Source organism: Kribbella sp. NPDC051587, assembly GCF_044453945.1.
Lineage (GTDB): Bacteria > Actinomycetota > Actinomycetes > Propionibacteriales > Kribbellaceae > Kribbella.
Window position 1 is genome coordinate 112,944 of sequence record NZ_JBITDE010000010.1, and the last position, 56,106, is coordinate 169,049.

Here is a 56,106-nt window from a genome sequence, read left to right on the forward strand (position 1 = left end):
GCGACGAGGACACGGATCACACCGCGATTGTGCCCTCATCCGGACGGCGACCGCGTCATCCTCACGGAGGACGGGCGAGCCGGAGAGTCGTCCTTGCGGCAGACGTGGACGACGGGCGCCGAAATCTACCTTCGCTGCATGGGTCAGGAAGGCCCGCAGAGAAAGGACAATCCGATGAACGAGATCTTCAAGGGAATCCGGCCCCTCGACTACGTCCTGGCCGCCGTACTGACCGGGGCCGGCGTGTTCCTCATGTCCGAGAACATCTCCGGGTCGAGCACGGACCTGGCCCATCCGCTCTCGACGACCACCGGGGCGATGATTCCGGCGTTCCTGCTGGTCACGCTGCCGATCCTGTGGCGCCGGCGCAGCATCCTCGGGGTGATCGCGGTCACCGCCGTGACCACACTGGCGCACGTGCTGGCGTTCGGCTGGATCACTCGGTGCGGCGTGCTGCTCCCGCTGGCATTTGCTCTCGCGTACGGCGTCGCCCGGTTCGCGGGGTCCGTCCGGAATCACCTGATCGGGCTGGCCGGAGTCGTCGTACTGCAGGTCGTGATGCTGGCCAGGGACGCGTCGATCGACACAGTCCTCAACGGTCTGATCATTGCCCTTCCGGGCACTGCGCTCTTCTACGGCATCGGTCTGCTCGTGCAGAATCGAGTCACCAAGCAGTCCGCGAGCATGGCCCCGGCCGACCAGCGCCTGGCCGCCTGAGCAGTTGCTGCGAGGAGGAGCCGGCGATGGACACGATCCAGGAGCAGCGAAGTCGGGGGATCAGGCCCGTCGACTGGCTCCTCGCGGGCGGGCTCACCGTGCTCGGGGTGCTGCTGATGCGGGAGAACGTGCAGATGTCCGACGCCGCGGTTCAGCGAGCCATCGCGGAGGGGTCGATGGTTCACGGGATGAGTTCGCACTCGCTCTGGATGATCCCGGTGTTCGTGGGCGCTACAGTTCCGGTGCTCTGGTGGCGGCGAGGTGTCCTCGCCGTCACCAGCGTCTCGATCGCCGTGATGGCGTTGCATGACGTTCTCTTCGGGTGGGTCACCCGCTGCGGTGCGGGTCTCCCGCTCGCCTTCGTGCTGACGTTCCTCGGAGCGTTGACGGCCAAGCGGTCGACAGCGTGGATCGTCTGCGGGCTGAACGTCGTACTGACCGGGCTGGTCCTGGTGGTCGACGCGACCACCGGCCCGGGCGCCATGCTCCTGGCCGAGCCGGTTGTGGTGATCGTCTTCGCGGTCGGACTCGCGGCTCGGCATCGCAGCGTGCTGAATCAGGAACTCGCGAACCGTGAGGCGGAGCTGCGGCAGTTGCGTGACGAGCGGGCGGCGCTCGAGGTCGCGGACGATCGGGCTCGGCTGTCTCAGCAGCTCGACGGCCTTTTGCAGGACCGGCTCGGTGAGTTGACCTCGGCTGCGGAGTCGGCCGACGGTCTGCCGCCGGCTGAGGCGAAGGCCGTGCTGGAGTCGATCGAGTCCGACAGCCGACGGACGCTGGATGACATGCGCGAGATCGTCGGGCTGTTACGTGGCGACGATGTGGCACTGGCACCGACGCCGACGGTCGCTCACCTCGACACCCTGCTCGCGCGGCTGCGGACCACACACTCACGGTTGAGCGTGACGGGTGATCCGCGGTCGTTACCGGCCACGGTCGAGCTGTCGGCGTACCGGATCGTCGAGCATCTGATCGCGGCGCTCGCCGATCACGCCGGTGCTCCGATCGAGGTCGCGGTGCGGTTCGAGGCTGATGCCCTGGAGATCCGGGTGAACGGGCAGGTGAATGAGAAGGCTGACCTGAAGGCGGCCGTGGCGCGGGCGAAGGAGCGTGCGCGGTTGCTCGGGGGTTCGCTCGAGGTCAAGGTGAGCAAGGGCCGCGCCGGCGCTATTGCCCAACTGCCGGTCGTCGGCTGATCCGAGGTGACGGCCGTGCGGAAGCTCGAGCAGGTGGCGATCGCGGCACTGGCTGTCGCCGCGATCGCGCTGCCGACGGCGTACCACGGCTGGCCCACGACTCTGATCGGCAACGTCTTCACCGCGTTGCTGCTCGGCTGCGGACTCGCGCTGATCTGGTGGCGGACTCGGCCACGGCTCGTCACGCTGCTCGGCGGGACGTTCCTGCTGGTGACCGCCTTGCTTGGCAACTCCGGGTGGTTTCCGGATAGCGCGTTCGCGATCATTGCCCTCTTGACGCTGGTGGCTGCGCTGGGCTGGTCCGGACGCCCGGCCTGGGTGGTGGCGGTGGGCCTGGCGGTCTACCTGTCGGTGCTATGGCGGATTCTCGGCGACACCAGCCAGGTCGCGTTGGTGATGTTCAGCGTGCCGAGCTTCCTGGCCGGAACCGTCCTGCGGCTTCGCCGGGAGACGGCCGACGAGCTCGCGCGCCGGGGGCGCGAGCTCGAGGAGGAACGCGAGCTGTTCGCGGAGATCGCCGTCCGCCATGAGCGGGCCCGGATCGCGGCCGAGCTGCACGACATCGTCGGGCACGCGATCAGCGTGATGGTCATCCAGGCCGCCGCGGGGCAACGGCTGATCGATCGCGACCCGGTCCAGGCCGAGCAGGTCTTCGCGGGCATCGCGGAGTCGGCGCGGCAGGGTCGTGACGACCTGCAGCGGCTCGTCGAGCTCCTCGGCGGAACCGAGGTCGGCGGACCGGATCTGTCGCTGATCGGCGAGGTGGTGACGCGAGCCGCGCGGGGCGGACTCGATGTGTCGTGCCGGTTCGAAGGTGAACGCGACGGCTTTGCGGCTCCGACGGCTCACGTCGCCTTCCGCGTGGTGCAGGAGAGCTTGACGAACGCCTTGCGGTACGCGCCCGGCGCCGCCGTACGGGTTCTGGTGAACGGGTCCGGTCGCGACCTGACAGTCAGCGTCGAGAACGACCACGCGACCCGTGAACATCCTCGTTTGGCGGGGACCGGTCGCGGGCTGGTCGGCCTGCGGGAGCGGGTGCAGGACCTGGGCGGGCGGCTCGTCGCCGGACCGGTCGCGGGAGGTGGCTGGCGGGTCGAGGCGACCCTCCCGGCCCACCCGTAGGGCGGGGCCACAGGGTTTCGGTGGGGGCGTTGACATCGTTGTATCGCGTGCGATGGTGGGGGTGCAGTCTTCCGCGTCCGCCCCCACTCTTTGCGGAGATCTCATGCGAAAACTCTTTGCTGTGCTGGTTCCTCTCGCCCTGCTGCTGGGCCTTCCGGCGCCGGTCGCCGCGATCGCGGCCGATCATGCGCCGGCAACGATTCATACCGTGACGTTCGTGAACAACTCCGGGCAGACCTTGTGGGTCGGGGCTGCGGTGAACGCGGACAGCTCGGTGAACATGAGCGGGCTGCCGACGTTGGCCAATGGGCAGTCGGCGACTGTCACGATTCCGGAGGGTGCGTGGCCTTATCACTGGCGCGGGAAGTTCTTCGGCCGCCAGGGATGTAGCGGGCAGTCCGGGTCGACGTTCAAATGCGCGGTGGGAGACTGCGGTCCGTATGCGGACCGGTGCAGTCTGGGTGAACAGCCGACGAGTTTGGCGGAGTTCAACTTCGATCAGAACGACGGCCTCGCCCCTTGGTACAACGTCAGCTATGTGAACGCGTTCTCGGTGCCGATCACGATTCGCGCGAACAACGCGCAGGGGTCACCGCCTGAATGCGAAACGATGGGGTGTCCCGAGAACCTGTTGCCCTATTGCCCGCAGGTCAACAAGCGGGTCGGCACGAACGGGACCACGCCGTACTGCCTGAATCTCGATCGCGACCACAAAACGCCGTACAGCGACGCTCTGAGCTCGCGGTGCCCGAAGGCCTATGCGTGGTCCAAGCAGGACGCGGAAGGCCGGAACCAGACCGTGCGGCAGTGCCGCAACTGCTCCGGCTTCACGGTCACCTTCCACGCCGTCTGACCGCCGAACCCGGACCGCCACCACCCATCAAGTCCGCGACACGCCGACGACGCGCCCCCGTTGTCGGCGTGTCGCCGGGTTGGTGAGTGGCTGGGGTCCGCGGTTCAGAAGTCGAAGCCCAGGCCGAGGCGGTCGAGGGTGCGGAGCCAGAGGTTGCGGTGGCCGGCGTGGGCGTCGGCTTGGGACATCGACCAGCGGGTCAGATGGATGCCGGCCGAGCGGATGGGTTCGGGCGGGAAGGGGAGCGGGCGGGTGCGGACCATCGTCAGTGCGGTGCGCTCGGTCTGTTCGCGGTACAGGTGGTCGAGGATCACGTCGGCGCCGAAGCGAGTAGCGGCGACGCCCAGGCCGGTGTAGCCGAGGGCGTAGGCGGTGCGCCCCGCGTGCGCCGTACCGAAGAAGGCGCAGAAGCGGGTGCTGGTGTCGATGACGCCGCCCCAACGGTGGGTGAAGCGGAGGCCTTCCAACTGGGGGAAGGTCGTGAAGAAGTGTTCGGCGAGCATCGTGTGGATGGACGCCTGTTGCTCGTACGCCGGATTGATCCGGCTGCCGAAGTGGTAGAGCGGGGTGTACCCGCCCCAGATGATCCGGTTGTCGCGAGTGAGTCGGTAGTAGTGGAACAGGTTCGACGCGTCGCCGACACCCTGGCGGTTCTGCCAACCGATGCTGGCAAGCTGCGCCTCCGATAGCGGTTCACTAGCCAGAACCAGGTCATAGACGGGAACGGTGAACAGCCGCAGGCGCCGCAGCAGAGATGGGAACGCATTCGTAGCGAGCGCGATCCGACTCGCTCGCACCGACCCCGACACGGTGGTGAGCCGCCCGGAGTGGATTGCGGTGACCCGGGTGTATTCATGGATGCGAACGCCGAGGTCCAGACAGGCCTGTCGCAGCCCCCAGGCAAGCCGCGCGGGCTCGACGAGCGCGGTGGCGTGGGGATCGGACAGCGCACCGAGATACGTGGGTGAGTTGAGTTCCGCCCGTACGGCGTCCTGATCCAGCAGCACGGCTCCGGGCCGGGTCGACACCTCCTCGGCCAGTTCGGCCAGGTGATGCGGTGAGGTGGCGACCGTCAGTTCGCCGGTACGGCGCCAGTCGCAGTCGATCCCGAGTCGGGCGATCGTGGCGCCGATCGCGTCCAGGTTCTCGTTGCCGAGTCGCTCGATCGTGGGCAGCTCATCGGGCCAGCGAGCCAGGCCGTTGCCGTACCCATGAGTGAGGCTCGCGTCGCAGAATCCACCGTTGCGACCGCTGGCGGCAGAACCGCAGGTGTTTGCCTCCAGCAGTACGACGTCCAGGTGGGGGAAGCGTTCCTTGGCGCGGAACGCCGTCCACAGCCCTGTATAGCCACCGCCGACGATCGCGAGGTCGGCGGTGATCGGGCCGGTGAGTGGAGGCAGCGGGTCGGGCGCGGTCGGGTCGTCGAGCCAGAACACCTCGGGCGATGCATCGGCCAGCGCCGGGTGCTCGGTCATCTCCGGGCCCGGCTGCGGCGAGCGACCTCACCACCGAGGACGAAGATGAGGGCGAGCAGGAACATCGCCGTACCGACGACGTTGATCTGCGGCGGGATGTCGCGCTGGGCCGAACCCCAGACGTACATCGGGAACGTCACGGTGGTTCCGGCGTTCAGGTTCGTGATGATGAAGTCGTCGAACGACAGCGAGAAGCTCAGCAGCGCGGCCGCCATGATGCCGGGGAAGACGAGCGGGAACGTGACCCGCCAGAACGTCTGCCACTCGTTCGCGTACAGATCCATCGCCGCCTGTTCCAGCCGGCCGTCCATCCCGGCGAGCCGTGCCTTCACGGTCACCACCACGAACGACAGGCAGAACATCACGTGCGCGATCAGGATCGTCCAGAACCCGAGCTTGCCGCCGAACCCGCTCGATACGAACAGCGCCAGCAACGACGAGCCCAGCACGATCTCGGGCGATGCCATCGGCAGGAAGATGAACAGGTTCGTCGCCGACCGACCGCGGAAGCGGTGCCGCACCATCGCGAACGCCATCAGCGTTCCCAGCGCGGTTGCCACCACCGTGGCCAGCAAACCGATCCGGAGCGACGTGCTGACCGCGTCACACAATCCATAGGGCTGGCACGGATGCTGCCAGTTGTCCCAGGTGAACCCGTCGAACGTGTACGACAGGCGGCCCTTCGGCTTGTTGAACGACATCAGCATCACGACGACGATCGGCGCGAACAGGTACAGCAGCACGATGAGCCCGAGCACCATCACCAGGTGCCGGCCGATGAACCGCCCCACCCGCGTCATACGAGCTCATCCGTTCCTGCGCGGCGGACATAGATCAGGACCAGTACGACGATCGCCGCCATCAGCGTCACGGAGAGCGCGGCCGCGGTCGGGTAGGCACCGGCCGCGAACAGGCGCTGAATGTCGTTGCCGATCATCCGCTGCTTCGGCGTACCGAGGAGCTGGGCGTTGATGTAGTCACCCGCGGCCGGGATGAACGTGAGCAGCGTGCCCGCGACCACGCCCGGCATCGACAGCGGCAGCGTTACCACGCGGAACGTCGTCATCGGTCCCGCGAACAGGTCACCGCCGGCCTCGATCAGGCGGCGGTCGATCTTCTCCAGGCTCGCGTACAGCGGCAGCACCATGAACGGCAGGAAGTTGTACGTCAGGCCCGTCACCACCGCGGCCGTTGTCGCCAGCAACCGTCCGTCAGGACCGAGGAAATGCAGCCATTGCAAGGTGTTCACGACGAATCCGTTGTCGCTCAGCAGCAGCTTCCAGGACAGCGTGCGAATCAGGAAGCTGGTGAAGAACGGTGCGATCACGAGCGCGAGCATCAGGTTCTTCCAGCGCCCGGCCTTCATCGCGATCGCGTAGGCGAGCGGATACCCGAGCAGCAGGCAGAACGCCGTTGTCAGCAAGGCATACCAGAGCGAGCGCAGGAACGGCCGGGCGTAGTCGGCCATCGTCGTACCGAAGTTCTGCCAGTGCCAGGTCATCGAGAAGCCGTTCTCGATCGACCCGTTCGGATCGTACAAACTTGCTGCCAGCAACGAAACCAGCGGGACGACGAAGAACAGCAGCAGCCAGAGCCCACCCGGGAGCAACAGCAGGTACGCCGTCAGTCGCCGCCCGGACCGTTCGGGTGGCGGAGCGGGGGCCGCCTGACTCGCGGCGCCCAGCTGACCGACGGCGCTCATTCCACCTCCTCGACCCCGGCCAACGCATCCTGCGCGGCATCGAGCACGAAGCTGTGGGCCGGTCGCCAATGCAGGTCGACGGGATCGCCGGCCGCGAACGCGTCGCGGGCGCCGGTGTTCTGCTCGAAGACCGTGAGCTCCTGCCCCCACGGGAGTTTCGCCAGGTACTGCGTGCTCACACCGACGTAGCTGACATCGGTGACGACCGCGCCGCGAAGCTGGTTGACGCCATCGCCTTCCTCCGAGCCGGCCGCGGCGAGGAAGACCTTCTCCGGCCGGATCCCCAGCCAGACCTCGCCTTCGCTGACCCGGCAGCGCGCCGACGGGACGATCACCTTGCGGCCCTGGATCTCGACGATCAGGTTCTGATCGGAGTGGCCGATGATCGCGCCGCGGATCAGGTTCGACTGGCCGAGGAAGTTCGCGACGAACGTGGTGGCCGGCAGGTCGTACAGCTCGGCCGGGCTGCCCAGCTGTTCGATCCGGCCGCCGTTCATCACCGCGATCGTGTCGGCCATCGTCATGGCCTCTTCCTGGTCGTGCGTGACGTGCACGAACGTGATCCCGACCTCGGTCTGGATCCGCTTCAGCTCCAACTGCATCTGGCGGCGCAGCTTCAGGTCGAGCGCGCCGAGCGGCTCGTCGAGGAGCAGCACCTGCGGCCGGTTGATCAGCGCACGGGCCAAGGCGACTCGTTGCTGCTGGCCACCGGATAGTTGCCCCGGGCGCCTTTTGCCGTAGTCGTTGAGCTCGACCAGGTCGAGCATCTCCTGGACCTTCGGCGTGAAATCCTTGATCTTGCGGCGTTTCAGGCCGAAGGCAACGTTCTCGAAGATGTCGAGATGCGGGAACAGCGCGTAGTTCTGGAAGACGGTGTTCACCGGGCGCTTGTACGGGCGCAGGCCGGTGATCTCGTCGTCGCCGAGCCGGATGGTCCCGGTGGTCGGCTCCTCCAGACCGGCGATCATCCGCAGCGTCGTCGTCTTCCCGCAACCGGACGGACCGAGCAACGCGAAGAACGTCCCCGCGGGAACCGTCAGGTCCAGGTCGTCGACGGCTCGGTGGCCGGCGAACTGCTTGCTGATGCCTTCGAGGACTAAATCAGTGGTCATCTATCAGCCCCCGATCGCGAGGTTGAAGTCGGTCTCGTAGAGCTTCGCCTTGGCCGTGTCCAGCGGCATGAACGACGAGGTCTTCGAGAGCATGTCCTGGTCGGGGAAGACCAGCGGGTTGTCGACCAGCTCGGGGTCGATCTTCTCCATCTCCTGCCGGGCACCGTCGACCGGACAGATGTAGTTCACCCAGGCGGCGAGCGTGGCCGCGACCTCCGGGTCGTAGTAGTAGTTCATCAAGGCCTCGGCGTTCGCCTTGTGGGTCGCCTTGTTCGGCACGAGCATGTTGTCCGACCAGAGGTTGAGACCCTCTTCCGGTACGACGAACTTGATGTCGGGGTTGTCCGCCTGGAGCGCGAGCACGTCACCCGACCACGCCATACAGGCGGAGATGTTGCCGTCGTTCAGGTCCTGGACGTAGTCGTTCCCGGTGAACTTCCGTATCTGCCCGGAGCCGACGGAGTCCTCGAGCTTCTGCAGCGCCTTGCTCCACTCGGCGTCGTTGAACTTGCTCGGGTCGGCGCCGACGAGGCGGAGCATGAACGCCATCGTGTCCGGCATCTCCGACAGCAGGGTGATCTTGCCCTTGAACTCGTCCTTGCTCAGCAGGTCGGCGTAGCTGCCGACACCCTTGGTCACCTTCGCGTTGTAGGCGATGCCGGTCAGCCCGCTCTGCCACGGCACGCTGTAGTCGCGATGCGGGTCCCAGCTCGGCGACTTGAGCTGCTTGAGCAGATGCTTGTCGACGTTCGGTACGGCGGCGTGGTCGAGCTTCTGCAGCCAGCCGAGGTTCACCATCCGGCCGGCCATCCAGTCGGTCAGCACGAAGATGTCGCGGCCGGTGGGCTGGCACGAGCCGAGCTGGTCGCGGACCTTGGCGTAGAACTCGGAGTTGTCGTTGACGTCGGCGGTGTAGGTGACCTGGATGCCGCTCTTCTTCTGGAAGGCGTCCAGCGTCGGCAGCACGGTCTTGCCGTTGACCTTCTCGTCGGACTCGTCCATGTAACTCGGCCAGTTCGAGAAGTTCAGCGCCTTCTGACTGCTGGACTGGTCGGTGCTGACGCACTGGTCCGCACTCTGCCGCGCCGGCGGGATGCCGCACGCGGCGAGCGTGCCCGCACCCAGCGCCCCCAGGCCGAGACCGCGCAGAACTGCCCGACGGCCGACGACCGGGGTAGGACGAGGTCGCACTGGAACCTCCCAAAGGCCTGCCATCTCAAACGGCACTGACGCGGTGGATACTGTCAAACCTCTGGGATCGAGACAAGGGATTCCGTAGCAAACTTGGATTTTCGCAACGAATTCCGATTTGGCAGCTTGCCTGTGCCCCGGTGTCGCTGACAGGATCACCGGGTGGCAGTACGAACGGGGCACCCCGAGAAGAACCAAGGTCTGCTCGACGAGACCTCGAAAGCGATCATCGAACAGTTGCAGGTCGACGGGCGACGCTCGTACGCCGCGATCGGCAAAGCGGTCGGGCTGTCCGAGGCCGCCGTCCGGCAGCGCGTCCAGCGCCTGACCGACGCCGGCGTGATGCAGGTGGTCGCGGTCACCGATCCGCTCGAGCTCGGCTTCGACCGGCAGGCGATGATCGGGATCAAGGCCGAGGGCGCCCTGGAGCCGATCGCCGAACGGCTGGCCGCGATGGACGAGGTCGAGTACGTCGTGATCACCGCCGGCTCGTTCGACCTGCTGATCGAGGTGCTGTGCGAGAGTGACGAGCACCTGCTGCAGGTGCTGTCCGAGCGCGTCCGCCAGATCGAGGGCGTCAAGAGCACGGAATCGTTCGTGTATCTGAAACTCGTCAAGCAGACATATTCGTGGGGCGTCCGCTGAACCTCTGGAGCTCCGATCCGCAGGCGACCCGATCCCCGCTAGCCGGGGACCGGGACGCCGACGTGGTGATCGTCGGTGCCGGGTACACCGGGTTGTGGACGGCGTATTACCTGGCGAAAGCCGACCCGTCGCTGCGGATCGTCGTACTGGAGAAGGAGACCGTCGGGTTCGGAGCCTCCGGACGCAACGGTGGTTGGTGCTCGGCGCTGTTCCCGGCGTCGGCGCGGAAGCTGGCTGCGTTGCCGGGTTCGAGCCGGTCGGCGGCGATTGACATGCACCGCGCCATGCAGGACTCGGTCAACGAGGTCGGCCTGGTCAGCGCCCGCGAGGGGATCGACTGCGACTACCACAAGGGCGGCACGATCGTGCTGGCTCGCAGTGAGGTGCAGTTGGCGCGCGCCCGCGCCGAGGTGGCGGAGTCCCACGAGTGGGGTCCGGGTGATCTGCGGTTCCTCTCCCGTGACGAGGTCGAGCAGCAGGTGCGCGCAACAAAGGTGCTGGGGGCAACATTCACACCACACTGCGCGGTCATCCACCCCGGCAAGCTCGTGCGCGGGTTGGCCGCGGTTGTCGAGGGCCTCGGCGTGACGATCCACGAGCAGACGCCGGTCACCGCCCTTGAGACCGGACGAGCCATCACCCCGTACGGCGTGGTGCGGGCGGACGTCGCCGTACGGGCGACCGAGGGGTTCACGCCAGGCCGCGTGGTCGCTCCGGTGTACTCGTTGGTGGTGGCAACGGAGCCGTTGAGCGACGCCACGTGGGAACGCATCGGACTGGCGGATCGGCCGTCCTTCTCCGACCACCGGCATCTGATCATCTACGGGCAACGGACCGCGGACGGGCGGCTGGTGTTCGGCGGACGCGGAGCGCCCTACCACTTCCGGTCGCGGGTACAACCGTCGTACGACTCGGAGCCGCGAGTGTTCGCCAAGTTGCAAGCGACACTGCGTGACCTCTTCGGACTGTCAGACGTGCGGTTCACGCACGCATGGGGCGGCCCGCTCGGCGTACCGCGCGATTGGTGCGCCTCGGTCGGCCTGGACGGCGGGCTGGCGTGGGCTGGTGGCTACGTCGGCGACGGCGTCAGTACGACGAACCTCGCCGGCCGCACCTTGACCGACCTCATCCTCCGTCGCGACACCGCCCTCACCCACCTCCCCTGGGTAGGTCACCGCTCCCGCCCCTGGGAGCCCGAACCCTTCCGCTGGCTAGGCATCAACGCCGGCCTCCGCGCCATGACCCTCGCCGACACCGAAGAACGCCTAACCCACCACCCCAGCCAAATAGCCCGCCTCCTGTCCCCCCTGCTCGGCCATTAGCCGGGTTACTCGGCGGCTACGGGTTGTTGGTGGAGGGTTTCGAGGGGGTGGCCGGTTAGGTGGAGGGTGGGGTTCAGCCAGTCGTTGAGGATGGGGGCCGAGGTGGCTAGGTGGTTGGCCAGTTCGGTGCGGCTGAGTTCGAAGACGTGGGCTGGGTTGCCGGTGAGGTCTACGACGGTTTGCATGAGGTGACTGGCTTGTTCGTCCCAGAGGGGGTCGCCGGTGTCGATCTCGTCGGGGCGGATGAGGAGGAGTTCTACGTCGCTCTCGAGGTCGCCGTCGTCGCGGGCGATAGCGCCGTACAGGCTGGCGTGGACGGGGCGGATGCGCCACGAGTCGAGTTCGTCGGCGATGCGGGCGATGAGGGCGGTGCGGAGGTCGGCGAGGAACTCGACGACGGGGGCCGCGAGGTGTTTGCGGTTCAGGCGATAGAGGAGCGAGTTGCCGGCGTCGTCGACGTGGATGAGGCCGGTGGTGGCGAGGCGCTGGAGGACCAGGCGGACACCGGCCACGCTGCCCTGACCTGCGAGTTTGTGGATCTGGCGGCCCGACAGACCCTCGTCGGCGCGGGCCAGGACCTGGAGGACGGGGCCGTCCAGGGAGGGGATCACGGTGCTGATCGGCAGCTTCAGGTCCATGACGAGACCCTAGTAACCGATCAGCTCCGCAGAGTAATCATGCTGACAACTCAGCCTTTGACGGCTCCGGTGAGGCCGTTGACGATGTAGCGCTGGAAGAGGAGTGCGAGCAGCACTGGGGGGAGAGCAGCCAGTACGCCGCCTGCCGCGACCAGGCCGAAGTCCGACGAGAACTTGCCGGTGAACTCGGCGATCGCGACCGGGATGGTCTTGGAGTTCGTGGTCGAGGTGAAGATCAGGGAGTAGAGGAACTCGTCCCAGGCCAGCAGGAAACCGAACATCGCGGTCGCGACGATTCCTGGGCGGGCCAGCGGGAGCACGATCCGGACCAGGGCGCCCAGGCGTGAGCAGCCGTCGACGCGGGCTGCGTCTTCGAGTTCGGCCGGGAGGCTGAGGTAGAAGTTGCTCATCGTCCACAGGCAGAACGGCGTGACGATCGAGCAGTAGGTGATGATCAGGCCGAGCTGGGTATCCAGGAGCTGCAGGTTCGCCAGCGCCAGATAGAGCGGGATCACCAGCGCGATCGGCGGCAGCATGTAGATCGCCAGGAACGCGAACAACGTCGTACGGCGGAAGCGGAAACGCAACCGTGCGAAGGCGTACCCACCGAGACAGCCGACGATCAGCGAGATGATCGTCGTCGCGGAGGCGACCACCAGACTGTTCAGCATCGAGACGCGGAAGGTGCCGGCGATCCCGTCGGCACCCGACGTGAAGATGTCTTGATAGCGCGACAGCGTCGGGTGTGACGGCAGGAGCGAACCGTTGTTCAGCTCGTCGGCCGGGGACAGGCTCGAGATGACGAGCCAGCTGAACGGCGCCAGGACGACGACCGCCAGCAGACCGCACATCGCGTATTGGAACTTGCGCATCAGACCCCCGCCAACTGGTTCTGCCGAAGGACACGGAGGTAGAACATCGCCAGCGCGCCGACCGCGATCACGATCAGGTACGCGAGCGCAGCGCCGTACCCGAAGAGCTGGTTCGAGAACGCTTGCAGATAGGTGTAGAAGGCAATGGTCTGTGTACCTGAGGCAGGACCGCCGCCGGTCATCACGTAGACGATGTCGAACACCTTGAACGCCTCGATCGTCCGCAGTACCAGGACGACCGCGATGCTGGGTTTCAGCAGCGGTACGACGATCTGCCAGAAGGTGCGCCAGGTGGACGCGCCGTCGACGACCGCCGCCTCGCGCAGTTCACCCGGGATGGTCTGCAGACCGGCGAGCAGGAAGAACGCGACGATCGAGATGTTCTTCCAGACGTCGGCGACGATCACCATGTTGAGCGCCAGGAACGGCGAACCCAGCCACTGGATCTCCGTGCCGAGCAGCTGGTTCAGGACGCCGTACTGGCCGTTGTCGATCCAGCGCCACAACGCACCGTTGACGATCGTCGGCAGCGCCCACGGGAGCACGACCAGACTGCGCCACAACCACTTGAACCGCAGCGGTGCGTTGAGCAGCAGCGCCACGCCCATCCCGAGCACGAGCTCGGCGGCGGTCGAGACGAGCGTGAAGTACGCCGTGTGACCGAGCACCGGATAGAACGCCGGGTCGTTGAAGACCTTGGTGTAGTTGCTCAACCCGGCGAACGGGTAGCTGCCGGGCATCGCGCTGTCGACCTTGTAGAAGGACATCAGCAGCGTCCGGAGCACCGGGTAGAGCACCACACCGAAGACGACTATTGCCGCGGGCAACAAAAGGAACAGCGCGAACCGTCCCTCGCCGCGGACCCGCACCGGCTTCACGACTGCAGCAGGCTGTTCGCCTTGTCGGCCGCGTCGTCGAGCGCCTTCTGCGCCGGCTTGCGCCCGAGCAGCGCGTTCTGCAGTTCGGCCTGCAGAGCTTGGGACATCGCGTTGTAGTTCTTGGCCTGCGGCCGCAGGATCAGGTCGTCCAGCTGCTTCTTCGCCTGCGGTACGACGGCCGGGTTGGTCTTCACGACCGCGGGATCGTCGTACGACGACGTCCAGACCGGGAGTGAATCGAGCGCGTACTTGTCCTGCTCGGGCTGGCTGGTCAGGTGCGAGATGTACTTGAACGCGGCCGCCTGGTTCTTGCTGCCCGCGGTCACGCACAGCGCCATCCCGCCGTTGACACCCGGCCGGCCCGCGCTGCCCTTCGGCGTCTGCGCGACCTTGACCTTGCCGGCGATCTTGCTCTGCTTGGCGTCGTTGGCCGCGCCGTACATGTAGGTCCAGTTGAGCACCATGCTCGCCTGACCGGCCTGGAAGACGCGCTGTACGTCGGCCTCCAGCGACTGCGTCGACGCCGGGTTGCTCAGCCCGTCGACGATCGTCTGCCGCATGAACTCCAACGCCTGGACCCCTCCACCGGCGTTGAAGGCGGCCTTGCCCGAGTCGTCGAGGAACTTGCCACCCATCGCGCCGAGCAGCTGCGCGTAGTCGCAGACCAGCGCCTCGGCCTGCTGCCAGGACCAGATGAACGGGTACTTCACGACACCCGACGTCTTCAGCTTCCGCGCGCCCTGGAGGACGCCGTCCCAGGTGTCGAGCCACTGCGGGTTCACACCGGCGGCCTGGAGATGCGTGTCGTTGTAGAAGAAGTACTTGGTGTCCATGATCCACGGGACGCCGTACAGCTTCTTGTCGTACTCCGCGGTCGCGATCGCCCCGGCGAGCATGCCGGTCTTCCATTGACCGGCCCACTGCCCGGTCACGTCCGTGATCATCTTCTTGCTGCCGAACTCGGCCGGCCAGATGACGTCGATCAGCACCACGTCGTACGTGCCGGCCGGTCCGGCAGCGACGATCTTGTCGTGCAGCGCCTCGTAGGCGACGAACTCCGGCGTCACCTTGATGTTCGGGTTCGCGGACGTGAACGCCGCCGTCATCTTGGTGACGTCATCCTCCGTGTACGCCGCCTGTTTCATGAACAGCGCCCGGATCTCGCCGCTGCTCCCACTGCCCTGGTCCCCCGTGGTCGCGCCCTTGCCCCCGCTGCACGCGGCCAGCAAGGCCGCCAGTCCGGCCCCACCGGCCGTCTTCAGTACGGTCCGCCTGTCGATCGCCACCATTGCCCCACTCCAGGTCTTTTATTTGTTAGGCAACCTTCCTAACATACGGGCAGTATTATCAGGGCCGACGAGGGAGTCAAGAAGTCCGGACGAGGTGAGCATGAACCGTGTTGTGAGCGGTACGCCGAGTGCGACCGTCGTACTGGCACGCCTGCTCGCGCAGCCGGGGCCGCAGACGCGGTCCGAACTGGCCGTCGCCTGCGCCCTCTCGCGGCCCACGGTCTTCGCCGCCGTCGAGCGACTCGAGGCTCTCGGACTGGTTGAGTCGCTCGGCCAACGCAGCGGACTGCCGGGACGGACAGCCACCCTGTACGGCGTGCCGACGGGCGCGGGCTGCGTCGCGGCGATCGACATCGGTGGGACCAATCTGCGGGTCGCGGTCTGCGATGTGAGCGGTACGCCGTTGGCCGAGTTGAAGCGGCCGACTCAGGCCCAGGGCGCGGAGAGCGTCGTACGGCAGGCTGTTGAGCTGCTCGCTGAAGCACGGGTTGAGGCTGGGCGGGCTGATGTGCCGCTGCTGGCGGCCGGGGTGTCGACGCCGGGCGCGGTGAATCTGACCAACGACCCGATGGTTCGGTATGCGTGGAACCTGGGGCAGGAGACGCCGTACGACCTGTACTCGCAGTTGGCCGCGGGGATCGACGGGCCGGTACTGCTGGAGAACAACGTCAACCTGGCCGCGATCGGTGAGCACCGGCATGGTGCAGGGAGTTCGCTGTCGACCTTCGCGGTGATCGCGATCGGCGCGGGCGTCGGTGCGGGGATCATGCACAACGGCACGCTGTTGCGTGGTGCGCATGGCGCCGCCGGCGAGGTCGGGTTCCTGCCGACAACACACGCAAGACGGGGTACGCCGGCCGAACCCGACGAGGCAGGTGGTCTCGCCCTGCTGCGCGAGGCTCGCGCGTTGGACCCCGCGCTTCGCGACGTACAGGATCTGTTTGATCGGGCACGCGTCGGCGACGACTACGCGCTGTCGCTCGTCGAGGACGAGTGCCGTCGCATCCATGAGATCGTCGCCGCCCTGAGCGCGATCGTCGACCCCGAGACCGTCATCCTCACGGGCGGCATCGGCGACAACGAACTCCTCGCCGCCCGCGTCGCCGAACTAGCGGCCACACTCCCCGTCCCCATAGCCGTCCTCCGCTCCACGTTGGGCGACCGAGCCTCCCTCGTCGGCGCCATCGCCACCGCCACCGACCACGCCAAGGCCCACCTCCTGCGCCGTACCGAGACCGCCACCACCGTCTAACAGTGATGAGGCGCGGGAGTTCACGCTCAGCATCGCCCCTCCGAGCGGCCGCGCGAGGGGTTGGACGGTGATGCAGGTCCGCCCCCGGCTTCAGCGGTGGGTGGTGAAGTGGGTGTGGAGGTCGTTGACCAACAACTCCGGGACTTGGTGGGCGGCGTAGTGGCCGCCGGTGTCATGGATGGTCCAGGTGGTGATGTTGGCGTGATCTCGGTCGGCGTAGCAGCGGATCGAGCGGAGGTCGTCGCGGAACTGGGACAGGGCCAGCGGGACGGTGGTGGGGCTGTCGGGGGCGGGTTGGCGTTGGTACTCGGCGTAGAGCTGCATGGCCGAGGCCGCCGTACGGGTTAGCCAGTACGCCGTGACGTGGGTGAGCAGCGTGTCCGGGTCGAGGCCGCCCATGGCCTGGCGATTCCAGGCGAGGAGCCCGGCGGGTGAGTCGTTCAAGGCGATTCCCAGAACGGACGGACGCTGGGCGTGGACATGAGCATAGGAACCGGAGGAGCGCTGCAGCTCGCGCAGGTCGTCGAGGGCGGCTTGGTCCTCGGAGGTGAGCGCGCTGCGATCGGGTTCGACACTCGGCGGGTAGGCGAGCCACTCACCTTCGGGGAAGCAGAACAGTTGCGTGACGTGTACGCCGGTGACCGCGTCCGGAGCGACTCGACCCAACTCCGGTGCGATGTGTGAGCCCCAGTCGTTGCCGGCGGCGCCGTACCGGCTGTAACCGAGGCGGTCCATGAGCACAGCCCAGGCACGGGCGATGCGGCGCGGGCCCCAGCCGTTGTCGGGTGTGGGGCCGGACCAGGTGTAGCCGGGGAGAGATGGGATGACGAGGTCGTAGCCGAGGTCCGTCAGCGGGCCGATCACGTCGAGGTACTCCACGACCGAACCCGGCCAGCCGTGGGTGAGGATCAGCGGGAACGCGTTCGGCCGGGGTGAGCGCACGTGCAGGAAGTGCACTCGCGTCCCGTCGATGATGGTCGTGTACTGGGGATACGCGTTCAGCCGTCGCTCCCAGGCACGCCAGTCATATGAGTCTCGCCAAGAGGCAACGAGATCGTCCGACCGCGTGTTCTCCAACCGCCGACGGAGGTCGGCGAGATCTGCCTCGGGTACGTCGACACGAAAGGGCGTCAGAGCTGTTGCGCCAGCCACGTCAGACCCTCCTCCGCGTGCTCGACGATCGTGAAGTGGCTCGCGCCTTCGTGGAGCTGGAGTGTCGCGGTCGGGCAATGCGCCGCGAGCCAGCGACCGTGGGAGGCCGGGATGATGCCGTCCGCAGTGCCGTGCAGCAGCAGGGTCGGCGCGGTGATCGTCCGCGGATCACAACCCCACGGACGCGTGTACGACGCGTCGTCGTCGATCTGCCCATAGGGTCCCGCGTCGAGTCCCGGTCCGGCGACCTTGCCCAGCCAACCCCACGGACCATCGAACATCTCGAAATCCGCCGGCAGGAACCCGGCGTCGTACTCGAATCCCGACCGGTGGAGGGCCTCCCGCACGTCAGCACCGGCGGCCGCACTGCCGAGCGCTGCGATGGCCGAGGGGACCATCCCGGTGAACCAGTCGAGACCTTCAGCCCGGTACGGCGCGATCGCGGCCAGCGTCACGACCGCGCTCACCCGGTCGCCGAGCAAAGCCGCTGTCCCCAGCGCGAAGGTCCCGCCACCCGAGTAGCCGACGACGGCGAACCGGTCGAGTTCGAGAGCATCGGCCACGGCCTCGGTGTCCCGGGCCACCGAGGCGACGGTCCGACCACGGTCGACCGTGGATCCGCCGTACCCGGGCCGATCGAACGAGATCCACCGCAGGCCGAGGCGCTCGGCGGCTGCGAACAACGGCTCGGGCGGTGCGCCGACATTCGGGGTGCCGTGGTTCCAGATCACCGGTACGCCGGTCGATCCGGTGTCGTAGGCGTGGAGCGTGCGGCCGTCGGGGAGTTGTACCTGCTGTTCGATCATCACGCCAAGGACGTCGGAGCCGGCCGAACTACCTCGACATTCAGAAACTGGTCGCGCGGGCTCGCGGGGTCTGGGTCATCCGGAGCTCGGTGGTGAAGGCGTAGCGGTCGCCCCGGTAGAGGGCCGAGGTGTACTCGAAGACGCGGTCTCGGCTGTCGAAGCTGATGCCGTGGGTAGCGAGGCACGGCTGCGTGACCGGGATGTCGAGCCAGGCGGCGGTCTTGGCATCGGGCATCACCGGCTCGAGGCGCGACGTACCGCTGACGACGTCGATGCCGTAGCGGTTGGTCAGCAGGTCGTACATGGACCCGTTGAGGTCCTCGGCCTCCAGCCCCGGGACGTACGCCGCGGGCAAAGTGGTCCGCTCGACCACCATCGGGAAGTCGTCGGCCAGCCGCAGCCGGGTGAACGCGATGATCGGATCCCCGACCGGGATCCGCAGCCGCCGGGCGGCCGCACGCTCAGCCTTCTGATGGCGGAACTCGAGCATCTGGTTGCCCGGCCGCATGCCGCGCCGGCGGATGTCCTCGGAGAACCCGATCATCCCCAGCCACCGGGCCACCTTCGGCCTGGTCGTGTACGTGCCGCTCCCGTGCCGGCGTACGAGCAGCTCCTCGATCACCAACTCGTCGACGGCCCGGCGCAACGTCATCCGTGCCACGTTCCAGCGCACGGCCAGCTCCCGTTCGGGCGGCAGCGCGGCGCCCTCCGGGAGCGTGTCGATCAAACTCAGCAACAACGCCCGGATCTCGGCGGCCTTCCCCGGCAGCGAACCATGCATGCTTCCTGGGTAACAGACCAGGATCCCCCAGCGGAACCTTTTCCACCGCCGTCGAAGACAACCTCAATAGACCACCGAAGTCCCGGCCGATTCGAAAACAAGCGCGCTTGATTCTTTTTACCGATCGTGTCAGTGTCGGTGGCACGATCTCCGTCGCTTGGGAGTGCGCGTGCATGTAGACGAGGTGCTGGCGGATCTTTGGGCCGAGAGTGCTGAGCTGGATCGGCTGGTGGGCGGGCTGGCGGCCGGCGAGTGGGCTCAGGCGACTCCGGCTGAGGGTTGGACTATCGCTCATCAGATCGGGCATCTGGCCTGGACTGATGACGCGGCGCGGCTGGCGGCGGCTGAACCGGAGGGGTTCGCGGAGCTGCTGGAGCGTGGCGCGGCCAACCCGACTGGGTACGTCGATGACGCGGCGGCCGAGGGCGCAGCCCTGCCGCCGGACCAGCTGTTGGTCTACTGGAGAGAGACGCGAGCCGACCTGGCCGAGGCGCTCAAGGCGGTTCCGGCCGGCGAGAAGATTCCGTGGTTCGGGCCGCCGATGAGTGCGACCTCGATGGCGACCGCGCGGTTGATGGAGACGTGGGCGCATGGGCAGGACGTCGCTGACGCTCTCGGGGTACGACGGCCGCCGAGCAACCGTCTGCGGCACGTGGCGCATCTGGCGGTGCGGACGCGTGGGTTCGCGTACATGCTGCACGGGCGGACTGCGCCTGACGTCGAGATTCGGGTCGAGCTGACCGGGCCGGATGGAGACGTGTGGGCGTGGGGGCCGGAGGGTGCCGCGCAGCGCGTGAGTGGGCCGGCGCTGGACTTCTGCCTGCTGGCAACCCAGCGAAGGCATCGCGACGACCTGGAGGTGGTTGCGGAGGGTGCTGACGCGGATGAGTGGCTGGGGATCGTGCAGGCATTCGCGGGGATGCCGGGCAAGGGTCGTCAGCCGGGGCAGTTCGGATGACCGCGCCGATCCGGATCGGGAACTCGTCCGGCTTCTACGGGGACCGGTTCAGCGCGGTGCAGGAGATGCTGACCGGCGGGCCGCTGGATGTGTTGACCGGGGACTACCTGGCTGAGCTGACGATGTTGATCCTCGGGCGGGACCGCCTGAAGGATCCGTCCCTCGGGTACGCGCGGACGTTCCTGAAGCAGCTGGAGGGCAGCCTCGGTGAGGCGCTCGATCGTGGCGTGAAGATCGTCAGCAACGCCGGCGGATTGAACCCGGCCGGGCTGGCGCAGGCGATCCAGGAGCTGGCGGATCGGCTCGGCCTCCATCCGAAGATCGCGTACGTCGAGGGCGACGACCTGCTGAATCGAGCCGCCGAGCTGGAGCTGGGTGAGCCGCTGACGGCCAACGCCTACCTGGGCGCCTGGGGTATCGCCGAGGCGCTGCAGGCCGGAGCCGATGTGGTCGTGACCGGCCGCGTCACCGATGCGTCGGTGATCGTCGGGCCGGCCGCGGCGCACCACGGCTGGAAACGGAACCAGTACGACGAACTGGCGGGCGCGGTCGCCGCCGGTCACGTGATCGAGTGCGGATGCCAGGCGACCGGCGGGAACTACGCGTTCTTCAGCGAGGTCCACGACCTCGGCCGGCCCGGGTTCCCGATCGCGGAGATCCAAGCGGACGGCAGCAGCGTGATCACCAAGCACGACAAGACCGGTGGCGCGGTCACAGTCGACACGGTCAAGGCTCAGCTGCTCTACGAGATCACGGGCGCCCGGTACGCCGGTCCGGACGTGACCACGCGGCTCGACACGATCGAGCTGTCGGACGACGGCGCCGACCGGGTCCGGATCAGTGGGGTTCGGGGGGAGGCTCCGCCGCCGACGTACAAGGTGTCGTTGAACAGCGTGGGCGGGTTCCGCAGCGAGGTGAACTTCGTGCTGACCGGGCTGCAACTGGAGGAGAAGGCTGACCTGGTCAAGGCGCAGCTCGAGCGTGGGTTCGCGAAGCGGCCGGCCGAGGTGCAGTGGACGCTCGCCTGGACCGAGAAGCCGAACGCGGACTCGGAGGAGGAGGCCAGCGTCTACCTGCGCTGCGCGGTCAAGGATCCCGATCCGAAGGTGGTCGGTCGCGGATTCTCCGGTGCGGCGGTCGAGTTGGCGTTGTCGAGCTACCCCGGGTTCCATGTCCTCGCGCCGCCTGGGGAGGGCGCGCCGTACGGCGTCTTCCGCGCCGGGTACGTCGATATCCACGCGGTCGAGCAGGTTGTTGTACTGCCGGACGGGTCGCGATCGATCATCGAGCCCGCGGCGGAGACGCAGGAGCTGACCTCGGCTGAGGATGCTGGATTGCCGATCCCGTTGCCGTCGCTGGCGTCGGCCGGGCGGCCGCGGACGCGCGAGGTTCCGTTGGGACGGATCGCGGGTGCGCGGTCGGGCGACAAGGGCGGCGACGCGAACGTCGGGGTGTGGGTGCGGGACGAGAAGGCTTGGCGGTGGTTGGCGCACACGCTGACCGTCGAGCTGTTCCAGGAGTTGTTGCCGGAGACCACTGATCTGCCGGTCACGCGGTACCTGCTGCCCAATCTGTGGGCGGTGAACTTCGTCGTCGAAGGCCTGCTGGGCGAAGGGGTCGCCGCGCAGGCGCGGTTCGATCCGCAGGCCAAGGCCGTCGGCGAATGGCTGCGTTCTCGATATGTCGACATTCCGGAGATGTTGCTATGAGCACCGACTTCAGAGAGAGCGTGCGGAGGTTCATGGCGGCAGAGGTGCTGCCGCATCTGGATCAGTGGGAGCGCGACGGCGAGCTGCCGCGCGAGCTGCACAAGAAAGCCGGCCAGCTGGGGTTGCTCGGGGTTGCGTTTCCGGAGTCCGTTGGTGGTGGCGGTGGGTCGCTGAGCGACATGCTCGCGGTCGTTGAGGAGATGCACTACGCGGGTGGTTCGGGTGGGCTGGTCGCATCACTGCTGACGTGTCGGATCGCCGTACCGCATATCGTTGCTGCAGGCAATCAAGAGCAGATCGATCGATGGGTGCAGCCGACGCTCGACGGTGAGCTGATCGGCTCGCTGGCGATCACAGAGCCTGACGGTGGTTCGGATGTCGCGTCGTTGCGGACGACGGCTCGTCGTGATGGGGACTTCTTCGTGGTGAACGGCGCGAAGACCTACATCACGTCGGGGGTGCGGGCGGACTTTGTGACGACCGCGGTACGGACCGACGGGCCCGGCGCGCACGGGATCAGCCTGCTGGTGATCGAGAAGGGGACGCCGGGATTCACGGTGTCGCGGAAGCTCGAGAAGCTCGGGTGGTTGTGTTCAGATACGGCCGAGCTGGCGTTCGACGACGTACGGGTGCCGGTCGGCAACCTGGTGGGCACGGCCGGTTCGGGGTTCGTGCAGCTGGCGATCAACTTCGTGGCGGAGCGGTTGGTTCTCGCGGTGCAGGCGTACGCCGGGGCGCAGCGGGCGCTTGATCTCACGGTCGAGTGGTGCCGGAACCGGGAGACGTTCGGCAAGCCGCTGATCTCGCGGCAGGTCGTGCAGCACACGCTCACCGAGATGGCGCGCCGGATCGACGTCGCGCGGGTCTACGTGCACTCGGTCGCCGAGCGGTCCGAGCGGGGTGAGGACGTGTTCACGGCGGTCTGTTTCGCGAAGAACACCGCGGTCGAGGCCGGCCAGTGGGTGTGCGACCAGGCGCTGCAGCTGCACGGCGGGTTCGGCTTCCTGCGGGAAGCCGAGGTGGAACGCCAGTACCGCGACCAGAAGGTGCTCGCCATCGGCGGTGGCACCAACGAGATCATGACCGGCCTCGCCGCCAAACGACTGGGGTTCACTTCATGACCACAACGTCCGAACAATCGCCGACGAGCGCCCGCGAGTCTTCGGACGCTAACCGGGTGGCGATGCTGGAGAAGCTCACCGCGCTCGAGGCTGAGCACGCGAAGGCGTTGGCGGGGGGTGGGGAGAAGTACGTCGAGCGGCATCACAAGCGCGGGAAGTTGCTGGTGCGGGAGCGGATCGAGCTGCTGATCGACCCGGACTCGGCGTTCCTGGAGTTGTCGCCGTTGGCGGGCTGGGGATCCGACTTCACGGTCGGCGCGAGTCTGGTGACGGGGATCGGCGTGGTCTGCGGAGTCGAGTGCCTGATCACGGCGAACGATCCGACCGTCAAGGGTGGCGCGAGCAACCCGTGGACGTTGCGGAAGGCGTTGCGGTCGGACGAGATCGCGCGGGCGAACCGGTTGCCGGTGATCAGCCTGGTCGAGTCCGGTGGGGCGGATCTGCCGACGCAGAAGGAGATCTTCATCCCGGGCGGCGCGATGTTCCGGAACCTGACCCGGCTGTCGGCCGAGGGGATTCCGACGATCGCGCTGGTCTTCGGCAACTCGACCGCGGGCGGCGCGTACATCCCCGGGATGAGCGACTACGTGGTGATGGTCGACGGCGGCGCCAAGGTGTTCCTGGCCGGGCCGCCACTGGTGAAGATGGCGACGGGCGAGGACGCGGACGACGAATCGCTCGGTGGTGCGTCGATGCACGCACGGAAGTCGGGGCTGGCCGACTACTTCGCGGTCGACGAGCAGGACGCGATCCGGCTCGGCCGCCAGATCGTGTCTCGGCTCAACTGGCGTAAGAAGGGCCCGGCGGCAGCGCCGTCGTACCAGGATCCCTTGTACGACGCGGACGAGCTGCTCGACATCGTTCCGGGTGACCTGAAGATCCCCTTCGACCCGCGGGATGTGATCGCGCGGGTGGTGGACGGGTCGGTGTTCGACGAGTTCAAGCCGCTGTACGGCTCGTCGCTGGCGACCGGATGGGCCACGGTGCATGGGTATCCCGTCGGGATCCTCGCGAATGCTCGCGGAGTGTTGTTCAGCGAGGAGGCGCAGAAGGCGGCGCAGTTCATCCAGCTGGCGAACCGGTCGGACACTCCGCTGATCTTCCTGCACAACACGACCGGCTACATGGTCGGTCGCGAGTACGAGCAGGGCGGGATCATCAAGCACGGCGCGCAGATGATCAACGCGGTCGCGAACTCGAAGGTCCCGCACGTGTCGATCCTGATGGGCGCGTCGTACGGAGCCGGGCACTACGGGATGTGTGGACGAGCGTTCGATCCACGGTTCCTGTTCGCGTGGCCGTCGGCGAAGTCGGCGGTGATGGGGCCGCAGCAGCTGGCCGGCGTGCTGTCGATCGTCGCGCGAGCAGCCTCCGAGGCGAAGGGCATACCGTACGACGAGGACGGCGACGCGAAGATGCGCGCCTACGTCGAGGGCCAGATCGAGGCGGAGTCGCTGCCGATGTTCCTGTCCGGACGCCTGTACGACGACGGTGTGATCGATCCCCGGGACACCCGCACCGTGCTCGGCATCTGCCTGTCCGCAATCCACTCGGCACCGGTGGAGGGCACGTCCTCCTTCGGTGTCTTCAGGATGTGAGTCTGATGATCTCGTCGGTTCTTGTTGCCAATCGTGGTGAGATCGCTCGTCGCGTGTTCCGGACCGCTCGGTCACTCGGGTTGTCGACGGTTGCCGTCTACTCGACGGCGGACGCGGCGGCGCCGTACGTGAATGAGGCCGATGCGGCGGTGCACCTGCCGGGGAACGCGCCGGGTGAGACGTATCTGCGCGGCGAGCTGGTGATCGAGGCGGCGCTGCGGGCTGGTGCGGACGCGGTGCATCCGGGGTATGGGTTTCTGTCCGAGAACGCCGGGTTCGCGGCGGCGGTGATCGAGGCGGGGCTGAGCTGGATCGGGCCGCCGGTGGACGCGATCTCGTCGATGGGGTCGAAGATCGAGTCGAAGAAGCTGATGGCGGCGGCTGGGGTGCCGGTGCTGGCCGAGCTGACGCCGGCTGAGGTGTCCGAGGCTGATCTGCCGGTGCTCGTGAAGGCTTCGGCCGGGGGCGGTGGGCGCGGGATGCGGGTGGTCTCGCGGCCGGCGGATCTGGCGGCGGAGATCGACGCGGCGTCGGCGGAGGCGTTGTCGGCGTTCGGCGACGGGACGGTGTTCTGCGAGCGGTATCTGCCGGCTGGACGGCATATCGAGGTGCAGATCATGGCCGATCGGCACGGCACGATCTGGGCCATCGGTGAGCGGGAGTGCTCGATTCAGCGCCGGCACCAGAAGGTGGTCGAGGAAGCGCCGTCGCCCTTGGTGGAACGGATTCCGTCGATGCGGCCGCTGCTGTTCGACGCGGCGCGGAAGGCTGCGGCGGCGATCAGCTACGTGGGCGCGGGGACGGTCGAGTTCCTGGCGGACGAGGAGGGGAACTTCTACTTCCTCGAGATGAACACGCGGCTGCAGGTGGAGCACCCGGTCACGGAGGAGACCACCGGGCTCGATCTGGTGGAGCTGCAGATCGCGATCGCGGACGGTTCGAAGCTGCCCGCGGACCCGCCGCCGACGGTCGGACATGCGATCGAGGTGCGCCTGTACGCCGAGGATCCGCAGCACGACTGGCAACCGCAGACCGGCGTACTGCACAAGTTCGCGCTGGATTCGAGTGTGCGGGTGGACTCGGGCGTGGAGGACGGCTCGATCGTCTCCCCGTACTACGACGCGATGCTCGCCAAGGTCATTGCCTACGGCACCGATCGGACCGCCGTCGCGCGACGGTTGGCTAAGGCGCTGGAGCGGGCGACCCTGCACGGCGTGGGGACCAACCGGGATCTGCTCGCCTGGATCCTGCGGCATCCGGCGTTTCTGGCGGGTGAGACCGACACTGCGTTCTTCACGACGCACGGGATCGGCGGACAGGCCAACTCAGCGCAGGTTGCCGCACTGGCGGCCGCGTTGGCTGATGCAGCGGGGCGGGCCCAGCCCGTGAGGGTGCCGCGAGGGTGGCGGAACCTGGCTTCGCAGCCGCAGCGGAAGAGTTATCGGGTCGGCGAGACGACTTATGACGTTGAGTATCGGCTGACCCGGGACGGACTAGTTGTTAACGGCAACATCCAACTGATCGAGAGTACGCCGGACCGGGTGGTGCTCGAGATCGACGGAGTACGCCGGGTGTTCGAGGTCGCGACGTACGACGGTCTGGTTTGTGTGGGGCCGGTGAGCTTGACGCCGGTGCCGCGGTTTGTGGACCCATCGCAGCAGGTGGCGGCGGGATCGTTGGTGGCACCGATGCCGGGGACGGTGATCCGGGTCGGAGTGCAGGTCGGTGAGGTGGTCAAGCAGGGTCAGCCGCTGTTGTGGCTGGAGGCAATGAAGATGGAGCACACGATCGCTGCGCCGGCTGACGGTGTTGTCGGTGAGCTCGCTGTCGAAGCGGGTCAACAGGTCGAGGTCGGCGCCGTACTGGTCGTCGTTGGGGAGAACGCATGAGCATTGTCCGGGGTGGTGGGGCGGGGAAGGACTTCTACACAGAGTCGGAAGAGCGTCAGGCCTTGCGCATGGCGGTCGGTGAGCTCGGGAAGAAGTACGGCTACGAGTGGTTCGACCGGCAGGCGCGGAGCGGCGGGAGCACCTCCGAGCTGTGGCTGGAGGCCGGGAAGCTCGGCTATCTCGGCGTCAACCTGCCGGAGGAGTACGGCGGCGGTGGCGGCGGGATGGGTGACCTGTCGATCGTGCTGGAGGAGCTCGGTGCGGCCGGGTGTCCGCTGCTGATGATGGTCGTGTCGTCGTCGATCGTCGGCACCGTGATCACGCGATTCGGGACCGACGCGCAGAAGCAGCGCTGGCTGCCGGGACTGGCCGACGGGTCCACGACGATGGCGTTCGCGATCACCGAACCGGATGCCGGGTCGAACTCGCACAACATCACCACGACCGCTCGCCGTACCGAGGACGGTTGGTCGCTGTCCGGCCGGAAGGTCTACATCTCCGGACTCGATGTAGCGCAGGCGGTGCTGGTGGTCGGGCGGACCGAGGACACCAAGACCGGCCGGCTCAAGCCAGCGTTGTTCATCGTGCCCACCGATGCGCCGGGGATCGAGTTCCAGCCGATCGAGATGGATCTGATCAGCCCGGACAAGCAGTTCACGCTGTTCCTGGACGACGTCCAGTTGCCGCGCGAGGCGCTGGTCGGGGCCGAGGACGCGGCGCTGATGCAGCTGTTCGCGGGGCTGAACCCGGAGCGCATCATGGCGTCCGCGTTCGCGCTCGGGATCGCCCGGCACGCACTCGGCAAGGCGGTCGCCTACGTCAAGGAACGGCAGGTCTGGAAGACCCCGATCGGCGCTCATCAGGGCATCGCGCATCCGCTGGCGCAGGTGAAGATCGAACTCGAGCTCGCCCGGCTGATGATGCAGAAGGCGGCTGCCCTGTACGACGCCGGCGACGACCTGGGCGCGGGTGAGGCCGCGAACATGGCCAAGTTCGCGGCCGCCGAGGTCGCCGTACGGGTGACTGATCAGGCGGTCCAGTCACTGGGCGGCAACGGCCTGACCAAGGAGTACGGCGTCGCCTCGCTCTCGGTCGCCGCGCGCGCGATCCGGGTCGCACCGGTGAGCCGGGAGATGATCCTGAACTTCGTCGCCCAGCACAGCCTCGGGCTGCCGAAGTCGTACTGAGCTCTGGGCAAATACTCGGTAGTACGAGAAGGTTCCTGGCACTGATTCCGCTCAGAGAGGCCGGCCGATGATCATCACCAGCCAGTACCCGCCCGTCGAGCTGCTCGACGTCCCGCTGCACGACGCGGTGCTCGGACGTGCGCAGGAGTACGGCGACCGCCCGGCCCTCGTGGACGCGGTCAGCGGCCGCGAGATCAGCTACGCCCAGCTGGACGGGATGACCCGGCGGCTGGCGGCCGGGCTGGCCGAGCTCGGCATCCGGCATGGTGACGTGGTTGCGCTCTACAGCCCGAACACGATCCTCTACCCGGTCGTCTTCTACGGCGCGATCCGGGCCGGTGCGACCGTGACCACGGTCAACGCGCTCTACACCGCCGACGAGCTGCACAAGCAGCTGGTCGACTCGAAGGCCAAGATCCTGGTGACGATCTCGCTGTTCCTGCCGGTCGCGACGGCCGCGATCGAGGGCACCGAGGTCGGCGAAATCTTCGTCTGCGACCAGGCCGAGGGCTATCGGTCTGTGCAGGAGCTGCTGGCCTCGACCGCACCCGAGCCGTCGGTCACGATCGACCCGGCCTCCGATGTCGCGGTGCTGCCGTATTCGAGCGGTACGACGGGTGCGGCCAAGGGTGTGATGCTGACGCACCGGAACATCGGGACCAACCTGGTGCAGGCCGAGGCGACGTTCCAGATGGACGACGGCGAGCGGATCATCGCGATCCTGCCGTTCTTCCACATCTACGGGCAGTCGGTGCTGATGAATCTGCCGTTCCGCCTCGGCGCGACCGTCGTCGTACTGCCGAAGTTCGAGCTGCAGCAGTTCCTGACCACGTTGGACGAACAGAAGATCACGCGCGCGTTCGTCGCGCCGCCGATCGTGCTGGCGCTGGCGAAACACCCGGCGGTGGATGGGGTGGACCTGTCGGCACTGAAGTACCTGACGTCCGCGGCAGCGCCGCTCGATGCGGAGCTGGCCGAGGCGTGCGCGAAGCGGCTCGGACTGGTTTCGGTGCTGCAGTGCTACGGGATGACCGAGCTGTCGCCGGGGACGCACGCCGTACCGCAGGACGACCCGGAGCCGCCGCCTGGCGCAGTCGGCCTGTTGTTCCCGTCGACCGAGCAGCGACTGGTCGGTGCCGACGGCAACGATGTTCCCGAGGGCGAGGTCGGCGAGATCTGGATCCGCGGACCGCAGGTGATGAAGGGGTACCTGGGTCGGCCGGCAGAGACGGATGCGACCGTCGACCGTGAGGGCTGGTTGCACACCGGCGACCTCGGCCGCGTCGACGACCGCGGCTACCTGTACGTCGTCGATCGGGTCAAGGAGCTGATCAAGTACCACGGTTATCAGGTGCCGCCGGCCGAACTGGAGGCTGTGCTGCTGACCGACGAGCGGATCGCGGACGCGGCGGTGATCGGCGTCCTGGACGACGGGAACGAGGTACCGAAGGCGTTCGTGGTGCCGATGCCGGGGTCCGGGCTGACCGAGGCTGACGTGCTCGAGTACGTCGCCGCGCGGGTGGCGCCGTACAAGAAGGTGCGGCTGGTGGAGTTCATCGAGGCGGTACCGAAGGCAGCGTCGGGAAAGATCCTGCGGCGTGAGCTCAGAGCGCGCGAGGCCGCCCGTGAGTGAAGCCAGTTTGAAGGAACCCCGCGAGCCACAGCAGGACCGCAGCCGGGCCACCCGGCAGCGGTTGCTGGAGGCTGCGGTCGAATCACTCGCCGAGGTCGGGTACGCCGCGACCACGGTGGCTGTGGTCGCGACCCGGGCCGGGGTGTCGCGGGGTGCGGCCCAGCACCACTTCCCGACGCGGGCGGATCTGTTTGCCGCTGCGGTCGAGTACATGACCGAGGTGCGGCTGGCGGAGATCAGGGCCGCGACATTGCCCACCGGACCCGGACGGACTGAGGCGATCGTCAGCCTGCTCGTAGACGTCTACACCGGCCCGCTGTTCCGGGCCGCCCTGCACCTGTGGGTCGCTGCGTCGACGGAAGAGGCGCTGCGGGCGCAGATCGTGCGGCTGGAAGAGCGGGTCGGGCGGCGAGCACACCGGGCGCTCCTCGACGTACTTGACGTTTCGGAGCGGACTCCCGGCGTACGCGAGACAGTGCAGGGCGTGCTCGACATGGCACGCGGTCTCGGCCTGGCTGACCTGCTGTCGGACGACAGCGCCCGCCGGCGCGGCATCGTCCGGCAGTGGAGCCACATCCTCGATCAGGCCTTGCTAGCGCCTCGCCTGTGACGGCGGTCGACCTTGGCAGCTAGCTCGTCGGGGTCGCACTCGGCCAGGTGGTCGCGAACGAGCAGATGGATGAACGAGTACTCGCCGGGTGCGGTTCGGGCCAGCACGAAGCGGTCGGCGGCGTACTGAAGAAAGGCTCCGCGGCGCCAGGGCAGCTGTCCGGACCAGCAGAGCATCACGTCGGCCAGCACGCGGTACAGCGGTCCGGCGTTCTTGGAGAGGCGCGGTAGCGCGCCAAGGGCGATGACGCCGATGGCGATGCCAGGAATGACGGCAGGGCCGGCTGTGGTGTGGTCGGCGCCCATCAGCAGCGCCAGTCCGATGCCTACCGCTGCGCCTGCGAGCGCCCACGGCCCCAAGCGCCAGCGGGCGCTGGGGTGGGAGAGGAGCTGCCAGTAGTTGGGGATGAAGGACAGCGACCGGACGGCCCATCCCACGAGTAGCCCGATCAGCAGACCGTTCACGAAGCGCAGGTCTCCGGCCAGCCCCGTGGCCGCGACGATGAGGACGCCGCTGGTCGCCGTACCGATGACAAAGCCGAGGAGTGCGATCGGACTGAGTCCGCGGGCTGCCTTGCCGGCGGGCTTCCAGCGGAAGGCGAGGAGCAGTGCGCCGACCGCGACGGTCAGCCCGGCCAGTACGCCGTACAGGGCGACTGTGACGAGGGTGGAGCCGGCGACGACGCCAGCGAGCAGTGCGGGGAGGCCGATCGAGTGCAGGGAGTAGACGGCCGCGCGGTCGACGTCGCGGGCGTCGGGGCTCGGCCAGCGCGGTACGACGGACTGTGCGCCGAGGCGGCTGCGGGTTCGGATCGCGAGGGTGCGCAGGGCACGGACCGCGGTGAGGGCGTCGTACTGGCGAGTGGTGACGCGGTGCCGGGCCAGCACCTCGACGATGAACGTGTCGAAGAGCTCCCGGCGTACGTCCGCCTCGGGGTCGCGGCCCTGGTCCTGGTAGGCCAGGAGGAGGACGTTGAGCATCAGGGGTGACGTGACGAGGTCCCACAGCTCGTCGTCCTGCTCGATCGCCGCGCGGGCGCCGTCCAACTCGGGTCCGACGGCCGCGAAGTAGTCGAGGACCTGCTGCCGGGACAGCGGCTTGATGTCGACCGCGCCCTGCACGCGGAGGGGGTTCTTGAGATTCGCGTAGTCCTGGGTGCGGCAGGTCACCGCGAGTCCGGCGATCCGGTAGGTCATCCGCAGCTCGTCGAGTACGCCCGCCAGCTTGTCGCGGTGAGCAGGGTCGATCTCGTCGACACCGTCCAGCAGGAGGATGAAGCGGCCCTCGACCAGCCAGCGCCGACCGACCGCCGGGTGGATGAGGTACCTCGTGTCGAGCTCGTCGAGCAGCCAGCGGACGAAGCCGGCCAGCAGCGGGCTGTCGCGCGGATGATCGCCGGGCCCGCGGGACACGGACGCCGTCCAGCCGGAGAGGTTCGCCAGTACCGGGATCGGCTCGCGCTCGTCGGTCTGTGCTTGCTGGGTGAGGGTGCGTGCCAGTTCGAGGAGCAGGGTGGTCTTGCCTGCACCCGGTGCGCCAAGGATCAGCATCGAGAGCTCGAGCTCGTCGAAGACGGTGCCGATGTGGGCGTCGTCCGGCAGCCGGTGCGGATCACTGTCGCTCGGGCGGACCACGATGTCGTACGGGCGGCCGACCAGCTCGGGACGCTGGTCGAGCGCCAGGGCGACGCGCGTCCGCGCCGCCAGGGATCCGTCGACCCGCTGCCGGAGGTAGCGGTCCACCTGCCCGAGCGAGTTCGCGCGGTTGCGGGGTCTGTCGGCCGAGCGACTGGCGATGACCGGGTGCCCCCGGCGGCTTCGCACCTCGAGCAGGGCCGTCACCACGAGGATGGCCCAGAGGACGAAGATCACCGGCCACGCCCAGCCGACGTACGGGGCGAGGAAGGCGGGCGCGGTGCCGCCGGTGGCTACGTTGATGGCGATCGGGAGCAGGACCAGGCTCGATGAGGCGGTCAGCACGATGACGACAGCACGCAGCACAGAGTCCCGGATCCTCACGCTCCGGAGCGTATCGGCCCGTGGATCAAGGCTGCAGGAATCGTTCAACGATCCCGTAAGTTGGGCTTTGTCATGACTACTGAGCGGATCGACCAAAGCGGTGTCGGGCTTCGGTCGGAGCGGGGCCCGATCCTGCTGGCGGTGATGCTGAGCACCGGGCTGGTGGCGCTCGACGCGACCATCCTGGCGACCGCTGTTCCGTCGGTGGTCGAGGATCTGGGTGGGTTCACGCAGTTCCCGTGGCTGTTCAGCATCTATCTGCTGGCCCAGGCCGTGTCGGTGCCGATCTACGGCAAGCTGGCCGATCTGCGCGGGCGGAAGCCGATGATCCTGTTCGGGGTCACGCTGTTCGTGGTCGGGTCGGTGCTCTGCGGGTTCGCGTGGAGCATGCCGGTGCTGATCGCGTTCCGGCTGATCCAGGGGCTGGGCGCGGGCGCGATCCAGCCGATCGGGATGACGATCATCGGCGACATCTACACGGTGGCCGAGCGGGCCAAGGTGCAGGGCTACCTGGCCAGCGTGTGGGGAATCTCGTCGTTCGTCGGGCCGACGCTCGGTGGGGTCTTCTCCGACTACATCTCGTGGCGCTGGATCTTCTTCGTGAACGTGCCGCTCGGGATCGCGGCGGCGTTCGTGCTGCGCAAGCGGTTCGTCGAGAAGGCCGCCGAGAAGACCAAGCACCAGATCGACTACGCGGGCGCCGTACTGCTCGCCGTCGGTGGTTCGCTGCTGCTGCTCGGGTTGCTCGAGGGTGGCGTGATGTGGGCCTGGGATGCACCGGTCAGCATCGCGATCCTGGCCGTGGCGGTGCTGCTGATCATCGCTTTCGCCCTGGTCGAACGGCGGGCGGCCGAGCCGATCCTGCCGCCGCGGGTGCTCGGGCGGCGGGTGCTGAACTCGGCCAACGCGACCGCGTTCCTGATCGGGCTGCTGATGATGGGCCTGTCGACGTACGTGCCGGTCTTCGCGCAAGGCGTGCTCGGTACGACGGCGCTGATCGCCGGATTCGCGCTGGCCTCGATGACGATCGGCTGGCCGATCGCGGCCTCGCTGTCCGGGCGGATCTACCTGCGGCTCGGGTTCCGGTGGACCATGCTGCTGGGCTCGGCCTTCGTCGTACTGGGGTCGGGGATCCTGCTGACCGTCTCGGCGACGAGCAGCGTCGTGCAGCTCGCGGCCGCCTGTTTCGTGATCGGCGTCGGGCTCGGGTTCTCCTCCGCGCCGGCCGTGGTCGCGGCGCAGTCGTCGGTCGACTGGCAGCACCGCGGAGTGGTGACCGGCGCGAACATGTTCTCCCGCTCGGTCGGTAGCGCGGTCGGCGTCGCCGCCTTCGGCGCGGTCGCGAACGGCGAGATCGCCGCCCGGCTCGGCGGTGTGCACAAGGACCTCGGGAAGCTCCCCGCCACCGTGCTGGCACCCGCGATCCACGACGTCTTCTACGTCGCCGCCGGCGCCGCCGTACTGCTCATCGTCGCCGTCGCTTTCATCCCCAACCGCATCCCCGAACAACCCCTCGCCGCTCGTCCCTAGGGTGTCGTGATGCGAGGTGTGGATTGTGTGGGGGCGCTGATCCGGGACTCGGGTGGGCGGGTTTATGTGCAGCGGCGGTCGGCGGATCGGCGGTTGTTGCCGGGGATCTGGGACGTTGTCGGCGGGCATCTCGAGGCTGGGGAGACGCCGGAGGAGGCGCTGGCTCGGGAGGTTGAGGAGGAGACGGGGTGGACGGTCCGCGAGATTCTGGCGACCGTCGCGGACTGGGAGTGGGAATGGGAGGGCCGGGTACGGCGTGAGCTCGACTACCTGATCGCGGTGGACGGGGACCTGAGCCGGCCGCGGTTGGAGGAGGGCAAGCACGATGCGTCGGCGTGGGTCGGGGTGGACAACCTGGACCTGCTGATGGTCGGGCGGACCGACGGGGACCGGCGACTGCGGGACATCGTGGCGCACGTCGTACGGATGCGGTTGACCGAGCGGTTGCGGCTCGAGCCGGTCAGTGGACCGGGTGCGGTCCTGAGCGGACATGAAGCGGACCTGGTCCGGATCTTCGCGGACCCGTGGGTGTCGCGCTGGTACGGCGGGGAGTGGTCACCCGAGGTGGCCGCGGAGCGAGCGGCCGAGATGGGCGCCGCTTGGGAACGCGACTCGGTGAGCAAGTGGATCGCGTACGAGCGAACCGGCGGAGCTTTGGCCGGGCGGGGTGGGTTGTCCCGGATGACGGTGGGGTCGCCGGTGGCCGTCGCGATCGAGGGGTTGGTCGGCGCCGAATGGGCGGTCGATCGGCTGGAGCTCGGGTGGGCGCTGGTCGAGTCGGCGCGCGGGCGCGGGCTGGCGACCGAGATCGGGCGGGCCGGACTGGCCTTCGCCTTCGAAACGCTGCAGGCACAGGCGGTGATCGCCTTCACCGAGCGTCACAACCTGGCGTCCCGAGCGGTGATGGAACGGCTCGGCATGACGCTCGCGGGTGAGATCACCGCGGAAGGCTGGGTGGACGGCGTACCGGAGGTGCGGTCGGACGCACCGTTCGCTGTGTACGTCGCCACGACGTGACAGAGGCTCCGCTGTGTGACCGCCCAGGCGCGGCGGTCACACAGCGGAGCCGGCCACCTCGGGGGGTGGTTCCTGGTGAGGTGTCAGGAACCACCAGTGGTGTCCTACCGCCCAGGACACCCGACCCCGGACTGGCCCGAGGTGTCGGCCAGGAGGTGGTGGTTGGAACGGCTGGGCGGCGGCGATACAGGGACTCAGCCGCCAAGCCCAGCCGGGCTTCGGGCGGTGCGGTCCGGGGCTGAGGAGTGCCCCGGACCGCACCTGGGTTTCGTTCGGAACTGAGGAGGGTCCCGAACCTTTCCAGAAAGCCGAACCCTGAACGTGAGGAGACTCCAGGGTGCGGCTGACCGAGCCTGAGGAGGGCCCGGAAGCTTAAGTGGTCGTTTGAATCAGGTGGCGCTGTCGAGCGGGCCGAGCACGTCGTTGGTGACCTTGAGGCCGGCGAAACGACGCCGCATCGCCTGCTCGTAGCGGGCGGCGAGAGACGCTTCCGCGACGTATTGGGCGATCACATGCTCGCCGAACCAGACCCGAACCCGGCGACGATGCTGTCGCGCCGTCATTTCCGCGATGCTCACTGCCTCTCACCCCGTAACTCTCAGCCCTTGCAACCAGTTGGACTTACTGGTTGTCATGGCAGTAATGGTGCACGAGCCCAACGTGACCGCTCTAGGACCTGAAGAGGACCTTTACCGGACCTCTCGAGGACCTCTGACGGACATCTGGAGGACAGCACCTTGTCGTGGGGCATTAGTCGAGACAACGTCTGTTCTGACGGTGAACGGGAGGAACGATGGCGGCGAGGTTGGCGCCTAAGACGGTCCTGGCGCATTTGATCCAGCGCCGGAACCAGACCTACTCCGAGATCGTCGCCGAGTTCGTCGAGCTGGGTGGAACCATCACCGAGCGGCACCTGCGGCGCCTCGCATCCGGCGAGCGGGCAGGAACCACTCCACAGACCCGGCGCACCCTGCAGCGCATGTTCGGAAAGCCGGTCGAGGAACTCCTCGCGCCGTACACCCCCGAGCAGGCGGTCCCGCAGCACCACGCGGGGCAGCAGATGGTGCCGGTGGCTGCCACGGGTGGGCGGATCACGACAGGTAACGAGATGGAGGTTCTCGACATGGCTGCCAGCCGAGCGAGGGCATTTGCCCTTGCGGCCCAGTCCGGTCTCGGAAGCGAGGCCATGGAACAGGTCTACGACGACGTGCGCCACGTCGCGAAGGCCTACCCGCAGCGCCCACTGCCAGAGATCCTCGGCCAACTGGTCGAGACACAGGACCTGGTCTTCGCACTGCTGGAGAGCCGGCAACGCCCGGAACACCTGCGGCAGCTCTACTTCCTCGGCGGCGTGACCGGTGGTCTGCTCGCCAAGGCCTCCCACGACCTCGGCAACCCGCATGCGGCGCTGACCCAGGCCCGTACTGCGTTCCTGTGCGCCGACAACGCCGACCACCACGGACTGCGTGCCTGGGTGCGCGGTCTGCAGTCCCTGGTCTCGTACTGGGCCGGCAACCCGCACGACTCGGTCCGCTACGCCCAGCTGGGCGCCGGCTACGCCGAGCAGGCCAACAGCACCACCAGCGTCTGGCTGCCGGTCAGCGAGGCCCGTGCCTGGGCCGCGCTCGGCAACCCCGAGGCGACCAGGGCCGCGCTCGAGCGGGCCGAGGACGCCTGGGACAACGTCCAGAACGATGACCTCGACGAGATGGGCGGCCTGTGCACCTTCGGGCGCAACCGCCAGCTGTACTACGCGGCCGACGCGCTGGCCTGGCTTCCGGGCGAGGGCGAGCAGGCCGAGCGGTACTCACGGCAGGCCGTCGACGCCTACGCCGACCAGAACCACCCGGAGTGGGCCTTCGGCGACGCCGCCGGCAGTCACGCCGCGATGGCGATCAGCCGGATCGCGACGGGTGAGCTGGACGGCGCGGCGGACGCGATCGCTCCGGTGCTGGAGCTGCCGACCGAGCGCCGGATCAACGGTGTCGTGCACTCGGCCCGCCGGGTTCACTCGGCGCTGCGGCAGTCCGGTCGCGCGGATGACGCCCGCGAGTTGCAGGAAGAGATCGAGACGTTCACCCGCACACCCATGCAGACCCTCAATCGCTGACCCCGGCTGCTCCGACAATCGCCCCATGGAGCCTCTCAACGGTGAGCGGACGGTGCTGCGCGAGTTCCGCGAGACCGACCTCGATGACTACCTGGCCATCACCGGTGACGATCGGGTCACCGACTGGATGGCGTTCGACAGTTATGACCGGGCCAAAGCGGCCGGGGTGCTGACCGGCATCCTCGAACGCTCGGCCCGGACGGACCGCTCCGATTACATGCTCGCCGTCACCCGCCGGGACGACGACCACGTGATCGGTTTCGCCCGGATCGCTCCCGGTCCTCCGGTGAGCGGTCCCTGGTCGGCCAAGCTCGGGTATGCGATTCACGCCGACCACTGGGGTCATGGGTTTGCGACGGACGCCGCCAAGGTGATGCTGCGGCTCGCGTTCGAGACGCTTCACGTGCATCGGGTGACGGCGGCGATCGGCCCGGAGAACGCGGCCTCGATCGCCGTGGTGAAGCGGATCGGCTTCAGCTACGAAGGCCATTTGCGTGACCATGTGTTCACCAACGGTGCCTGGCGGGATTCCTTGCTCTACTCGATCCTGGAAGACGAGTACGCCGATCGTTCATCCGCAGGTCATCTCGCGCCTTGACGGCATTTTGTCCGGACCTGCAGGGTGACGCTCATGCAGCAGTTACCTCCATGGGCGGACCCTGACGTACCCGAAGCGACTCTCGATCCGCAGGGAGTGTCGCGCCGGAATCTGATCCGGGGCGCCGGTCTGCTCGGCGCTGCCTTCACCGTGAGCACAGTCACTGCGACCGCGGCCGGCGCGTCGGAGGCGTCGGCCACCACCGCCCCGTCGTACCAGGGTGGTAGTGACCCGGAGCTGGTCTGGCTGGTCGGCGATCACCATGTGCACAGCCGCTACAGCCACGACGCGAAGTACGACTTCACGCAACTGGCGCAGCGCGGTGCGCAGTTCGGGCTGGACTGGATGGCGTTCACCGAGCACAGCAACTTCGGCCACGCCGACAAGGGCGCCGCGGCCGAGAACGCCGAGGTCCTGAAGGCGCGGGCCGAGAACCCGCGGATGCTGATCTTCCAGGGCCTGGAGTGGTACATCCCGGCGGCTGAGCACGGCACTGTCCTGGTCGCACCGGGCGCGAACAACGTGGCGTTGCTGCAGCAGTTCGAGCGTGAGTACGACGGGAAGCTCACGAGCCGCTCGGCGGACACCCCGGAGAACGAGCAGCACGCGCTCAAGGGTCTGCAATGGCTGGCCGCTCAGAAGCGCAGTGGGTTCGTCGACGACGTACTGGTGCTCGCGAACCATCCGCTGCGGCTGGGTATCGACTCGCCGCACGAGCTCCGCGCCTGGCGCGACACCGGCGTCTGCATCGGCATGGAGGGCGCTCCGGGCTCACAGGGCGACGCGGAGCCGGCCTGGGTGAAGTTCCGCGGCGCGACCAACGCGCAGCGCGGCGAGTACGTGAACAACCCTGGCGCTGGGAGCTTCCCGGGCTTCCCTGTCGACGCCTATCGGACGTACGGCGGCTTCGACTGGGCGACCGCGACTGTCGGCGGGCTGTGGGACAGCCTGCTCGCCGAGGGCAAGCTGTTCTCGATCACGTCGAACAGCGACAACCACCGGACCATCTGGGACACCTGGACCGACGGGGTGTTCCCACCCGGGCAGAACTTCGACAGCCTCGGCTGGAAGCCCTCACCGACCAACACCGACACCCCACAGGCCGGCAGCGACTTCTGGCCCGGTCAGTTCAGCCGGACCCACGTGGGCGTTGCCAAGTACGGCTACCTCGAGGTGATGGCCGCTCTGCGCGCCGGCCGGGTCTGGGTCGACCACGGTCAGCTGGTCGACGGAATCGACGTACGGGTGGCTCCTGCTGGTTCACGTCAGCGTGGCGTGACGCTCGGCGGACGTCTGCGGGTACGGCGTCATGAGCGGCTCGAACTGCGGATCACCGTGACGAGTGCGACCCGGCCGAACTTCCACGGCGTACTGCCGCGGCTGGCCCATGTGGACGTCATCCGCGGCGCGGTGACCGGGCCGACCGCCACACGGGACAGCTGGAAGGCACCCGACACCAGAGTGGTCGAGCAGGTCGACGTACACCGCCGTACCGGCACTTATGACCTGTGCATCCCGCTGGGACGGGCCGAGCACTCGCACTACGTCCGCGTGCGCGGCAGCGACGGCAACCGGCACGGAGCCGGATACCTGGGCCGCAGCATCGACCCGGCCGGTCCGATCCAGCACCCGACGAACGACGGCGACCCGTGGCTCGACACCTGGCTGTACACGAACCCGATCTTCGTTGACGTTGTTTAGCTTGGAGTGGTGGGCAGACTGGTCGTATGAGAGACCAGCTGGCTCGGATGATCCTGACGAAGGTGGCTGGGCCGGACCCACAGGCTGAGCGCGACCGGGTGCACAACACGCCCGGTCCGCGCTGGTTCGAACCCGGGAGCCCGATTCAGCGGGTGCACGGGGACGCGTCGATGTTCGCGGGCGGTCTGCGCGCGCTGCTGCTGCAGTCGCTGCACCCGCTCGCGATGGCGGCCGTCTCGGCGCACTCGGGGTACCGGGGTGACCCGTGGGGACGGTTGCAGCGGACCAGCTACTTCCTCGCGATCACGACGTACGGCGCGATCCCGGCCGCCGAGGAGGCGATCGCGCGGGTGCAGTCGGTGCATGAGCGCGTCCGCGGCGCGAACTACCGAGCGTCCGACCCGCATCTCCTCAAGTGGGTGCACGTGGCCGAGGTGGACAGCTTCCTCACCGCACACCAGACGTACGGCGCTCACCCGCTCAACGCGGCCGACCAGGACCGGTACGTCGAAGAGACCGCTCTGGTGGCCGGCAAGCTCGGAGTGATCGACCCGCCGACCACTGTGGCCGAGCTACGGCAGACGCTCGCCGAGTACCGGCCGGAGCTGCGCGGCACGACCGAGGCTCGACAGGCTGCCCGCTTCATCCTTGTGCACCCACCAGTGCCTTGGGCAGCGCGCCCGGCGTACGGCGTACTGACTGCTGCTGCGGTCGGACTGCTGCCGTGGTGGGCGCGCTGGCCGCTACGCCTGCCCTACTTCCCTTTGACAGAACAAACTCTGGTCCGGGCCGCCGGTGACGGCCTGACCCGGACAATCCGCTGGGCGCTGACGTCACCGATGTGGGAAGAAGCCGACAGATCGGCTTAGCCGCCGGTAGGTTGTTCTCGTGCCGCTGCGTCCACACCGTCCCCTCCCGTTGGCTACGCCGGCGGGAGTTGAGGTGCTGACCAGAATCCTGACCCAGGGTCCGATCCCACGGGTGGAGATCGCGCGGCGGACCGGACTGTCACAGGCCGCGGTCACCAAGGCGGTCGCACCGCTGATCGAGGCCGGGTTCGTCACCGACCAGGCGGCCGCGCCGGTCGAGGCGGACGGTCAGCTCGGCAGCCTGGGCCAGATCGGGATCGGGCGACCGGTGAGCCCGCTGACCGTCGTACCGCACAGCGTCTCGGTGATCGGCCTGAAGGTGACGCCGACCGACCTGATCGGCGTGACCACCGACTTCACCGCCGGGATCCGAAACGTCTCGCACCGGCGGCTGGACAGCACCGACCCGCAGGCCGTGATCGAGCAGCTGACCGAGCTGGCGAAGGAACTGATCGGCGCCCTGAAGGCTGGTACCGACGTGGTCGGCCAGGTGATCGGCGTCGGGGTGTCCGTGTCGGGTGATGTCGACGAGCGGCACGGCGTGGTCCGCGATTCGCCGTTCATGGGCTGGCGTGAAGTGCCGGTGGCCGAGCTGCTCGGGCGGAAGCTCAAGCTCCCGATCGTCGTGACGAACGACGTACGGGCGTTGACAGTGGCCGAGCACTGGTTCGGGGTCGGCGTGGACGCGGACTCGTTCGCGGTCGTGACGATCGGATCCGGGATCGGCTGCGGGCTCTACATCAACGGCGAGGTCGTGTCGGGCGCGTACGGCGTCTCCGGCGAGCTCGGTCATCTGCCACTGGCTCCCGGCGACCTGGTCTGCACCTGCGGCCGGCGTGGTTGTGTCGAGACCGTGGCGTCGTCGGACGCGATCCTGAACCGGATCCGGGAGACGACCAAGCAGCCGAAGCTGGACCTGGCCGGAGCGGTCAAGCTCGCGCACGAAGGTGACGAGCACGCCCGGGAGGCGTTCGACCGGGCCGGTGAGGTGATCGGCTCGGCGCTCGCCGCGATGGTGAACCTGGTCGGGCCGGAGCTCGTGGTGATCGCGGGCGAGGGTGTGGCGGAGTACGACCTCTACGAGGACCGGATGCGCCAAGCCTTCGGCGAGCACGCCTTCGGTGCCGCCGGTGACTGCCGCCTGATGCTGCGGTCGCACACCTTCGACAACTGGGCCCGCGGCGCCGCCGCCACCGTCATCCGCGCCTACGTCCGCGGCGAGCCCCCACTCCAACGCTGACCCCACCGGCCGACTGACCCCATTTGGTGGGTGACCCCACTGGCTGGGAGGTTCCCCGCCGGAATTCCGGGGCGAGAACCTCCCATTTGATGGGTGCACCCACCAAATGCGGTTAGGTGCGGGCTACGGCGAGGATCTTGCGCCAGACCTTCTTGTAGGCCTCTAGGCCGTCGGGGGCCAGGGGGCCGTCGGGGCCGGCGGTGATCGAGACGCGCTCGGGGATGGATCCCCAGACCGGGATGCCCTCCTTGGCGTACTGCTCGATCAGCTCCTGGTAGGCGCGGGTGTAGGTGCGCGCCGAGCAGACGACCACGCCGGCCGGGACGTCGTCCGGAACCAGTTCGAGCACCGCCTTCACCCGGGGTGTCTCGACGCCGCCGACGCGGGTCGGAATGACCACGATCCGGGCTCGTTCGAGCGCCTTGTTCAGCAGCCGCTCGTGGGACGGCGGCATGTCGACGATGCCGATCCCCTCCGGCGGTACCTTGTCCAGCGCCTTGGTCAGCAGCCGCTCCGTCGGCGCCTCGGCAATCTCGATCCGGGCCAGGTTCGTGTCGTCCGAGGCATCGATCCAGTCGGCAGCGCTGCCTTGTGGATCCGCGTCGACGAGAGTGGCTGTGCGACGGTTGGAAGATGCCAGCGCGGCCAAGTACACCGACGTGGTTGTCTTCCCGACCCCGCCCTTCAGTGCAGCTGTCACGATGATCATGGAACCGACGCTACCGTGTTTCGCCGAAAATCCGGCGTGTCGTCGGCGTTGCTCCGTCAGCCCGTGATAATTGCCCACGGCCCCCATGAACAAGCTCAACTCCACTTCAACCTGTCACCGAGGAGCCGACCATGACCGATCGGTACGCCGGACGCCCCTTCCTGAAGCTCGTCGACAGCTACGTGCTGTCCCTGATCGGCGAGCTCGACCCGGACACCGCGCGGTCCCTGGAGCAGCTCACCCCCAAGCTCAACGAGGCCTACGGGTTGTCGGGGGCGACCTGGCAAGAGGTGGTTCACAGCCAACTCCAGCTGCCGCCGGACGTCGCCGTACAGGTGGTGTCAGGGTGGGCGGCGGAGCCCGGAGCGCCCGATCCGGTGGCGTGGAGCCGGCATGTCGCCGATCAAATGATCAGTTGACCGAGCGTGCTGAGCCGGTTACCGGTTAGCGTTGTCGGGTGCAGCGGCAGGAGGCGTGGATGGGGACTCGGCGTGCGGTGCTCGGAGCGATCGGACTCGGGATTCTGGTGACCGGATTCGATCCGGTACGACGGTCCTGGGCGACCGATGGCGGTAACGTCGACCCGCTCCCGCCCCTCGATGGGCAGGTGCTCCTGGACGCGAGCAGCCGCGAGGGCGTGTCGCAGGACGCCGGGCGGTACGTGCAGAAGGTGCCGCAGGCGGTGCTCGTACCAGGATCGGTGCGCGACATCGAGGCCATGGTCAAGTACTGCGTGCGCAACCGGGTGCCGGTCGCCCCGCGCGGACTGGCCAACACCACCGACGGCCAAGGCCTGGTCAGCGGCTTGCTGATCGAGATGCGGGCGCTCAAGACGATCCACCGGATCGACGCGGACCGCGCGGTTGTCGATGCCGGAGCCGACTGGCTCGAGCTGACCAACGCCGCCCACGCCAAGGGCCTCACCCCGCCCGCCCTGACCGGCTTCCTCGGGCTGACCTTCGGCGGCACCCTGTCACTCGGCGGCATCCCGCCCGCGATCCAGTCCGGCGGCCAGGTCGACAGCGTGCTCGAACTCGAGGTCGTCACCGGCACGGGTGAGCTCAAGTGCTGCTCCAAGACCCAGGACCGCGAGCTGTTCGAGGCGGTCCTGGCCGGCCTCGGTCAGTACGCCATCATCACCAAGGCGACCGTCAAACTCGGCCCGGCGCCCGCGAAGGTGCGCGGTCACGAGCTCGCCTACACGAGCTCCAAGGACTTCTTCCAAGACTTCAAGACCCTGATCAAGCGCGGCGAGATCAGCGAGATCTACGGCGACTGGTGGCGCCCAGGTGAACACGGCGAAGTCAGCCACCTGAACGCCTTCACCTTCCACTCCGTGACGAAGCCCCCGACCGACGCCCAGCTCCTCCGCGGCCTGACCAAGCCCCCGGCCGACGCGGTAGTCAGCGCGAACGACTTCCTCCCCCACGTCACCCGGATCGACGCCGCCGTCGAGCAACTCCGCGAAGCCCTCGACTGGGACCACCTCGCCAAGCCCTGGATGACCCTCTGGCTCCCCGAGAAATCCGTCGAGCAGTACGTCACCGAAGTGGTCACCAAGCTGACCCCGTCAGACGTCGGTGTCGGCGGATTCGTGCTGCTCTACGCCCACCGCCGTACCAAACTGACCCGCCCCTCCCTACGCCTCCCAGCCCCCGACGGCAGCGACTGGGTCTACCTCTTCACCCTGATGACCGCCGGCGCAGCCGGCGCCGGCCCCGAGTTCGCCGCCGAGATGCTCAAACGCAACCGCCACCTCTTCGACCGAGCCCGCGCCCTAGGCGCCACCCGCTACCCCATCGAGTCGACCCCCTTCACCAAAGCCGACTGGCAACACCACTACGGCGATCGGTGGCCCCTCCTACAGAAGCTCAAACGCAAACACGACCCAGCCAACATCCTCACCCCAGGCCCAGGAATCTTCTGACCGAAGGGGTGGGTGGGGCGCCGGCGGGCCGAGCGGAGCGAGGCGGGAGCCGGCGCGGGGTTACTTGCCTAGCCAGGCGTCCACCTTCGACTGGTTGTCTTTGACCCATTTTTCGGCGGCGGCGTCGGGGGTCAGTTTGTCTACGGCGATCATGCGGGCGACGGTGTTCTGGTCTTCGTTGGTCCACTGGAAGTTCTTGACCAGGTCGTAGGCCGGGCCGCCGGCGTCGGCGAACTTCTTGGAGACGATCTTGTCCAGGTCGTACGGCGGGTAGTCGCAGGCGATCTTGGCCGGGTCGGCGTCGCAGCCGGTTGTGTAGGCGGGGAGGTTGATCTTGACGAGCTTCAGCTCGTTGAAGAACCACTGCGGCTCGTAGAAGTAGGCGAGTAGTGGCTTCTTGGTCTTCTCGGCGTCGCGGAAGGCCTGGATCAGGGCGGTCTCGCTGCCGCTCTGGACGACCTTGTAGTTCAGGCCGAGGTTCTTGACCAGCGCCTCGTCGTTGGTCACGTACGACGGGTCGCCGTCGAGGAGTTGACCCTTGCCGCCGGACTCGGAGGTCTTGAACAGGTCGGCGTACTTGTTGAGGTTCTTCGAGTCGGTGATGTCGGGGTACTTGGCGGCCATCCACGGCGGGACGTACCAGCCGATCACGCCTTTGACGCCGGTGGAGCCGGCCTCGACCGCGACCTTGTCGGTCTCGATGTACTTCTTCTTCAGGTCCTCGTGACCCCAGTTCTCCAGGTTCACGTCGACCTCGCCGGTGGCGAAGCCCTGCCAGGCGATCTCTTCCTTGAGGTTCTTCTTGACCACCTTGCAGCCGAGGTCCTTGGTGGCGACGTAGGAGACGACGGCCGCGTTCGCCTCGTAGCCGACCCAGGGGCTGACGGTCAGGTTGAAGCTGCCGCACTCCTTCCCACCGGCGGCCGGCTTCTGCTCGTCACCGACCTTCGCTCCGCCGCAGCCGGCCAGGGCCAGTGCTGCGGCGGTCAGGACACCGGCGTACCGGAGTTTCTTCACTGCTTGTCTCCTTTTCCGTGCGGCCGGGGGGCCGCGGCTTGCGTGATGCGGTCGAGCAGGACGCCGAGCAGGACGATCGCGAGTCCGGCGGCCAGGCCCTTGCCGTACAGCTCGCTCTGCGCGAAGCCGGCCGCGACGTCGTACCCGAGGGCGCCGGCGCCGACCAGGCCGCCGACGACGACCATCGCGAGCACGTAGATCAGGCCCTGGTTGACGGCGAGCGTGATCGCGCGGCGGGCGACCGGGAGTTGCACCTTGCTGATCACCTGCCAGCTGCTGGAGCCGACCGAGTTGGCGGCCTCGACGGTCGCGAGCGGGACCGCTTTGATGCCGTCGGCAACGATCTTGGTGGTCACCGGTACGGCGTACACGACGGCCGCCGCGATCGCGGTGAACCGGCTGGTGCCGAACAGCGCCAGGAACGGAACCAGGTACACGAACGGCGGCATCGTCTGCCCGGCGTCGAGGATCGGCCGGATGACCAGGTCGACCCGGCGGTTGCGGCCGGCCCAGACGCCGAGCGCGAGCCCGACGGCGACGACCACCACGGTGGCGAGCAGGGTCGAGGCCAGCGTGATCATGCTGTCCTGCCAGACCCCGGTCGCGACCAGCAGCCCGATGCACACCACAGCCGGTACGGCGGCCTTCCAGCGACCGAGGATCGCGGCCAGCGCCACCACGAACGCCCCGACGAGCCACCACGGAGAGCCGGTCAACAGCGCCTCGAGCGGGTTCAACACGCCCTTGGTGACCGCGTCGCGCACGCCGTACGTGAAACCGCCGAAGACGTCCTGCACCCATGTGGTCACGTCGGCCGCGACCACGGCGATCCGCGAACCGATGCCGACCTCGGAGGGGAACTCGGCCGCCCACACGTAGGTCCGTGAGAACCAGACCGCGACCAGTACGCCGATGGCTCCCGCGCCGAGCACGACCTTCCGCCGTACCGATGCTGTTCGCCAAGGCCGGTCACCAGCGGCGGTCGTCACGCGGTCGAGGACGATCGCGATCACCACGATCGCAAGACCGGCGTTGAACGCGACGCCGACGTCCAGCGTCTGCAGCGCCTTCAGCACGGTCTGGCCGAGGCCGGGTGCGTCGATCAGAGCGGCGACGGTGACCATCGAGAGTGCGGCCATGATCGTCTGGTTGATCCCGACGACGACCGTGCTGCGCGACATCGGCAGTTGCACCTTGGTCAGCGTCTGACTGCGGGTCGAGCCGAGTGAGCGCGAGGCCTCGACACTCTCCGGCGGTACCGAGCGGATCGCGTGCGCGGTGAGCCGGACGGCCGGTGGGGCCGCGTAGATCAGGGTCGCGATCGTGGCCGCGGCCGGGCCGATCGCGAAGAACAGGGTGAGCGGCGCGAGGTAGACGAACGTCGGCAGCGTCTGCATCAGGTCGAGAACCAGGGTCGCGACCTTGAAGGCACGGTTGGACAGACCGGCCCAGATGCCGAGCGGGATCGCGATGAGCAGCGACAGCAGAACGGCCGCGATGGTCAGGGCGAGCGTGTCCATGCTCTCCTGCCACAGCCCCTGCAGGCCGACGAAGGCGAGGCCCGCCGCGGTCAGCAGCGCGACCTTCCAATTGCCGAAGGCCCAGGCCAGGTACGCCGAGATCGCGACGACCCCGAGCCAGCCGACGACCGGTACCGGCCGGCCGAACGACGGCTGCGAGACCAGATCCTGCAGCAGTACGACGAGGTGGTCAACGGCGGTCCGGACGCCGTCGAAGAAGACGTTGCCCTGACCGACGAAGTCCCGGTTCTCGGTGAGCCAGCGGTGGAACCCGGTGGTCTCCTGGCCGCCGAGCGGCAGGGTGTCGATCCCGCTCAGCACGAAGTACGCGGCGACCCAGACAACGATGAGGACGCCGATGACCACGCTGCGCCGCGGACGACGTACCTCCACGTGGACGTCGCTGGTGATCGCTGCCATCAGTCGGTCGAGCGGTCGGACGGACGCGCGGACCAGTGGGAGTCGGCCGGATCCGCGACCACCGCGAGGATCTCCTCGTCGCCGATCACCCCCAGCAACTGCCCTCCGTCCACCACCTTCACCGGGCGGTCGGCTTCGAGCACGAGCCGGGTCGCCTCGCGGACCAGGACGTCCGGGCCCAGCTCAGGGCCGTCCAGCGGCTCTCCGTCGCGAGGCGCCCGCGCGATCCAGCGCAGAGTCAGTACGTCGGCCCGCGGTACGTCGCGGACGAAGTCGCGCACGTAGTCGTCGGCCGGTGCACCGACGAGCTCGTCACCGGTACCGAGCTGGATCGCGGCGCCGTCGCGCATCAGCAGGATCCGGTCGCCGAGCTTGAGCGCCTCGGACAGGTCGTGGGTGACGAACACCATCGTCTTGCCGACCTCGCGATGCAGCCGGACGACCTCGTTCTGCATCTCGCGGCGGATCAGCGGGTCGAGCGCGGAGAACGGCTCGTCGAAGAGCAGGACGTCGGGGTCGTTGGCGAGCGCGCGAGCCAGGCCCACGCGCTGCTGCATGCCGCCGGACAGCTGCTCCGGGTACTTGTGCTCGTTGCCGGCCAGACCCACCAGGTCGATGACCTCCTGGGCCCGGCGGCGCCGGTCCGGCTTGCTCTCTCCGCGGACCTCGAGCCCGTAGGAGACGTTGTCGATCACCTTGCGGTGCGGGAGCAGACCGAAGTGCTGGAACACCATCGAGAACTTGCTCCGGCGCAGCGCCCGCAACCGCTTCTCGTCGGCCGCGCGCAGATCCTCGCCCTCGAAGATCAGGCTGCCCGCGGTCGGCTCGATCAGCCGGGTCAGGCAGCGGACCAGCGTGGACTTGCCCGATCCGGACAAGCCCATCACGACGAACACCTCGCCGGGTGCCACGTTGAAGCTCAGGTCGCGGACGGCCGCCGTACAGCCGGTCTTCGCGGCCAGCGCGGCGCGGTCGAGCGACGCCAGCTCCGGCCGGCGCGGGACGCGCTGCGCCTTCGGGCCGAACACCTTCCACAGGCCTTGGATCGACAACAGCGCGTTGTCGCCGTCGATCTCGGGATACTCGAGCTGAGCGGTCACGGGTCCCTCCCGAGATTTGTCGTGAACCGCGACTGTATCCAACGACCAGTCCCAGGGTGTCTTCCTGGGGTGTTTGTCTCGTCAGCTAGCGCGCAACCTACGGCTGGTACGGCGGTGCTTCGCCCCAACCCCAGTGGGGGACCGGCGCCTTCGGCGGTGGCGTGGCTCCGGGCTGCGAGTTGGCCAGCGCGATCCGGGTGCCCCACTCGACGTAGGCGACGAACGCCGAGCGGAACTCCGGATCGTCGGGGAGGCCGGCCGGATCCGCGCTCGCAGCGATCAGCGCCGCCCACCGCGACCGCTGCTCCTCGGTCAACTGGAGGCCGATGTGGTGCGACAACATCGCGGGGTAGCCGCCGAGCTCTTCGGTGTACCGGTCGTGGCCACGGAACACCTCACCAAGCCAGAGCGCCACGTGCTCGCGATGCTGGTCGCTCATGTGCGCGAACACCGGCGCGAGGATCGGATCGTCGAGCACCCGGTCGTAGAAGACCTCGGTCAGCCGTCGCAGCGCCTCGTGGCCGCCGGCCCATTCGTAGAGCGTCGGAGTCGTCATGTAATGATGTAATCACAGACGCAGGGCCATGGCGATGGTCTTGAGGACCGGGTTGAACCCCTCTTCCCAGACGACGTTCTGCAGGACGCGGCCGCCGGTCCACGCCAGAGCGCGCGAGCGGTCGATGCCGGTGATGTCGACCATCAGGTCGAAGCGGTCGCGGATGGCCTGGTCGAGGTTGCCGGTCGCAACCAGGTCGTCCCAGCGGTTGTGGAGGGCCTGGAAGAGTTCGAATGCCGGGTCGCCGGCCAGGGGCTTCGGGTCGATGACCAGCCAGGGCTGGCGGTCGGAGGCGAGCACGTTGCCGTAGTGCAAGTCCCAGTGCAGCAGACGGTCGCCGGAGTCCGGGATCAGCTCGCGGACCTGATCGGCGTACCGATTGACGAGTCGCTGCTCGGCCGGGTCGGCGAGCTTGAGGTCCGCGGCCTCCTCGATCATCTCGGTCGCGATGTCGGCGAGGCGTCGTACCGACGGTGGCGCGGGGACGACGTTCAGCCGGGCCATCAGCACGGCGAGGATGCGGGTGGCCTCGACGTGATCCGGTACGGCGTTCAGTGTCCGGTCGTGCAGGCGTTCGAGGAGCAGCGTGGAGGTCGCCGGGTCGTCTTCGAGGACTCGAACGACGTCATCCGGCGACCAGGTGCGGAGGGCGAGCGCCTCAGCCTCGCTCTCCTCGTTCCGCGGCTGCAGCTTCAGCATCGCGGCCGTGCCGTCACGGCGAACGACAGGGACGATCAGCGAGGCGGCACCGTTCAGGAAGTCGCCGGAGCGGGTGAGCTCCCAGCGGGCCAGGTACTCGTGCAGCTGTGTCGAGAGGGAGGCGAGCCACTCCGGCGACTCGTCCTGGTGCGACTTGATCAGCTGCGCCGGAATCACGATCACGCTTGGCAGCGTAGGTGCTGCGGTGGTCAGGTGCTCGGGAATTTCCGGACGCCCATCACCCACTAAGTGCCTCCCAGAGGGGTCATCGGCGAGCGGCTGAGCGTGGCGGAGCGGGTGCGGCGAGAGTTGGTGGGTGATGGCGGTCCGCCTGAGTAGGCTCACTCCGTGACTGAGGTGGAGCGCCGGCATCGGCGCGTGCAGCGGCTGGTGGCACTCGTGTACGTCGGGATTCCCGTCGCACTGCTGGCGATCGTGGCCTGGGTGAGTTCGCGCGGGCCGGCGGCGGCCTGGATCGGGTGTGTGCTGCCGCTCGCGATGCTCGGGCTGGGGCTGTACCTGCTGCCGAAGCATCGGTATCAGCCGCGGTGGTGGGCCGGGATCGGTGGGTTGTTCGGTGCGGCAGCCGGGCTGATCGCGACACTCTTCCCGCTGGTGCTCGGGGCGTGGTGGCCGGCGGTTCTGTCCATCCCGGCGGCCATCTTCGGGCTGCTGGTCGGGCTGCTGCTCGCTCGGCGGGCGAACCTGGCATTGCTCATGCCGGTCGTCCCCGAGCTGGCGGAGTCGCCGTACGAGCTGGTGTTCCGGCTGCGCGGCGCGCCGCTCGCGACCGTGCTGCTCGGGTCGGACGTGATCGAGATCCGCGGTACGCCGGCCGCGCGGAAGGAAGAGCAGTCGCGGAGTTACCCGTTGAGCGCGATCACGGGGACGTTCGAGGTCGACCTCACCGGATCGGAGCGGCTCAAGTTCCCGATCGCGCTGACGGTCGTCGGGACGCGCGGACCGGCCGTGATCCTGCAGGCGTCGGGGGAGGACTGGGTGCTGCCGATGAACGAGGCGGCGGTCCTGATCGAGCTGCTGGACCGCCGCCGTACCGCAAAGGCCTAGTTGCCGGCGGCCGCGCGCTCCTTGGCGGCGGTCTCGGCCTTCTCGGCCTGCCAGCCGTCCTCGTTCTTGCCGACGCGCCAGTAGCCGGAGACCGAGACCCGGTCGCGGGACAGGCCGCGGTCGGTGAACAGGTGCTTGCGGATCCGGAGGACGAACCCGGCCTCGCCGTGCACGAACGCCTGGACGTCGCCCTCGATGGTCAGCGCCTCGACCGCGGCGACCAGGGCGTCACCACGCGCGGCGGTGCTCCCGGAGCGGTGGAACCAGGTCACGTCGACGTCGGCGAACTTCTGCTCCTCGGACTCGTCCTCCACCTCGACGAACACGGTCGCCTTCGCGCCCGCGGGCAGCTGCTCGATCGCGGCACCGATGGCCGGCAGCGCGCTCTCGTCACCGACGAGCAGGTGCCAGTCGGCCGTCTCGTCCGGCGCGTAGGCGCCACCCGGACCGTTGTACCAAACGACGTCACCCGGCTGAGCCGACGCGGCCCAGGGCCCGGCGATCCCTTCGTCACCGTGGTAGACGAAGTCGATGCTGAGCTCCTTGGCGGCCTCGTCGAAGTTGCGGACCGTGTAGGTCCGGCTCGTCGGCCACTGCTCGGACGGGAGCGTCTCGCGGACCACGCCCATGTCGAGCGGCTCGGGGTACTCGACGCCCGGCTTGCCGAACAGGAGCTTCACGTAGTGGTCGCTGGTGCCGTTGTCGACGAAGTCGTCGGCGGTCATCACGACTCTGATCATGTGGGGCGTGATCCGCTCGGTACGAGCGACCACGGCCCGCTTACACGTGCGGTTACGGCGGGGTGCGGGGGTGGCCACAGCCAGGTCCTCTCGAGCGAAAGTTAGGTCTACCTAACTCAGGCTAACCCACGCACCCCAATCACGGACAACCTCAGGTGCCCACGATGGAGAACGGCTTGCTGCTGGCGGCCGCGCCGTACCCACAGGCCGGCACCAGCGCCCGGTACGGGATCTTGCCCTTGTACGCCGGGGTCGCGATCAGCGTGAATCGACCGCTGGCCCGGACAGTCGCGGAGTTGACGTTGCGCCACTGCGTCGCGCCGTACAAGCGCTGCAACCAGACCGCGCACCCCGACGCGATCGTCGCCGACCCGTTGACGTTGACGAAGGTGCCCACCGGCGCGCTCGCCTTCGCCGGCGTCGCCGACACGCTCCGCGGCCGCTTCGGGAACACGTTCAGCGCATACCGGGAGGTGGGCGTGCCGGGGATGTTCAAGCAGCTGATCTCCTCGTTACCGTTGTACTTCACCACGAGCGCACCGTTGGTGTCGGTCAGCGCCGGCGTACCTCTCCAGCCGCAGGTCCACTCCGCCGTCCCGAGGCCGACCTTGAGCCGAGTGCCGTAGGGCTTACCGGTCTGCGAGTCGAGCACGCGCCAAGTGGTCGTGTAAGGCTTGCCCGCCGGCGCCACGGCCGGATTGGTCGTGCCCGTGATCCTCGGCTGGTGGCTGCCCTGCACCGTCAGCGTCCGCTCGACCGGCGGCGGCGTCGGGTCGGGGCTCGGGTTGTCCCGGTTGCCGGCGAAGTTGCCGGGCTGGAACCCCACGAGCGCGAAGGTTCCGTCGGCGTACGACGGCACGTTGACGTCACCCCGCCACATCCCCTCCGACACCCTGGCCAGATCCGCGAACAGGTAACTGGTCGCGTAGGCGTCACCACCGGTCCGCTGCAAGGTGGCCAGCAGCCCGAAGTCCTTCTCCGGGAAGCTACCGGTCACCGTGATCGTCACCGGCACCGTGTTCAGCCCGGCCACGGCGACACTCGTCTTGTTCATCGTGGCGCTGGTGATCTTCAGCTCCGGATCCGGTGCGGCGAACGCCGGGATCGGCGCGAGCACCGCCCCCAGCAACGACACCGAGGCCACCACCGGCAGCAGCTTCTTCATGGTCAAACTCCCGTGATGTAGAAGGTTTTACTCACGGCCGCGGCGTAGTGGGTGCCCTTGTCGCAGCTGGGCATCTGCACGCGGTAAGGGATTTTTCCCTGGTACGACGGTTGCGCGTTCAGCGTGTAGCGGCCGCTGGTCCGGACGCCGATCCGGCCCACGATGCGCCAGGCGGAGGCGCCGTACAGGCGTTCCAGGTTGATCGCGCAGTTGACCGCGTCCGCGACCGTGCCGTTGACCGGGACGATCTTGCCGACGCGCGCGCTGGTCCTCGACGGGGTCGCCGAGATCACGCGTGGCCGGGCCGGCCGGGCGCTGCGGGTGAAGATGGCGTTGGGGACGCCGGGAACCATCAGGCACTGGAAGTCACTGCCCGCCGGGTACTGCTTGACCAGGATCCCGTTCGTCCCGGTAGTCGCCGGGGCGCCATGGCCTTCGAAACAGGCGGTGGGGTCGGCCGAGGTCTGCACCTTGATCTTGGTGCCGTACGGCTTGCGGGTGGCGGTGTCGTAGATCGTCCACTTGATCGAGTACGGCTTGTTCTTCGCCACCACCGCCGGGCTGACGACGCCGATCAACTGCGGGACGTGCACGCCCTTGATGACCACGATGGGCCCGTTCTCGACCACTGTGGGTTCCAACTGCTTGTTGGCCAGGTGCCCGGCGTACGAGGTCGGATAGATCGCGTAGACCTTGAGCGAACCGTTGGCCACCGACGGCACGTTGGCGACACCACGCCAGATGCCGTGCCCGGGCGGACCGGAGACCTTCTTCAGGTCGAGCGAGTACAGGTCGTAGACGCGCTGACCGCCGGGTCGCGTGAAGTACGCGGTGAACACCTGGTTGTCGTTCGGATAGTCGGCCACCACGGACACGGTGACCGGCACCGTGTTCAGCGATCCCACTGTGACCGTCGACCGGTCCAGCGTCACGCTGTTGATCCTCAACTCCGGGTCCACCGCGGCCGACGCCGCCGGGGCAACCAGCACCCCGGCGATCGGCACCACCGCCAGGACGGCCGCAACTCGTCTAGTCCACATAGGCCACAGCCTGACACTTGGTGATCACTCTGTCACTCACTGTTTCTACTCAAACGCCGGTGATGTAAAAGGTCTTGCTCACGCCCGCGAGGACGTTGTTGCAGGCGGGGAGCTGGACGCGGTAGGGGATCTTGCCCTTGTACGCCGGTTGCGCGTTGACCGTGAAGCGCCAGCTGCTGCGGACCTTGGCGGTACCGACGGTGCGCCAGGCGGTGGCGCCGTACAGGCGTTGCAGGTTGACCGGGCAGTTGTACGCCGACTGGGCGGTGCCATTGACCGGGACGATGGTGCCGACCGGAGCGCTCGCCTTCGACGGGGTGGCCGTGACGATGCCGGGCCGGGTGGGGATCGCACCGTCGCTGAAGATCGGTGCCGGCTTGCCGGGGACCATGAAGCAGATGACGTAGTTGCCGGCCGGGTACTTCTTGGTGATCGAGCCGGCGGTGTCGGTCAAGGTCGTCGTGGTGAAGTCGCCCTCGACGCATCCGTTGTCCTCGCGCAGCATCACCTTGAGCTTCGTGCCGTAGGGCTTGCCGGTCTGCGAATCCGTCAGCGTCCACTTGATCGAGAACGGCGAGTTGTACGGCACCACCGCCGGACTGAAGGTCGTGCTGAGCTTCGGAATGTGGGTGCCGGTCACCGCGAGGCTCGGTCCGTTGACGTTGACCGGATAGTCCTCGCTGCACTGGGTGCATCCGAGGAGGAAGCCGCCCGCGATGACCCGGACCGCCTTGATGGTTCCGTTCACCGTCGACGGGACGTTGACCACACCCTGCCAGGTGCCGTCCTGGGGCGTGCCCTTGATCAACTCCAGCGGCATCGAGTACAGGTCGTCCTTCGGCCCGCTACCGGCGACCCGCTCGAACGCCACGTAGTAACTGTCGTACTCGCTCGGACCGGCCGTCCCCTTGAGGGTGATCGTCACCGGCACGGTGTTGAGGGACGAGACCGCGACACTCGGGCGGTCCAGCACCAGCGACTCGACCTGCAGATGCGGATCCGCCGCCTGGGCGGTGGTCGCCGTACCGAGGGTCAGGGCCATCAGTGGTGCGGCCAGCAGGGCGGCCAGGACTTTGGAGGTACGCATCAGTTGCCCTTACTCGTGAGGGTCTTGCCGGTCGCGCTCGGGACCGAGATCGCCGTCCGGCCGAAGGGGGCCGGAGTGCTGGGAAGGCCGAAGCAGTACAGACCTTGGTTCGACTTGTCGTTGATCGTCACGACGCCGTTGACGTCGGAGACCACGGGATCGAGGAAGCTGTCGGTGCACTGGCTGTCGCTGGCCACGAGGACCTTGAGCTTGGTGCCGTAGGGCTTGCCGGTCTGCGAGTCGATGACCTTCCACTTGATCGTCACCGGCTTGCCGACCGGTACGGCGGCCGGCGTAGCGGTACCGGTGACCTTCGGGATGTGCACCCCGGTCACCGCGAGCGCCGGGCCGTTGACAGTGGCCACGGCGTCGAAGCCGCACTGTGAGCAGCCGTACGGGTGACTGCCGCCGAGCACGCGGACGGCCTTCATCGTGCCGTTCACCGTCGACGGGACGTTCACGACGCCCTGCCAGGTGCCGTCGTTGATCGTGCCCTTGATCAGCTTGAGCGGCGTCGAGTACAGCTCCTTGTCGGGACCGGTGCCGGCCGACCGGTTGAACTCGACGTAGTAGGTGCTGTAGTCGCTCGAGGTTGTCGAGCCCTCCAGCGTGATCGTCACCGGCACGGTGTTGAGCGAGGAGACAGCGACACTGCCGCGGCTCAGCACCAGCGAGTCGACGTGCAGCTCCGGAACGGCCGCCTGCGCGGCAGTCGCCGTACCGAGAGTCATCAACATCAGCGGGGCTGCGAGGAGCGCCGCGGTCAGGCGTCGGTTCTTCATGGTTCAAGAATGAGGCCTGCCGCGGACTCCACTAGACCAGAACTCAGGTCCCGCGAATCGTGAAGGTCTTGCTCAGGCCGGCGCGGTAGTTGTAGCAGACCGGGAACGACACCCGGTACGGGATGTTGCCCTTGTACGCCGGTTGGGCGTAGAGCACGAACTTGCCGCTGGCTTGCCGGACCTTTCCCGTGCTGACGTTGCGCCAGGCGGTCGCGCCGTACAGGCGTTGGAGGTTGACCGGGCAACCGGCCGGCGCACCGGCCACTGTTCCGTTCACCAGTACGACGGCTCCTACCGGAGCGCTCGTCTTGGCCGGTACGGCGGAGACGATGCCGGGGCGGTCGGGGATGGTGTTCGCCCCGCCGATCGGGATCGGGTTGCCGGGGAGCAGCAGGCAGTTGCCGAAGTCGGCGAAGCTGGCCGGGTAGCTCTTGGTGACGTAGCCCTGGGCGTCGGTCAGGTAGACCGGGCCGCCGAAGCTCTCGACACAGCCGTTGTCGTTGGCCAGCCAGACCTTCAGCTTCGTGCCGTAGGGCATGCCCGTCTGGCCGTTGATCACCGACCAACGGATCGAGTACCCCTGGCCGAACGGCAGCGGATTCGGGATCACCCGGGAGGTGATCTTCGGCTGGTTCGTCCCGATCACCGTCAGCTTGGGTGGGTTCGGGACGGGCGTCGGCGTGGTCATGTCACCGCTGCCGGGGAAGAACGCCCCGGTCATCACGCCGGAGACCTCGAGCGTGCCGTTGGCCGTGGAGGGCACGTTGACGATGCCTTGCCAGGTGCCGCCCTGGGTGGTGCCGGTCTTGCGGATCAGCTCCATCGAGACCAGCGTCTTCGCCGCGCCGGTGGTCCGCTTGAGATAGGTGTGCAGCGTCAGGTCCTTGTCCTGCGGATCGGCCGAGTCGAAGCCACCGGTGACCGTGACCGTCACCGGGACCGTGTTGAGCGACGACACTGCGACGCTGGCCTTGTTCAGCTCGACCTTGGTGATCGTCAGCCTCGGGTCCGGGTCGGCCTGCGCGGCGGGGGCGTTGAGCGCCAGGGCCGCAAGCGGCGCCACCAGGAGCGCCGCGACCACTCGGGTGCGCATCAGAGGCCCTTGATCGTGAAGGTCTTGCTGACAACGGCCTTGTATTTGCCGCAGGTCGGGAACGACGCCCGGTACGGGATGTTCCCCTTGTACGCCGGTTGCGCGTTGACCGTGAATCGGCCGCTCTGCCGGACGTTCGCCGTACCGACGTTGCGCCAGGCCGTCGCGCCGTACAGCCGTTGCAGGTTGACCGGGCAACCGCCAGGTGCATTGGACACCGAGCCGTTCACCGGAACGATCGCGCCGACCGGAGCGCTCGTCTTCGACGGCGTGGCCGAGATGGCCATGGGGAGAAGGGGGCGGTTGACGAACAGCGACAGGAACGCGGCCGGGGACGGTTCGGCGGGGATCTGCAGGCAGTTCAGGTAGTTGGCGTCGGCCGAGGTGTACGC

At 67.9% G+C, this 56,106-nt stretch carries 53 protein-coding genes (2 of these 53 running past the window's edge); 25 read left to right on the top strand and 28 right to left on the bottom strand.

The genetic code is table 11. The features are described from left to right. Nucleotides 1-20, bottom strand: the 5' end (the start) of a protein-coding gene (locus ACIA49_RS30030; protein WP_396380970.1) for a response regulator. Its footprint begins 631 nt before the window's first position; the window shows 20 of its 651 coding nt (coding positions 1-20); it begins with the start codon at nucleotides 18-20; its stop codon lies beyond the left edge, outside the window. 154 nt (nucleotides 21-174) lie between these two features. On the opposite strand from ACIA49_RS30030, the gene ACIA49_RS30035 reads away from it, so the two are divergent. The 4 genes from ACIA49_RS30035 (at nucleotide 175) to ACIA49_RS30050 (ending at nucleotide 3,888) form a co-directional block, all read left to right on the top strand. Further along, complete coding sequence (locus ACIA49_RS30035; RefSeq protein WP_396380971.1) at nucleotides 175-717, top strand: hypothetical protein; 543 nt, start codon at nucleotides 175-177, stop codon at nucleotides 715-717. A gap of 26 nt (nucleotides 718-743) precedes the next feature. Continuing rightward, a complete protein-coding gene (locus ACIA49_RS30040) occupies nucleotides 744-1,913 on the top strand; it encodes a sensor histidine kinase (protein WP_396380972.1) in 1,170 nt (389 codons plus the stop codon). 15 nt (nucleotides 1,914-1,928) lie between these two features. Beyond that, complete coding sequence (locus tag ACIA49_RS30045; protein ID WP_396380974.1) at nucleotides 1,929-3,035, top strand: sensor histidine kinase; 1,107 nt, start codon at nucleotides 1,929-1,931, stop codon at nucleotides 3,033-3,035. Nucleotides 3,036-3,138: 103 nt separating this feature from the next. Next, a complete protein-coding gene (locus tag ACIA49_RS30050) occupies nucleotides 3,139-3,888 on the top strand; it encodes a thaumatin family protein (protein WP_396380976.1) in 750 nt (249 codons plus the stop codon). A 104-nt stretch (nucleotides 3,889-3,992) separates the two neighbouring features. Here ACIA49_RS30050 and ACIA49_RS30055 read toward each other — a convergent pair whose 3' ends face one another. Genes ACIA49_RS30055 through ACIA49_RS30075 form a run of 5 tightly spaced genes read right to left on the bottom strand, consistent with a single transcriptional unit; the run spans nucleotide 3,993 to nucleotide 9,368 of the window. Next, on the bottom strand, nucleotides 3,993-5,363 hold the full coding sequence (locus ACIA49_RS30055; protein ID WP_396380977.1) for an NAD(P)/FAD-dependent oxidoreductase: 1,371 nt from the start codon (nucleotides 5,361-5,363) through the stop codon (nucleotides 3,993-3,995). Next, on the bottom strand, nucleotides 5,360-6,163 hold the full coding sequence (locus ACIA49_RS30060) for an ABC transporter permease (protein WP_396380978.1): 804 nt from the start codon (nucleotides 6,161-6,163) through the stop codon (nucleotides 5,360-5,362). Before ACIA49_RS30060 ends, ACIA49_RS30055 begins: the two co-directional genes overlap by 4 nt. Next, nucleotides 6,160-7,065 (bottom strand): ABC transporter permease, encoded by a 906-nt coding sequence (locus tag ACIA49_RS30065; RefSeq protein ID WP_396380980.1) that lies wholly within the window; start codon nucleotides 7,063-7,065, stop codon nucleotides 6,160-6,162. The genes ACIA49_RS30060 and ACIA49_RS30065 overlap by 4 nt, the downstream gene beginning before the upstream one ends. Next, nucleotides 7,062-8,177, bottom strand: coding sequence for an ABC transporter ATP-binding protein (locus ACIA49_RS30070; protein ID WP_396380982.1), 1,116 nt, complete (start codon nucleotides 8,175-8,177; stop codon nucleotides 7,062-7,064). Before ACIA49_RS30070 ends, ACIA49_RS30065 begins: the two co-directional genes overlap by 4 nt. Nucleotides 8,178-8,180: 3 nt before the next feature. Continuing rightward, a complete protein-coding gene (locus tag ACIA49_RS30075; RefSeq protein WP_396380983.1) occupies nucleotides 8,181-9,368 on the bottom strand; it encodes a spermidine/putrescine ABC transporter substrate-binding protein in 1,188 nt (395 codons plus the stop codon). Between the two features lie 162 nt (nucleotides 9,369-9,530). Here ACIA49_RS30075 and ACIA49_RS30080 point away from each other — a divergent pair, with 162 nt between their 5' ends. Together ACIA49_RS30080 and ACIA49_RS30085 are read left to right on the top strand one after the other, a co-directional pair. Beyond that, nucleotides 9,531-10,013, top strand: a complete 483-nt coding sequence (locus ACIA49_RS30080; RefSeq protein ID WP_396380984.1) for an Lrp/AsnC family transcriptional regulator — start codon at nucleotides 9,531-9,533, stop codon at nucleotides 10,011-10,013. Next, the gene (locus tag ACIA49_RS30085) at nucleotides 9,998-11,335 is read left to right on the top strand and encodes an NAD(P)/FAD-dependent oxidoreductase (protein WP_396380985.1); all 1,338 of its coding nucleotides are present in this window, start codon (nucleotides 9,998-10,000) and stop codon (nucleotides 11,333-11,335) included. Before ACIA49_RS30080 ends, ACIA49_RS30085 begins: the two co-directional genes overlap by 16 nt. Before the next feature lie 5 nt (nucleotides 11,336-11,340). Here ACIA49_RS30085 and ACIA49_RS30090 read toward each other — a convergent pair whose 3' ends face one another. The 4 genes from ACIA49_RS30090 to ACIA49_RS30105 are packed head-to-tail and all read right to left on the bottom strand — an operon-like array spanning nucleotide 11,341 to nucleotide 15,009. Beyond that, nucleotides 11,341-11,973, bottom strand: coding sequence for a hypothetical protein (locus ACIA49_RS30090; protein WP_396380987.1), 633 nt, complete (start codon nucleotides 11,971-11,973; stop codon nucleotides 11,341-11,343). 50 nt (nucleotides 11,974-12,023) lie between these two features. After that, a complete protein-coding gene (locus ACIA49_RS30095; RefSeq protein ID WP_396380989.1) occupies nucleotides 12,024-12,845 on the bottom strand; it encodes a carbohydrate ABC transporter permease in 822 nt (273 codons plus the stop codon). After that, complete coding sequence (locus tag ACIA49_RS30100; protein WP_396380990.1) at nucleotides 12,845-13,723, bottom strand: carbohydrate ABC transporter permease; 879 nt, start codon at nucleotides 13,721-13,723, stop codon at nucleotides 12,845-12,847. The genes ACIA49_RS30095 and ACIA49_RS30100 overlap by 1 nt, the downstream gene beginning before the upstream one ends. Continuing rightward, nucleotides 13,720-15,009 (bottom strand): extracellular solute-binding protein, encoded by a 1,290-nt coding sequence (locus ACIA49_RS30105; RefSeq protein WP_396380992.1) that lies wholly within the window; start codon nucleotides 15,007-15,009, stop codon nucleotides 13,720-13,722. The genes ACIA49_RS30100 and ACIA49_RS30105 overlap by 4 nt, the downstream gene beginning before the upstream one ends. 103 nt (nucleotides 15,010-15,112) lie before the next feature. On the opposite strand from ACIA49_RS30105, the gene ACIA49_RS30110 reads away from it, so the two are divergent. Beyond that, nucleotides 15,113-16,264, top strand: coding sequence for an ROK family protein (locus ACIA49_RS30110; protein WP_396380994.1), 1,152 nt, complete (start codon nucleotides 15,113-15,115; stop codon nucleotides 16,262-16,264). A gap of 90 nt (nucleotides 16,265-16,354) precedes the next feature. Here the strand turns inward: ACIA49_RS30110 and ACIA49_RS30115 are convergent, their stop codons facing one another. Genes ACIA49_RS30115 through ACIA49_RS30125 form a run of 3 tightly spaced genes read right to left on the bottom strand, consistent with a single transcriptional unit; the run spans nucleotide 16,355 to nucleotide 19,003 of the window. Further along, a complete protein-coding gene (locus tag ACIA49_RS30115) occupies nucleotides 16,355-17,416 on the bottom strand; it encodes an alpha/beta fold hydrolase (RefSeq protein ID WP_396380996.1) in 1,062 nt (353 codons plus the stop codon). Next, nucleotides 17,395-18,222: an alpha/beta fold hydrolase gene (locus tag ACIA49_RS30120; RefSeq protein WP_396380997.1), complete on the bottom strand. Its 828-nt coding sequence runs from the start codon at nucleotides 18,220-18,222 to the stop codon at nucleotides 17,395-17,397. The genes ACIA49_RS30115 and ACIA49_RS30120 overlap by 22 nt, the downstream gene beginning before the upstream one ends. Before the next feature lie 40 nt (nucleotides 18,223-18,262). Further along, complete coding sequence (locus tag ACIA49_RS30125) at nucleotides 18,263-19,003, bottom strand: GntR family transcriptional regulator (protein WP_396380999.1); 741 nt, start codon at nucleotides 19,001-19,003, stop codon at nucleotides 18,263-18,265. A gap of 169 nt (nucleotides 19,004-19,172) precedes the next feature. Between ACIA49_RS30125 and ACIA49_RS30130 the strand changes: the two genes are divergently transcribed. The 8 genes from ACIA49_RS30130 to ACIA49_RS30165 all read left to right on the top strand — a co-directional run bounded on the left by ACIA49_RS30130 (nucleotide 19,173) and on the right by ACIA49_RS30165 (nucleotide 29,708). Further along, nucleotides 19,173-19,961 carry a TIGR03084 family metal-binding protein gene (locus tag ACIA49_RS30130; RefSeq protein ID WP_396381000.1) on the top strand — a complete coding sequence of 263 codons (789 nt, stop codon included), beginning with the start codon at nucleotides 19,173-19,175 and terminating at the stop codon, nucleotides 19,959-19,961. Continuing rightward, a complete protein-coding gene (locus ACIA49_RS30135) occupies nucleotides 19,958-21,670 on the top strand; it encodes an acyclic terpene utilization AtuA family protein (protein ID WP_396381001.1) in 1,713 nt (570 codons plus the stop codon). Before ACIA49_RS30130 ends, ACIA49_RS30135 begins: the two co-directional genes overlap by 4 nt. Further along, nucleotides 21,667-22,791, top strand: a complete 1,125-nt coding sequence (locus tag ACIA49_RS30140; protein WP_396381002.1) for an acyl-CoA dehydrogenase family protein — start codon at nucleotides 21,667-21,669, stop codon at nucleotides 22,789-22,791. Before ACIA49_RS30135 ends, ACIA49_RS30140 begins: the two co-directional genes overlap by 4 nt. After that, nucleotides 22,788-24,389 (top strand): acyl-CoA carboxylase subunit beta, encoded by a 1,602-nt coding sequence (locus ACIA49_RS30145; RefSeq protein WP_396381003.1) that lies wholly within the window; start codon nucleotides 22,788-22,790, stop codon nucleotides 24,387-24,389. The genes ACIA49_RS30140 and ACIA49_RS30145 overlap by 4 nt, the downstream gene beginning before the upstream one ends. A gap of 5 nt (nucleotides 24,390-24,394) precedes the next feature. Continuing rightward, nucleotides 24,395-26,278 carry an acetyl/propionyl/methylcrotonyl-CoA carboxylase subunit alpha gene (locus ACIA49_RS30150; RefSeq protein ID WP_396381004.1) on the top strand — a complete coding sequence of 628 codons (1,884 nt, stop codon included), beginning with the start codon at nucleotides 24,395-24,397 and terminating at the stop codon, nucleotides 26,276-26,278. Further along, entirely contained in the window at nucleotides 26,275-27,465 is a 1,191-nt protein-coding gene (locus ACIA49_RS30155) for an acyl-CoA dehydrogenase family protein (RefSeq protein ID WP_396381006.1), read from the top strand. Before ACIA49_RS30150 ends, ACIA49_RS30155 begins: the two co-directional genes overlap by 4 nt. Before the next feature lie 67 nt (nucleotides 27,466-27,532). Next, nucleotides 27,533-29,098, top strand: coding sequence for an AMP-binding protein (locus ACIA49_RS30160; RefSeq protein ID WP_396381007.1), 1,566 nt, complete (start codon nucleotides 27,533-27,535; stop codon nucleotides 29,096-29,098). Continuing rightward, nucleotides 29,091-29,708: a TetR/AcrR family transcriptional regulator gene (locus ACIA49_RS30165; RefSeq protein WP_396381008.1), complete on the top strand. Its 618-nt coding sequence runs from the start codon at nucleotides 29,091-29,093 to the stop codon at nucleotides 29,706-29,708. Before ACIA49_RS30160 ends, ACIA49_RS30165 begins: the two co-directional genes overlap by 8 nt. On the opposite strand, the gene ACIA49_RS30170 is transcribed toward ACIA49_RS30165, so the two are convergent. Further along, entirely contained in the window at nucleotides 29,681-31,726 is a 2,046-nt protein-coding gene (locus tag ACIA49_RS30170; protein WP_396381010.1) for an NACHT domain-containing protein, read from the bottom strand. The two genes, ACIA49_RS30165 and ACIA49_RS30170, sit on opposite strands and share 28 nt — an antisense overlap. Nucleotides 31,727-31,798: 72 nt before the next feature. Here ACIA49_RS30170 and ACIA49_RS30175 point away from each other — a divergent pair, with 72 nt between their 5' ends. After that, on the top strand, nucleotides 31,799-33,256 hold the full coding sequence (locus ACIA49_RS30175; RefSeq protein WP_396381011.1) for an MDR family MFS transporter: 1,458 nt from the start codon (nucleotides 31,799-31,801) through the stop codon (nucleotides 33,254-33,256). A gap of 9 nt (nucleotides 33,257-33,265) precedes the next feature. Continuing rightward, nucleotides 33,266-34,273, top strand: a complete 1,008-nt coding sequence (locus tag ACIA49_RS30180; protein ID WP_396381012.1) for a GNAT family N-acetyltransferase — start codon at nucleotides 33,266-33,268, stop codon at nucleotides 34,271-34,273. Between the two features lie 389 nt (nucleotides 34,274-34,662). On the opposite strand, the gene ACIA49_RS30185 is transcribed toward ACIA49_RS30180, so the two are convergent. Then, nucleotides 34,663-34,851, bottom strand: a complete 189-nt coding sequence (locus ACIA49_RS30185) for a hypothetical protein (protein ID WP_396381231.1) — start codon at nucleotides 34,849-34,851, stop codon at nucleotides 34,663-34,665. A gap of 215 nt (nucleotides 34,852-35,066) precedes the next feature. Here ACIA49_RS30185 and ACIA49_RS30190 point away from each other — a divergent pair, with 215 nt between their 5' ends. From ACIA49_RS30190 to ACIA49_RS30210, 5 genes are all read left to right on the top strand, one after another. Further along, a complete protein-coding gene (locus tag ACIA49_RS30190) occupies nucleotides 35,067-36,383 on the top strand; it encodes an XRE family transcriptional regulator (RefSeq protein WP_396381013.1) in 1,317 nt (438 codons plus the stop codon). 25 nt (nucleotides 36,384-36,408) lie between these two features. Next, nucleotides 36,409-36,981, top strand: coding sequence for a GNAT family N-acetyltransferase (locus ACIA49_RS30195; RefSeq protein ID WP_396381015.1), 573 nt, complete (start codon nucleotides 36,409-36,411; stop codon nucleotides 36,979-36,981). A gap of 33 nt (nucleotides 36,982-37,014) precedes the next feature. Continuing rightward, on the top strand, nucleotides 37,015-38,682 hold the full coding sequence (locus tag ACIA49_RS30200) for a PHP domain-containing protein (protein WP_396381017.1): 1,668 nt from the start codon (nucleotides 37,015-37,017) through the stop codon (nucleotides 38,680-38,682). 26 nt (nucleotides 38,683-38,708) lie between these two features. Next, the gene (locus ACIA49_RS30205) at nucleotides 38,709-39,551 is read left to right on the top strand and encodes an oxygenase MpaB family protein (protein ID WP_396381019.1); all 843 of its coding nucleotides are present in this window, start codon (nucleotides 38,709-38,711) and stop codon (nucleotides 39,549-39,551) included. A 73-nt stretch (nucleotides 39,552-39,624) separates the two neighbouring features. Beyond that, nucleotides 39,625-40,791, top strand: a complete 1,167-nt coding sequence (locus ACIA49_RS30210) for an ROK family protein (RefSeq protein ID WP_396381020.1) — start codon at nucleotides 39,625-39,627, stop codon at nucleotides 40,789-40,791. A gap of 112 nt (nucleotides 40,792-40,903) precedes the next feature. On the opposite strand, the gene ACIA49_RS30215 is transcribed toward ACIA49_RS30210, so the two are convergent. Continuing rightward, entirely contained in the window at nucleotides 40,904-41,500 is a 597-nt protein-coding gene (locus tag ACIA49_RS30215; protein WP_396381022.1) for a ParA family protein, read from the bottom strand. 131 nt (nucleotides 41,501-41,631) lie between these two features. On the opposite strand from ACIA49_RS30215, the gene ACIA49_RS30220 reads away from it, so the two are divergent. After that, entirely contained in the window at nucleotides 41,632-41,919 is a 288-nt protein-coding gene (locus tag ACIA49_RS30220; RefSeq protein WP_396381024.1) for a hypothetical protein, read from the top strand. 38 nt (nucleotides 41,920-41,957) lie between these two features. Beyond that, nucleotides 41,958-43,427 (top strand): FAD-binding protein, encoded by a 1,470-nt coding sequence (locus tag ACIA49_RS30225; protein ID WP_396381025.1) that lies wholly within the window; start codon nucleotides 41,958-41,960, stop codon nucleotides 43,425-43,427. A gap of 60 nt (nucleotides 43,428-43,487) precedes the next feature. On the opposite strand, the gene ACIA49_RS30230 is transcribed toward ACIA49_RS30225, so the two are convergent. The 5 genes from ACIA49_RS30230 to ACIA49_RS30250 form a co-directional block, all read right to left on the bottom strand. Next, complete coding sequence (locus ACIA49_RS30230; RefSeq protein ID WP_396381027.1) at nucleotides 43,488-44,444, bottom strand: ABC transporter substrate-binding protein; 957 nt, start codon at nucleotides 44,442-44,444, stop codon at nucleotides 43,488-43,490. Beyond that, nucleotides 44,441-46,384 (bottom strand): ABC transporter permease subunit, encoded by a 1,944-nt coding sequence (locus ACIA49_RS30235; RefSeq protein ID WP_396381028.1) that lies wholly within the window; start codon nucleotides 46,382-46,384, stop codon nucleotides 44,441-44,443. Before ACIA49_RS30235 ends, ACIA49_RS30230 begins: the two co-directional genes overlap by 4 nt. Beyond that, nucleotides 46,384-47,484, bottom strand: coding sequence for a glycine betaine/L-proline ABC transporter ATP-binding protein (locus tag ACIA49_RS30240; RefSeq protein WP_396381029.1), 1,101 nt, complete (start codon nucleotides 47,482-47,484; stop codon nucleotides 46,384-46,386). The genes ACIA49_RS30235 and ACIA49_RS30240 overlap by 1 nt, the downstream gene beginning before the upstream one ends. Before the next feature lie 97 nt (nucleotides 47,485-47,581). Continuing rightward, nucleotides 47,582-48,040, bottom strand: coding sequence for a group II truncated hemoglobin (locus ACIA49_RS30245; RefSeq protein WP_396381031.1), 459 nt, complete (start codon nucleotides 48,038-48,040; stop codon nucleotides 47,582-47,584). 12 nt (nucleotides 48,041-48,052) lie between these two features. Beyond that, nucleotides 48,053-48,931: an aminoglycoside phosphotransferase family protein gene (locus ACIA49_RS30250; protein ID WP_396381227.1), complete on the bottom strand. Its 879-nt coding sequence runs from the start codon at nucleotides 48,929-48,931 to the stop codon at nucleotides 48,053-48,055. A gap of 156 nt (nucleotides 48,932-49,087) precedes the next feature. Here ACIA49_RS30250 and ACIA49_RS30255 point away from each other — a divergent pair, with 156 nt between their 5' ends. Further along, the gene (locus ACIA49_RS30255; RefSeq protein WP_396381032.1) at nucleotides 49,088-49,807 is read left to right on the top strand and encodes a hypothetical protein; all 720 of its coding nucleotides are present in this window, start codon (nucleotides 49,088-49,090) and stop codon (nucleotides 49,805-49,807) included. Here ACIA49_RS30255 and ACIA49_RS30260 read toward each other — a convergent pair. From ACIA49_RS30260 to ACIA49_RS30290, 7 genes are all read right to left on the bottom strand, one after another. After that, entirely contained in the window at nucleotides 49,804-50,625 is an 822-nt protein-coding gene (locus ACIA49_RS30260; RefSeq protein WP_396381034.1) for a siderophore-interacting protein, read from the bottom strand. The two genes, ACIA49_RS30255 and ACIA49_RS30260, sit on opposite strands and share 4 nt — an antisense overlap. Nucleotides 50,626-50,698: 73 nt before the next feature. Then, entirely contained in the window at nucleotides 50,699-51,712 is a 1,014-nt protein-coding gene (locus tag ACIA49_RS30265) for a hypothetical protein (protein ID WP_396381036.1), read from the bottom strand. Nucleotides 51,713-51,714: 2 nt separating this feature from the next. Next, nucleotides 51,715-52,752 (bottom strand): hypothetical protein, encoded by a 1,038-nt coding sequence (locus ACIA49_RS30270; RefSeq protein ID WP_396381038.1) that lies wholly within the window; start codon nucleotides 52,750-52,752, stop codon nucleotides 51,715-51,717. Nucleotides 52,753-52,801: 49 nt separating this feature from the next. Continuing rightward, complete coding sequence (locus ACIA49_RS30275; protein WP_396381040.1) at nucleotides 52,802-53,839, bottom strand: hypothetical protein; 1,038 nt, start codon at nucleotides 53,837-53,839, stop codon at nucleotides 52,802-52,804. Continuing rightward, a complete protein-coding gene (locus ACIA49_RS30280) occupies nucleotides 53,839-54,621 on the bottom strand; it encodes a hypothetical protein (protein WP_396381041.1) in 783 nt (260 codons plus the stop codon). The genes ACIA49_RS30275 and ACIA49_RS30280 overlap by 1 nt, the downstream gene beginning before the upstream one ends. Before the next feature lie 43 nt (nucleotides 54,622-54,664). Then, nucleotides 54,665-55,714, bottom strand: coding sequence for a hypothetical protein (locus ACIA49_RS30285; RefSeq protein WP_396381042.1), 1,050 nt, complete (start codon nucleotides 55,712-55,714; stop codon nucleotides 54,665-54,667). Next, a protein-coding gene (locus tag ACIA49_RS30290; RefSeq protein ID WP_396381043.1) for a hypothetical protein crosses the window boundary here: on the bottom strand, nucleotides 55,714-56,106 show its final stretch. The gene runs 669 nt beyond the window's last position; 393 of the gene's 1,062 nt are visible here — the last part of the coding sequence; its start codon lies beyond the right edge, outside the window; the stop codon is at nucleotides 55,714-55,716. The genes ACIA49_RS30285 and ACIA49_RS30290 overlap by 1 nt, the downstream gene beginning before the upstream one ends.

What these genes read in the sequence shown, in the direction of transcription:
- ACIA49_RS30035 (WP_396380971.1), top strand. Translation starts at nt 175, where the DNA reads ATGAACGAGATCTTCAAGGGAATCCGGCCCCTCGACTACGTCCTGGCC.
- ACIA49_RS30040 (WP_396380972.1), top strand. Translation starts at nt 744, where the DNA reads ATGGACACGATCCAGGAGCAGCGAAGTCGGGGGATCAGGCCCGTCGAC.
- ACIA49_RS30050 (WP_396380976.1), top strand. Translation starts at nt 3,139, where the DNA reads ATGCGAAAACTCTTTGCTGTGCTGGTTCCTCTCGCCCTGCTGCTGGGC.
- ACIA49_RS30055 (WP_396380977.1), bottom strand. Translation starts at nt 5,363, where the DNA reads ATGACCGAGCACCCGGCGCTGGCCGATGCATCGCCCGAGGTGTTCTGG.
- ACIA49_RS30060 (WP_396380978.1), bottom strand. Translation starts at nt 6,163, where the DNA reads ATGACGCGGGTGGGGCGGTTCATCGGCCGGCACCTGGTGATGGTGCTC.
- ACIA49_RS30065 (WP_396380980.1), bottom strand. Translation starts at nt 7,065, where the DNA reads ATGAGCGCCGTCGGTCAGCTGGGCGCCGCGAGTCAGGCGGCCCCCGCT.
- ACIA49_RS30070 (WP_396380982.1), bottom strand. Translation starts at nt 8,177, where the DNA reads ATGACCACTGATTTAGTCCTCGAAGGCATCAGCAAGCAGTTCGCCGGC.
- ACIA49_RS30090 (WP_396380987.1), bottom strand. Translation starts at nt 11,973, where the DNA reads ATGGACCTGAAGCTGCCGATCAGCACCGTGATCCCCTCCCTGGACGGC.
- ACIA49_RS30095 (WP_396380989.1), bottom strand. Translation starts at nt 12,845, where the DNA reads ATGCGCAAGTTCCAATACGCGATGTGCGGTCTGCTGGCGGTCGTCGTC.
- ACIA49_RS30110 (WP_396380994.1), top strand. Translation starts at nt 15,113, where the DNA reads ATGAACCGTGTTGTGAGCGGTACGCCGAGTGCGACCGTCGTACTGGCA.
- ACIA49_RS30120 (WP_396380997.1), bottom strand. Translation starts at nt 18,222, where the DNA reads ATGATCGAACAGCAGGTACAACTCCCCGACGGCCGCACGCTCCACGCC.
- ACIA49_RS30125 (WP_396380999.1), bottom strand. Translation starts at nt 19,003, where the DNA reads ATGCATGGTTCGCTGCCGGGGAAGGCCGCCGAGATCCGGGCGTTGTTG.
- ACIA49_RS30135 (WP_396381001.1), top strand. Translation starts at nt 19,958, where the DNA reads ATGACCGCGCCGATCCGGATCGGGAACTCGTCCGGCTTCTACGGGGAC.
- ACIA49_RS30140 (WP_396381002.1), top strand. Translation starts at nt 21,667, where the DNA reads ATGAGCACCGACTTCAGAGAGAGCGTGCGGAGGTTCATGGCGGCAGAG.
- ACIA49_RS30145 (WP_396381003.1), top strand. Translation starts at nt 22,788, where the DNA reads ATGACCACAACGTCCGAACAATCGCCGACGAGCGCCCGCGAGTCTTCG.
- ACIA49_RS30150 (WP_396381004.1), top strand. Translation starts at nt 24,395, where the DNA reads ATGATCTCGTCGGTTCTTGTTGCCAATCGTGGTGAGATCGCTCGTCGC.
- ACIA49_RS30155 (WP_396381006.1), top strand. Translation starts at nt 26,275, where the DNA reads ATGAGCATTGTCCGGGGTGGTGGGGCGGGGAAGGACTTCTACACAGAG.
- ACIA49_RS30160 (WP_396381007.1), top strand. Translation starts at nt 27,533, where the DNA reads ATGATCATCACCAGCCAGTACCCGCCCGTCGAGCTGCTCGACGTCCCG.
- ACIA49_RS30175 (WP_396381011.1), top strand. Translation starts at nt 31,799, where the DNA reads ATGACTACTGAGCGGATCGACCAAAGCGGTGTCGGGCTTCGGTCGGAG.
- ACIA49_RS30180 (WP_396381012.1), top strand. Translation starts at nt 33,266, where the DNA reads ATGCGAGGTGTGGATTGTGTGGGGGCGCTGATCCGGGACTCGGGTGGG.
- ACIA49_RS30190 (WP_396381013.1), top strand. Translation starts at nt 35,067, where the DNA reads ATGGCGGCGAGGTTGGCGCCTAAGACGGTCCTGGCGCATTTGATCCAG.
- ACIA49_RS30195 (WP_396381015.1), top strand. Translation starts at nt 36,409, where the DNA reads ATGGAGCCTCTCAACGGTGAGCGGACGGTGCTGCGCGAGTTCCGCGAG.
- ACIA49_RS30200 (WP_396381017.1), top strand. Translation starts at nt 37,015, where the DNA reads ATGCAGCAGTTACCTCCATGGGCGGACCCTGACGTACCCGAAGCGACT.
- ACIA49_RS30205 (WP_396381019.1), top strand. Translation starts at nt 38,709, where the DNA reads ATGAGAGACCAGCTGGCTCGGATGATCCTGACGAAGGTGGCTGGGCCG.
- ACIA49_RS30215 (WP_396381022.1), bottom strand. Translation starts at nt 41,500, where the DNA reads ATGATCATCGTGACAGCTGCACTGAAGGGCGGGGTCGGGAAGACAACC.
- ACIA49_RS30220 (WP_396381024.1), top strand. Translation starts at nt 41,632, where the DNA reads ATGACCGATCGGTACGCCGGACGCCCCTTCCTGAAGCTCGTCGACAGC.
- ACIA49_RS30235 (WP_396381028.1), bottom strand. Translation starts at nt 46,384, where the DNA reads ATGGCAGCGATCACCAGCGACGTCCACGTGGAGGTACGTCGTCCGCGG.
- ACIA49_RS30245 (WP_396381031.1), bottom strand. Translation starts at nt 48,040, where the DNA reads ATGACGACTCCGACGCTCTACGAATGGGCCGGCGGCCACGAGGCGCTG.
- ACIA49_RS30265 (WP_396381036.1), bottom strand. Translation starts at nt 51,712, where the DNA reads ATGAAGAAGCTGCTGCCGGTGGTGGCCTCGGTGTCGTTGCTGGGGGCG.
- ACIA49_RS30270 (WP_396381038.1), bottom strand. Translation starts at nt 52,752, where the DNA reads ATGTGGACTAGACGAGTTGCGGCCGTCCTGGCGGTGGTGCCGATCGCC.
- ACIA49_RS30275 (WP_396381040.1), bottom strand. Translation starts at nt 53,839, where the DNA reads ATGCGTACCTCCAAAGTCCTGGCCGCCCTGCTGGCCGCACCACTGATG.
- ACIA49_RS30280 (WP_396381041.1), bottom strand. Translation starts at nt 54,621, where the DNA reads ATGAAGAACCGACGCCTGACCGCGGCGCTCCTCGCAGCCCCGCTGATG.
- ACIA49_RS30285 (WP_396381042.1), bottom strand. Translation starts at nt 55,714, where the DNA reads ATGCGCACCCGAGTGGTCGCGGCGCTCCTGGTGGCGCCGCTTGCGGCC.